At 68.4% G+C, this 56718-nt stretch carries 55 protein-coding genes and 1 tRNA gene (2 of these 56 only partly in view); 45 read left to right on the top strand and 11 right to left on the bottom strand.

Annotated elements, in window-relative coordinates:
* Positions 1 to 252, bottom strand: the 5' portion of a protein-coding gene (locus ACIQK7_RS08315) for a transglycosylase domain-containing protein (protein WP_403023198.1). Its footprint begins 2280 nt before the window's first position; the window shows 252 of its 2532 coding nt (coding positions 1-252); it begins with the start codon at positions 250 to 252; its stop codon lies off the left edge, out of view.
* 51 nt (positions 253 to 303) lie between these two features.
* On the opposite strand from ACIQK7_RS08315, the gene ACIQK7_RS08320 reads away from it, so the two are divergent.
* Together ACIQK7_RS08320 and ACIQK7_RS08325 are read left to right on the top strand one after the other, a co-directional pair.
* Positions 304 to 465: a DUF4177 domain-containing protein gene (locus ACIQK7_RS08320; protein WP_222705957.1), complete on the top strand. Its 162-nt coding sequence runs from the start codon at positions 304 to 306 to the stop codon at positions 463 to 465.
* On the top strand, positions 462 to 926 hold the full coding sequence (locus ACIQK7_RS08325) for a RidA family protein (protein WP_403023201.1): 465 nt from the start codon (positions 462 to 464) through the stop codon (positions 924 to 926). The genes ACIQK7_RS08320 and ACIQK7_RS08325 overlap by 4 nt, the downstream gene beginning before the upstream one ends.
* 74 nt (positions 927 to 1000) lie before the next feature.
* Here the strand turns inward: ACIQK7_RS08325 and acs are convergent, their stop codons facing one another.
* Positions 1001 to 2992: an acetate--CoA ligase gene (gene acs, locus ACIQK7_RS08330; RefSeq protein ID WP_403024014.1), complete on the bottom strand. Its 1992-nt coding sequence runs from the start codon at positions 2990 to 2992 to the stop codon at positions 1001 to 1003.
* Between the two features lie 600 nt (positions 2993 to 3592).
* Between acs and ACIQK7_RS08335 the strand changes: the two genes are divergently transcribed.
* The 16 genes from ACIQK7_RS08335 to ACIQK7_RS08410 all read left to right on the top strand — a co-directional run bounded on the left by ACIQK7_RS08335 (position 3593) and on the right by ACIQK7_RS08410 (position 21452).
* Positions 3593 to 4621, top strand: coding sequence for a TadA family conjugal transfer-associated ATPase (locus ACIQK7_RS08335; protein ID WP_403023204.1), 1029 nt, complete (start codon positions 3593 to 3595; stop codon positions 4619 to 4621).
* Entirely contained in the window at positions 4618 to 5577 is a 960-nt protein-coding gene (locus ACIQK7_RS08340; RefSeq protein ID WP_403023207.1) for a type II secretion system F family protein, read from the top strand. The genes ACIQK7_RS08335 and ACIQK7_RS08340 overlap by 4 nt, the downstream gene beginning before the upstream one ends.
* Before the next feature lie 114 nt (positions 5578 to 5691).
* On the top strand, positions 5692 to 5925 hold the full coding sequence (locus ACIQK7_RS08345) for a DUF4244 domain-containing protein (protein WP_403023210.1): 234 nt from the start codon (positions 5692 to 5694) through the stop codon (positions 5923 to 5925).
* Positions 5922 to 6254 carry a TadE family type IV pilus minor pilin gene (locus tag ACIQK7_RS08350; protein WP_403023213.1) on the top strand — a complete coding sequence of 111 codons (333 nt, stop codon included), beginning with the start codon at positions 5922 to 5924 and terminating at the stop codon, positions 6252 to 6254. The genes ACIQK7_RS08345 and ACIQK7_RS08350 overlap by 4 nt, the downstream gene beginning before the upstream one ends.
* On the top strand, positions 6251 to 6601 hold the full coding sequence (locus tag ACIQK7_RS08355; RefSeq protein WP_403023216.1) for an Rv3654c family TadE-like protein: 351 nt from the start codon (positions 6251 to 6253) through the stop codon (positions 6599 to 6601). Before ACIQK7_RS08350 ends, ACIQK7_RS08355 begins: the two co-directional genes overlap by 4 nt.
* A gap of 115 nt (positions 6602 to 6716) precedes the next feature.
* Positions 6717 to 9479, top strand: coding sequence for a type I DNA topoisomerase (gene topA / locus ACIQK7_RS08360; RefSeq protein WP_403023219.1), 2763 nt, complete (start codon positions 6717 to 6719; stop codon positions 9477 to 9479).
* The gene (gene tmk / locus ACIQK7_RS08365) at positions 9479 to 10108 is read left to right on the top strand and encodes a dTMP kinase (protein WP_403023222.1); all 630 of its coding nucleotides are present in this window, start codon (positions 9479 to 9481) and stop codon (positions 10106 to 10108) included. Before topA ends, tmk begins: the two co-directional genes overlap by 1 nt.
* Positions 10109 to 10321: 213 nt before the next feature.
* Positions 10322 to 14392 carry a DUF6923 family protein gene (locus ACIQK7_RS08370; RefSeq protein ID WP_403023224.1) on the top strand — a complete coding sequence of 1357 codons (4071 nt, stop codon included), beginning with the start codon at positions 10322 to 10324 and terminating at the stop codon, positions 14390 to 14392.
* Between the two features lie 54 nt (positions 14393 to 14446).
* Positions 14447 to 15607, top strand: a complete 1161-nt coding sequence (locus ACIQK7_RS08375) for a DNA polymerase III subunit delta' (protein WP_403023227.1) — start codon at positions 14447 to 14449, stop codon at positions 15605 to 15607.
* Positions 15604 to 17133, top strand: coding sequence for an alpha/beta hydrolase (locus ACIQK7_RS08380; RefSeq protein ID WP_403023229.1), 1530 nt, complete (start codon positions 15604 to 15606; stop codon positions 17131 to 17133). The genes ACIQK7_RS08375 and ACIQK7_RS08380 overlap by 4 nt, the downstream gene beginning before the upstream one ends.
* A 57-nt stretch (positions 17134 to 17190) precedes the next feature.
* Positions 17191 to 17835, top strand: coding sequence for a TetR/AcrR family transcriptional regulator (locus tag ACIQK7_RS08385; protein WP_403023232.1), 645 nt, complete (start codon positions 17191 to 17193; stop codon positions 17833 to 17835).
* A 75-nt stretch (positions 17836 to 17910) separates the two neighbouring features.
* A tRNA-Thr gene (locus ACIQK7_RS08390) sits at positions 17911 to 17986 on the top strand.
* Positions 17987 to 18933: 947 nt separating this feature from the next.
* A complete protein-coding gene (locus tag ACIQK7_RS08395) occupies positions 18934 to 19092 on the top strand; it encodes a hypothetical protein (RefSeq protein ID WP_403023234.1) in 159 nt (52 codons plus the stop codon).
* Positions 19093 to 19499: 407 nt separating this feature from the next.
* Positions 19500 to 21119 carry a sodium-dependent transporter gene (locus ACIQK7_RS08400; protein WP_403023237.1) on the top strand — a complete coding sequence of 540 codons (1620 nt, stop codon included), beginning with the start codon at positions 19500 to 19502 and terminating at the stop codon, positions 21117 to 21119.
* On the top strand, positions 21116 to 21250 hold the full coding sequence (locus ACIQK7_RS08405; protein ID WP_403023240.1) for a methionine/alanine import family NSS transporter small subunit: 135 nt from the start codon (positions 21116 to 21118) through the stop codon (positions 21248 to 21250). The genes ACIQK7_RS08400 and ACIQK7_RS08405 overlap by 4 nt, the downstream gene beginning before the upstream one ends.
* A gap of 34 nt (positions 21251 to 21284) precedes the next feature.
* Positions 21285 to 21452 (top strand): hypothetical protein, encoded by a 168-nt coding sequence (locus tag ACIQK7_RS08410; protein WP_403023243.1) that lies wholly within the window; start codon positions 21285 to 21287, stop codon positions 21450 to 21452.
* A gap of 3 nt (positions 21453 to 21455) precedes the next feature.
* Here the strand turns inward: ACIQK7_RS08410 and ACIQK7_RS08415 are convergent, their stop codons facing one another.
* Positions 21456 to 23237: a TIM barrel protein gene (locus tag ACIQK7_RS08415; protein WP_403023246.1), complete on the bottom strand. Its 1782-nt coding sequence runs from the start codon at positions 23235 to 23237 to the stop codon at positions 21456 to 21458.
* 133 nt (positions 23238 to 23370) lie between these two features.
* On the opposite strand from ACIQK7_RS08415, the gene ACIQK7_RS08420 reads away from it, so the two are divergent.
* From ACIQK7_RS08420 to ACIQK7_RS08505, 18 genes are all read left to right on the top strand, one after another.
* Positions 23371 to 23919: a TRAP transporter small permease gene (locus ACIQK7_RS08420; protein WP_403023249.1), complete on the top strand. Its 549-nt coding sequence runs from the start codon at positions 23371 to 23373 to the stop codon at positions 23917 to 23919.
* Complete coding sequence (locus ACIQK7_RS08425) at positions 23916 to 25190, top strand: TRAP transporter large permease (protein WP_403023252.1); 1275 nt, start codon at positions 23916 to 23918, stop codon at positions 25188 to 25190. Before ACIQK7_RS08420 ends, ACIQK7_RS08425 begins: the two co-directional genes overlap by 4 nt.
* A complete protein-coding gene (locus ACIQK7_RS08430) occupies positions 25187 to 26113 on the top strand; it encodes a shikimate dehydrogenase (RefSeq protein WP_403023255.1) in 927 nt (308 codons plus the stop codon). Before ACIQK7_RS08425 ends, ACIQK7_RS08430 begins: the two co-directional genes overlap by 4 nt.
* A 13-nt stretch (positions 26114 to 26126) precedes the next feature.
* Positions 26127 to 27152 carry a DctP family TRAP transporter solute-binding subunit gene (locus ACIQK7_RS08435; protein WP_403023258.1) on the top strand — a complete coding sequence of 342 codons (1026 nt, stop codon included), beginning with the start codon at positions 26127 to 26129 and terminating at the stop codon, positions 27150 to 27152.
* Positions 27153 to 27166: 14 nt separating this feature from the next.
* A complete protein-coding gene (locus ACIQK7_RS08440) occupies positions 27167 to 28144 on the top strand; it encodes a phosphotriesterase (RefSeq protein ID WP_403023261.1) in 978 nt (325 codons plus the stop codon).
* A 53-nt stretch (positions 28145 to 28197) separates the two neighbouring features.
* Positions 28198 to 28830, top strand: a complete 633-nt coding sequence (locus ACIQK7_RS08445) for a TetR/AcrR family transcriptional regulator (RefSeq protein WP_403023264.1) — start codon at positions 28198 to 28200, stop codon at positions 28828 to 28830.
* A 230-nt stretch (positions 28831 to 29060) separates the two neighbouring features.
* The gene (locus tag ACIQK7_RS08450; protein WP_403023266.1) at positions 29061 to 29879 is read left to right on the top strand and encodes a hypothetical protein; all 819 of its coding nucleotides are present in this window, start codon (positions 29061 to 29063) and stop codon (positions 29877 to 29879) included.
* Positions 29880 to 29929: 50 nt separating this feature from the next.
* Positions 29930 to 30934, top strand: a complete 1005-nt coding sequence (locus tag ACIQK7_RS08455) for a Gfo/Idh/MocA family protein (protein ID WP_403023268.1) — start codon at positions 29930 to 29932, stop codon at positions 30932 to 30934.
* A gap of 42 nt (positions 30935 to 30976) precedes the next feature.
* Positions 30977 to 32563: a D-alanyl-D-alanine carboxypeptidase gene (locus ACIQK7_RS08460; protein ID WP_403023270.1), complete on the top strand. Its 1587-nt coding sequence runs from the start codon at positions 30977 to 30979 to the stop codon at positions 32561 to 32563.
* Positions 32564 to 32594: 31 nt separating this feature from the next.
* Complete coding sequence (locus tag ACIQK7_RS08465) at positions 32595 to 33173, top strand: isochorismatase family protein (protein ID WP_403023273.1); 579 nt, start codon at positions 32595 to 32597, stop codon at positions 33171 to 33173.
* A gap of 79 nt (positions 33174 to 33252) precedes the next feature.
* A complete protein-coding gene (locus tag ACIQK7_RS08470) occupies positions 33253 to 34035 on the top strand; it encodes a CoA transferase subunit A (protein WP_403023276.1) in 783 nt (260 codons plus the stop codon).
* Positions 34036 to 34037: 2 nt separating this feature from the next.
* Positions 34038 to 34715: a CoA transferase subunit B gene (locus ACIQK7_RS08475; RefSeq protein ID WP_403023279.1), complete on the top strand. Its 678-nt coding sequence runs from the start codon at positions 34038 to 34040 to the stop codon at positions 34713 to 34715.
* Complete coding sequence (locus ACIQK7_RS08480; protein ID WP_403023282.1) at positions 34715 to 35503, top strand: VOC family protein; 789 nt, start codon at positions 34715 to 34717, stop codon at positions 35501 to 35503. The genes ACIQK7_RS08475 and ACIQK7_RS08480 overlap by 1 nt, the downstream gene beginning before the upstream one ends.
* A 4-nt stretch (positions 35504 to 35507) precedes the next feature.
* Complete coding sequence (locus tag ACIQK7_RS08485) at positions 35508 to 36320, top strand: TrmH family RNA methyltransferase (protein ID WP_403023284.1); 813 nt, start codon at positions 35508 to 35510, stop codon at positions 36318 to 36320.
* Between the two features lie 22 nt (positions 36321 to 36342).
* A complete protein-coding gene (locus tag ACIQK7_RS08490) occupies positions 36343 to 37098 on the top strand; it encodes an SDR family oxidoreductase (RefSeq protein ID WP_403023287.1) in 756 nt (251 codons plus the stop codon).
* 53 nt (positions 37099 to 37151) lie between these two features.
* Positions 37152 to 38339, top strand: coding sequence for an acetyl-CoA C-acetyltransferase (locus ACIQK7_RS08495; protein WP_403023290.1), 1188 nt, complete (start codon positions 37152 to 37154; stop codon positions 38337 to 38339).
* 1 nt (position 38340) lies between these two features.
* Complete coding sequence (locus ACIQK7_RS08500; RefSeq protein WP_403023293.1) at positions 38341 to 39120, top strand: crotonase/enoyl-CoA hydratase family protein; 780 nt, start codon at positions 38341 to 38343, stop codon at positions 39118 to 39120.
* Between the two features lie 3 nt (positions 39121 to 39123).
* A complete protein-coding gene (locus ACIQK7_RS08505) occupies positions 39124 to 40311 on the top strand; it encodes a thiolase family protein (RefSeq protein ID WP_403023296.1) in 1188 nt (395 codons plus the stop codon).
* A 4-nt stretch (positions 40312 to 40315) separates the two neighbouring features.
* On the opposite strand, the gene ACIQK7_RS08510 is transcribed toward ACIQK7_RS08505, so the two are convergent.
* Both ACIQK7_RS08510 and ACIQK7_RS08515 read right to left on the bottom strand, forming a co-directional pair.
* The gene (locus ACIQK7_RS08510; protein WP_403024017.1) at positions 40316 to 40819 is read right to left on the bottom strand and encodes a MaoC family dehydratase; all 504 of its coding nucleotides are present in this window, start codon (positions 40817 to 40819) and stop codon (positions 40316 to 40318) included.
* On the bottom strand, positions 40816 to 41397 hold the full coding sequence (locus tag ACIQK7_RS08515) for a PadR family transcriptional regulator (protein ID WP_403023298.1): 582 nt from the start codon (positions 41395 to 41397) through the stop codon (positions 40816 to 40818). The genes ACIQK7_RS08510 and ACIQK7_RS08515 overlap by 4 nt, the downstream gene beginning before the upstream one ends.
* Positions 41398 to 41573: 176 nt before the next feature.
* On the opposite strand from ACIQK7_RS08515, the gene ACIQK7_RS08520 reads away from it, so the two are divergent.
* From ACIQK7_RS08520 to ACIQK7_RS08530, 3 genes are read left to right on the top strand one after another with little or no spacing between them, the layout of a single operon-like run.
* Positions 41574 to 42653 (top strand): type III polyketide synthase, encoded by a 1080-nt coding sequence (locus tag ACIQK7_RS08520; protein ID WP_325210892.1) that lies wholly within the window; start codon positions 41574 to 41576, stop codon positions 42651 to 42653.
* The gene (locus ACIQK7_RS08525) at positions 42653 to 43333 is read left to right on the top strand and encodes a methyltransferase domain-containing protein (RefSeq protein ID WP_403023301.1); all 681 of its coding nucleotides are present in this window, start codon (positions 42653 to 42655) and stop codon (positions 43331 to 43333) included. The genes ACIQK7_RS08520 and ACIQK7_RS08525 overlap by 1 nt, the downstream gene beginning before the upstream one ends.
* Positions 43333 to 44430: an FAD-dependent oxidoreductase gene (locus tag ACIQK7_RS08530; protein ID WP_403023304.1), complete on the top strand. Its 1098-nt coding sequence runs from the start codon at positions 43333 to 43335 to the stop codon at positions 44428 to 44430. Before ACIQK7_RS08525 ends, ACIQK7_RS08530 begins: the two co-directional genes overlap by 1 nt.
* Before the next feature lie 198 nt (positions 44431 to 44628).
* Here the strand turns inward: ACIQK7_RS08530 and ACIQK7_RS08535 are convergent, their stop codons facing one another.
* Complete coding sequence (locus ACIQK7_RS08535; protein WP_403023307.1) at positions 44629 to 46479, bottom strand: ABC transporter ATP-binding protein; 1851 nt, start codon at positions 46477 to 46479, stop codon at positions 44629 to 44631.
* A 92-nt stretch (positions 46480 to 46571) separates the two neighbouring features.
* Here ACIQK7_RS08535 and rarD point away from each other — a divergent pair, with 92 nt between their 5' ends.
* Complete coding sequence (gene rarD, locus ACIQK7_RS08540) at positions 46572 to 47498, top strand: EamA family transporter RarD (protein WP_403023310.1); 927 nt, start codon at positions 46572 to 46574, stop codon at positions 47496 to 47498.
* Between the two features lie 91 nt (positions 47499 to 47589).
* Positions 47590 to 48189 carry a helix-turn-helix domain-containing protein gene (locus ACIQK7_RS08545; RefSeq protein ID WP_403023313.1) on the top strand — a complete coding sequence of 200 codons (600 nt, stop codon included), beginning with the start codon at positions 47590 to 47592 and terminating at the stop codon, positions 48187 to 48189.
* A gap of 4 nt (positions 48190 to 48193) precedes the next feature.
* Here ACIQK7_RS08545 and ACIQK7_RS08550 read toward each other — a convergent pair whose 3' ends face one another.
* On the bottom strand, positions 48194 to 48856 hold the full coding sequence (locus ACIQK7_RS08550; protein WP_403023316.1) for a DUF1028 domain-containing protein: 663 nt from the start codon (positions 48854 to 48856) through the stop codon (positions 48194 to 48196).
* A gap of 160 nt (positions 48857 to 49016) precedes the next feature.
* On the opposite strand from ACIQK7_RS08550, the gene ACIQK7_RS08555 reads away from it, so the two are divergent.
* From ACIQK7_RS08555 to ACIQK7_RS08570, 4 genes are read left to right on the top strand one after another with little or no spacing between them, the layout of a single operon-like run.
* Positions 49017 to 50534, top strand: coding sequence for an ABC transporter substrate-binding protein (locus ACIQK7_RS08555; protein ID WP_403023318.1), 1518 nt, complete (start codon positions 49017 to 49019; stop codon positions 50532 to 50534).
* Between the two features lie 10 nt (positions 50535 to 50544).
* The gene (locus ACIQK7_RS08560; protein WP_403023321.1) at positions 50545 to 51513 is read left to right on the top strand and encodes an ABC transporter permease; all 969 of its coding nucleotides are present in this window, start codon (positions 50545 to 50547) and stop codon (positions 51511 to 51513) included.
* On the top strand, positions 51510 to 52412 hold the full coding sequence (locus ACIQK7_RS08565) for an ABC transporter permease (protein WP_403023324.1): 903 nt from the start codon (positions 51510 to 51512) through the stop codon (positions 52410 to 52412). The genes ACIQK7_RS08560 and ACIQK7_RS08565 overlap by 4 nt, the downstream gene beginning before the upstream one ends.
* The gene (locus ACIQK7_RS08570) at positions 52409 to 54040 is read left to right on the top strand and encodes an ABC transporter ATP-binding protein (RefSeq protein WP_403023327.1); all 1632 of its coding nucleotides are present in this window, start codon (positions 52409 to 52411) and stop codon (positions 54038 to 54040) included. Before ACIQK7_RS08565 ends, ACIQK7_RS08570 begins: the two co-directional genes overlap by 4 nt.
* Here the strand turns inward: ACIQK7_RS08570 and ACIQK7_RS08575 are convergent.
* From ACIQK7_RS08575 to ribB, 4 genes are all read right to left on the bottom strand, one after another.
* The gene (locus ACIQK7_RS08575; RefSeq protein WP_403023330.1) at positions 54030 to 54161 is read right to left on the bottom strand and encodes a hypothetical protein; all 132 of its coding nucleotides are present in this window, start codon (positions 54159 to 54161) and stop codon (positions 54030 to 54032) included. The two genes, ACIQK7_RS08570 and ACIQK7_RS08575, sit on opposite strands and share 11 nt — an antisense overlap.
* Before the next feature lie 22 nt (positions 54162 to 54183).
* Complete coding sequence (locus ACIQK7_RS08580; protein ID WP_403023333.1) at positions 54184 to 55542, bottom strand: MFS transporter; 1359 nt, start codon at positions 55540 to 55542, stop codon at positions 54184 to 54186.
* 63 nt (positions 55543 to 55605) lie between these two features.
* Entirely contained in the window at positions 55606 to 56091 is a 486-nt protein-coding gene (gene ribH, locus ACIQK7_RS08585) for a 6,7-dimethyl-8-ribityllumazine synthase (RefSeq protein ID WP_403023336.1), read from the bottom strand.
* Positions 56088 to 56718, bottom strand: the 3' end of a protein-coding gene (ribB, locus tag ACIQK7_RS08590; RefSeq protein WP_403023339.1) for a 3,4-dihydroxy-2-butanone-4-phosphate synthase. Its footprint extends 671 nt past the window's final position; 631 of the gene's 1302 nt are visible here — the last part of the coding sequence; its start codon lies off the right edge, out of view; the stop codon is at positions 56088 to 56090. The genes ribH and ribB overlap by 4 nt, the downstream gene beginning before the upstream one ends.

The following is a 56718-nucleotide window of genomic DNA, read 5'->3' on the forward strand; positions in this document are numbered from 1 at the left end:
CTGCGCGATCGGCACGGGCGTGACGCCGTCGTCACCGAGCCCATAGATGGTGTTCTTGGTGGCGAGCTGGTTGATCTCGAGATATTCGGGAAGGCTGTTGAAGATGTCGATGGAGGCTTTGGCCGTCATACCGGTGACCGCAAGGGCCGGGGTGACAAGAGCGGTGACGAGCACACCGGCAAGGGCGCCGAGGCCGACGAGCCCAGCGAGGGCGCCGAGGACGCCGGAGGGCTTCGAATTTTGGGCAGACATACGCCCTAGAGTAAAGGATCGGAACACCGACGAAGCTGAATGGATGGCGACATGCAAACGTGGGAGTACATGACCACGCCCCTGATGATCCACACGACCGCCGCGATCCTCAATAACTGGGGCTCAGAGGGCTGGGAACTCGTGCAGGTCGTCACGGGCCCTGAGGGCGGCCTCGTCGCCTACCTGAAGCGTCCCGTGGCGTCGGAGGCATGAGCGTGAGCATCGAGAAGCGCATGGCAGAACTCGGCCTCGAGCTGCCCGCTGTCGCCAAGCCCGTCGCGGCCTACGTGCCCGCCGTCGTCACCGGCAATCTCGTCTACACCTCGGGCCAGTTGCCCTTCGTCGACGGGGCGCTCCCCGCGACAGGCAAGGTCGGCGCCTCCGTGAGCGCAGAGGAGGCCGCGGGGTATGCGCGGCAGTGCGCCCTGAATGCGCTTGCGGCCGCCGCATCCGTCATCGGGTCGCTCGACCGGGTCACGCGCGTCGTCAAGGTCGTCGGATTCGTGGCATCGGATGCCTCGTTCACGGGCCAGCCCGCCGTCATCAACGGTGCCAGTGAGCTGCTCGGCGAGGTCTTCGGTGAGATCGGCCAGCACGCGCGCAGCGCGGTCGGCGTGGCGGTGCTGCCGCTCGACTCGCCCGTCGAGGTGGAGCTCGTCCTCGAGTTCGCGTAGCCCCCAGGCGCTGGATGCCGAGAACCTGCGCTTCCGAATCACTCGGTTGCGCAGGTTCTCGACACTGATTGGGGTCAGTCCTTCTTCGCGCCGCCCGTGAGCCGGTCGCTGATCGCCTGCATGACGTGCGTGTCGGCGAGCGTCGTCGTGTCGCCCACCTGACGGCCCTCGGCGACGTCGCGCAGCAGGCGGCGCATGATCTTGCCGGAGCGGGTCTTCGGCAGCTCCGTGACGACGAAGATCTGACGTGGACGCGCGATGGCCCCGATCTGCTCGGCGACGTGTGAGCGCAGGATGGCGTTGGCCTCTTCGGGTGTCTGGGCATCCTCCTGGTCGGAACGCAGGATCACGAACGCGACAACCGCCTGGCCCGTCGTCTCGTCAGAGGCACCGACGACGGCGGCCTCCGCGACGATCGGATGCGAGACGAGGGCCGACTCGATCTCCGCGGTCGAGAGACGGTGGCCCGAGACATTCATGACGTCGTCGACGCGACCGAGCAGCCAGATGTCGCCGTCTTCATCGAGCCTTGCGCCGTCGCCCGCGAAGTACATGCGGCGGTTCTTCGTGCCGGGCACGTCGAACTTCTCCCAATAGGTCTCGATGAAACGCTCGGGGTCACCCCAGATGCCGCGAAGCATCGACGGCCACGGCTTCGTCACGACGAGGAGCCCGCCGTTGCCGTTGCCGACGTGCTCACCATGGTCGTTGAGCACGTCGACGCTGATGCCCGGCATTGGCACCTGCGCGGAGCCGGGCTTGGCCTCCGTGATGCCGGGGAGAGCGGAGATCATGATCGCGCCTGTCTCCGTCTGCCACCACGTGTCGACCACGGGGGCGGTGCCGGCGCCGATCACGTCGCGGTACCAGATCCAGGCCTCGGGGTTGATCGGTTCGCCGACCGAGCCGAGCAGGCGGATGCTCGAGAGGTCGTGCTTGTCGGGCACCTGGCGCCCGACCTTCATGAAGGAGCGGATGGCGGTGGGCGCCGTGTAGAAGACGCTGACCTTGTATTTCTCGATGAGCTCCCACCAGCGGCCCGGGTGCGGGCTGTCGGGCGTGCCCTCGTAGAGCACCTGCGTGGCGCCGTTGGCGAGTGGCCCGTAGACGACATAGCTGTGGCCGGTGACCCAGCCGATGTCGGCCGTGCACCAGTAGACATCCGTCTCCGGCTTGAGGTCGAAGACGTACTTGTGGGTGAAGGCGGCCTGCGTCAGGTAGCCGCCGCTCGTGTGCAGGATGCCCTTGGGCTTTCCTGTCGTGCCTGAGGTGTAGAGGATGTAGAGCGGATGCTCGGCGTCGAAGCCTTGCGGCGTGTGCTCCGGGGCGGCCTTCTCGATCTGCTCGTGCCACCAGAGGTCGCGGCCGTCGTTCCATTCGATCTCGTTCTCGCCGCGGCGTACCACGATCACGTGCTCGACCGAGTGGGCGCCCTCCTTCGCGAGCGCCTCGTCGACGGTCGGCTTGAGGGGCGAGACGCGTCCCTTGCGCCAGCCACCATCTGCCGTGATGACGAGCTTGGCGTCGGCGTCGTCGACGCGCGAACGGATGCTGTCGGCGCTGAAGCCGCCGAAGATGACGGAGTGCACGGCGCCGATGCGGGCGACCGCGAGCATCGAGACGACCGCCTCGGGGATCATCGGCATGTAGATCGCGACGCGGTCACCCGAGCGGATGCCGAGCTCGGTGAGCATGTTGGCCGCCTTCTTGACCTCCGCCGTCAGCTCCGCGTAGGTGATCGTGCGGCTGTCGCCAGGCTCGCCCTCCCAGTGGAACGCGACGCGCTCGCCGAGCCCTGCCTCGACGTGACGGTCGAGGCAGTTGTAGGCGACGTTCAGGCGGCCATCGGCGAACCAGCGGGCGAAGGGCGCGTTGTCCCAGTCGAGCGTGCGCGTGAAGTCCTTCTCCCAGTGCAGCATGGTGCGTGCCTGCTCGCCCCAGAAGGCCTCGGGGTCCTCCCTGCCGGCGTCGTAGAGCGAGGGGGAGGCGACGGATGCAGCGGCGAACTCCTCGCTCGGAGGGAAGCGCCTGGTCTCGTGCTGCAGGTTGTCGATGTGGTCGCTCATGGTCATTCTCGGCGCTCCTTTGCGTACGTCAGACAGGCAGTCAGCGGAGTGATTCTCGCATGCCGGTTCGAGACTAACCCGCAATGAATATTCCTGTTGTGTTCCCTCCGCTGTGGGGTACACTGTGAGCACCGGATGTCAATTCGGCTTGCGGCGCATTCTAGTGATTCCCCCCAATCACGCGCCGCTGTGGCGGCGCCAGTTCCCCCCAACAGGCGCCGCCCCTCTCTTTTAACGCGGCAGTTCTGGGCCGTTCGTGCTGGGCGCGGGTCGCCGCGTTGGTTAACGGCACCCAAGGCCGACCGTCGGCCGCCGATATTTCGGGTTGCATGACGCGCGCTCAAAATGGGGTACGAGCGTGCCCCCCATTCGTGGGGCGGGCGTCATGCCAGTTCCCGCCATCGTGGGCGAGTGTCGGCGGCGCTGTACCCCGAGATGCTCGGGCTCCGGCCTGAGTGCTTGCAAATCGGGGGACGCCCGCCACCCTCACACCCACCGAAGCGACCATCGCACCCCCTTCACAGGAGTCGCTGTCGCGGGGCTCCCACAGGCAAACTCCGCCGGCGGTGGTGTCAAGCTTTCGTCTTCTAGCGTCTCGCCATGACGATGCCCAGCGCGCTTGCTCCCGCCCGTTTCGTTCCCGTTCGGGAGGGGGAGGAGCCCCCCGAGACGGCGGCACCGCACACAGCGCCGAGGCTCAGCCCGGCGCAGCTCGACTCCTTCGGGCCGCTCGCTCGTTTCGTCGCCGATGATGAGGTGACCGACATCTTCGTCAACGGATACCGCGACGTCTGGGTCGACCGGGGCGCCGGGGCGAGCCATGCCGGACCCGTCGGCATGAACGAGCCCGAGCTGCGTGCCCTCGCGGTTGCCCTCATCTCGCAGGGAGGTCGCCACATCGATGAGGCGAGTCCCTGCGTCGATGTGCGTCTGGGTGGTGGCATCCGGGTGCATGCCGTGCTGCCGCCGATCTCGACGGGCGGCTGCCTGCTCTCGGTCCGCATCCCCCGACGGGATCAAGTCAGCCTCGCGAGTCTTGAAGCGAGCGGGTTCTTCTTGAACGTGCCGCTCGCCCGGGTGCGGGCGCTCGTCACGGCGCGGGCCAACATCCTGTTGACGGGAGCTGGCGGCAGCGGCAAGACGACCCTCCTCGCGGCCCTCCTCGGGGCGGCGGATGTCGGCGACCGCATCATCGCGATCGAAGACGTCGCCGAGCTGCAGGTCGAGCATCCGCACTTCGTTTCGCTCGAGGCGCGGCAGGCCAACCTCGAGGGTGCGGGCGAGGTGGGCCTGACCCGCTTGCTGAAGGAGGCGCTCCGGATGCGCCCCGACCGGCTCGTGCTGGGCGAGTGCCGGGGTGCCGAGGTGCGCGAACTGCTCGCCGCCCTCAACACGGGGCATGACGGCGGCGCCGGCACACTCCACGCCAACTCGCTGTCGGATGTTCCGGCACGCCTCGAGGCGCTCGGCGCCCTCGCAGGCATGGGGCCGGATGCCGTGGCGCGGCAGGCGGTGAGCGCCATCGGCAGCGTGCTCCACCTCGTGCGTGATGCGAAGGGGCGGCGGCTCGAGAGCATCGGCAGGCTCGTGCTCGACGGGCGCGACCGTCTCGCGGTGGTCGAGGAATGAGCGCGGCGGCGCGGGACACGGAGGATGTCGCGGCCCTCGCCTGCCGCCTCGCCGTGCTGCTGGCGGCCGGCACGGCGCCCGCCTCGGCGTGGACCCACGTCGCCGACTCCGCCGGGTCGTCGCGGCGGGTGCAGCGGGTGGCAGCATCCGTGGCCGAGGGCCTCTCGGTGCCCGACGCGATCCTCGCGAGTGTGCGCGCCATCGAGAGGAAGCCGCCGGCGCGGCAACGCGCAGCCTCTCAACACACGGATGCCGCGTGGCTCGCGATCGCCGCAGCATGGCAGGTCGCCTCCGACGCGGGCGCCCCGCTCGCCGGCACGCTCGAGTCGGTCGCCGATGCGTTGCGCGACGTCGAGCAGACGGAGCGCGAGGTCGCGACCGCGCTTGCGGGGCCCGCATCAACCTCGAAGCTCGTCATGGTGCTTCCCGGCATCGGGCTGCTCTTCGGCGCCGCGCTGGGCTTCGACACCATCACTGTGCTCGCGACGACCCCCGCCGGGTGGGCATGTCTTCTCATCGGCTCCGCACTCCTCCTTGCAGGGCGCGCCTGGACCCGCCGACTGCTCGGAGCCGCAGGGCGGCGGAGCACGACACCCGGCCTCGAGCTCGACCTGCTCGCGATCGCGGTCGGTGGCGGGGCATCCGTCGACCGCGCCCGCGAGGCGGTGCGGGCCGCGCTCGAGCGATGCCAACTGCCCATGGGCGATCTCGCACTCGCGGAGGAGACCCTCGACCTCAGCCAGCGTGCTGGCGTGCCCGCAGCGGGCCTCCTCAGGGCCGAGGCGTCGCAGCAGCGCTCCAGGTCGCGCGGCGACGGCGCCCGGGCGGCCGCGAAGCTCGGAGTCACGCTCATGCTTCCGCTCGGCGCCTGCATCCTGCCCGCCTTCGTTGCGGTGGGGGTCGTGCCGCTCATGATCGCGGTCATCTCCTCGAGCCTCGGCACGCTGCCGGCGTGACCATCAGGCCCCACCCACAGGCCCAGGCGTCCGTGTTCTCCACCGTTCCCATCGAGAGGGCAACGAGGCCACGGCAGACACCGAACTCTGGAAGCCCATAGAGAAAGGACACCCATGCACGACAAGATCACATCCTTCCGCCGAGGCTCGCTGCGCCGGGCTCGTGCGAGGCTCACCCACATCGGCGCCGCCCTTCGGCGCGAGCGCGGCGCCGCGACCGCGGAGTACGCGATCGTCATCATGGCGGCGGTCGGCTTCGCGGGGCTGCTCGTCGTCATCATGCGCAGCGAAGCGGTGCGCACGATCCTGACCGACCTCGTGCAGAGCGCGCTCACGTCCGGCGGATGACACGCTCAGGCGAGAGGGGCAGCGTCACGGCGGAACTCGTCGTGGCGTTGCCCGCCGTCGCACTCGTGCTGGCGCTCTGCCTCGCAGGCATGAACCTCGGCATGGCGGCGATGGCGGTGCAGGATGCCGCGGCCGCCGCTGCCCGGTCCCTCGCGCGAGGCGAACCCGAGTCCGCCGCAGCCGCACGGGCCGCTGCTGCGGCGCCGGGCTCCGTCATCGAAGGCATCAGTCGTGGCGAGCTCGTGTGCGTCACGGTGACGCGACGCGGAGTCCCGGCCCTTCCCATGTCGGTGAGCGGCACCGCGTGTTCCCTGGCCGGAGGCGCATGAGACGCCTCGCTGGGGAGAAGGGGGCCGGCTCGGTCCTGGCCGTCGCCCTCGTGGCCACGCTGATGACGATGGCGCTCCTGGTCGCGCCCCTCATGGCCGCCCACATCGACAGCGCGAAGGCGGCGACGGCAGCGGATGCCGCGGCGCTCGCCGCCGCCGATACCGCCGTTGGCATCGTGCCAGGTGCGCCCTGCACCAACGCCGCCCGCACGGCCGAGGCGAACGGCGCGAGCCTCACCGGCTGCCGGGTGGATGGACTCGTCGTGACGGTTGCCGTGAGCCGAGCATCCGGGCCCTTCGCGGCAACCGCCTCGGCGACCGCGGGGCCTCCCGGAACTGCCGGCTGACCGTGGGCACAGGGAATCTCTGTGTATGGTGTCCGTTGTCGGCCCACGAACGCGGCCGGGGACTGGTGCGCAGCGAGAGGCTGCCCGGTCAATGCGAAACCCCACGAGGAGTCCGGTGTCCGGAACCAAGAAGCTTGTCATCGTCGAGTCACCGGCGAAGGCGAAGACGATCGCCCAGTACCTCGGCGACGGTTATGAGGTGCAGGCCTCGGTCGGGCACATCCGTGACCTCATCGAGCCGCGCAACCTGCCGGCCGACAAGAAGAAGGGCTTCCTCGGCAAGTTCTCGATCGACGTCGAGAATGACTTCCTTCCCTACTACGTCGTCTCCGACCAGAAGAAGAAGACGGTTGCAGACCTGAAGCGCGCCCTGAAAGACGCCGACGAGCTCTACCTCGCCACTGATGAGGACCGCGAGGGAGAGGCCATCGCGTGGCACCTGCTCGAGGTGTTGAAGCCCAAGGTGCCGGTCAAGCGCATGGTGTTCCACGAGATCACGAAGGATGCGATCCAGCGGGCGCAGGAGAATCCCCGCGACCTCGACACGGCCCTTGTCGACGCGCAGGAGACCCGTCGCATCCTCGACCGTCTCTACGGCTACGAGATCTCGCCCGTGCTGTGGCGCAAGGTCGGCCCCGGCCTCTCCGCCGGTCGCGTGCAGTCCGCCGCCACCCGACTTGTGGTCGACCGCGAGCGCGAGCGACTCGCATTCATCGCGGCCAGCTACTGGGACCTCACGGCGCTCCTCGCGCCGCAGGGCGATGGACAGAACTTCGAGTCGCGCCTTGTGCGCATCAACGGCGAACGCATCGCGACGGGACGCGACTTCGATGACAAGGGCAACCTGAAGTCAGGCGTGCGCACCCTCGACGAGGAGTCGGCCAAGACGCTCGCGGAGGCGCTGCGGAGCTCCGAGGCATCCGTCGTCGTCAAGTCGGTCGAGTCGAAGCCCTACACGCGCCGTCCTGCAGCGCCGTTCAGCACCTCGACGCTCCAGCAGGAGGCGGCGCGCAAGCTGCGCTTCTCGGCCCGCCAGACCATGAGCGTGGCGCAGTCGCTCTATGAGAACGGCTACATCACGTACATGCGTACGGATTCGCTCAACCTGTCGCAGCAGGCGGTCGCGGCCGCCCGTGCGCAGGCGAAGGCGCTCTACGGTGCCGACACGGTGCCCGAGAAGCCGCGCGCCTACGCCAGCAAGAGCAAGAACGCGCAGGAGGCGCACGAGGCGATCCGTCCCTCTGGCGACACCTTCCGCACACCCTCGGAACTCGAGGGCACGCTGCGCGGCAACGAGTGGAAGCTCTACGACCTCATCTGGAAGCGCACGGTCGCCTCGCAGATGGCGGATGCGAAGGGTGTGACGGCATCCGTCGCCATCGCCGCGACCGTCGCGGACGGCACCGTCGCAGAATTCAGCGCCTCCGGCACCGTCATTACCTTCCGCGGCTTCCTGCAGGCCTATGAAGAGAGTCGCGACGAAGACCGCAACGACACTGCGGAGGCCAAGGAGGCGAAGCTTCCACCGCTCGAGGAGGGGCAGGCGCTGACGGTTGTCGAGACCGAGCCGAAGGGCCACGAGACGAGCCCGCCGCCGCGCTACACGGAGGCGAGCCTCGTCAAGACGCTCGAGGAACTCGGCATCGGACGACCCTCGACCTACGCCGCCATCATCTCGACCATCGTCGACCGCGGCTATGTTGCCCCGCGCGGCACGGCGCTCGTGCCGAGTTGGATCGCCTTCTCGGTCGTTCGCCTGCTGGAGCAGTACTTCGGCGACCTCGTCGAGTATGACTTCACGGCGGCGATGGAGAACGACCTCGACCGCATCGCGGGCGGCGACGAGGATCGCGTTGAGTGGCTCAAGGGCTTCTACTTCGGCAACGAGGGCCACCGCGGCCTGCGCACCGTGATCGACAACCTGGGCGAGATCGATGCTCGGGAGATCAACTCGATCGCAATCGCCGACGGCATCACGCTGCGCATCGGCAAGTACGGCCCCTACCTCGAAGTTCCCGGCGACGACCCGGAGACCCCGCGGCGCGTCAATCTTCCGCAGGACCTGGCACCCGACGAGCTGACGGCCGCGAAGGCGCAGGAGCTCATCGACGCACCTGTCGTTGGCGACCGAATCATCGGCGTCAACCCGGAGAACGGCAAGAACATCGTCGCGAAGGATGGCCGCTTCGGCCCCTACGTCACGGAACTCGACCCCGAGCCCGAGGAGGAACTCGTCGTCGATTCCGCGACAGGTGAAGTGGCGGATGCCCCGGCGAAGAAGGCGCCCGCCAAGAAGAAGGCGGCGGCGCCCAAGCCCCGCACGGCATCCCTCTTCAAGTCGATGGACCTCGCGTCGATCGACCTCGACACGGCGCTCCGCCTGCTCGACCTGCCCCGTGTCGTGGGCGCGGACCCGGAGTCGGGCGAGGAGATCACGGCGCAGAACGGTCGCTACGGCCCCTACCTCAAGAAGGGCACCGACACCCGCACGCTCCCGAGCGAGGACCAGATCTTCGAGATCGACCTTGCCGGCGCGGTCGAACTGTTCGCGCAGCCCAAGTACGGCGCGCGCAAGGCATCGAGCGCCCTCAAGGAGTTCGACGCAGACCCCGAGAGCGGCAAGCCGATCAAGGTCAAGGATGGCCGTTTCGGCCCCTATGTCACCGACGGCGTGACCAACGCGACCATCCCTCGGGGTGAGACGGTCGAGGAGATCGACTTCGAGCGCGCGGTGCAGCTGCTGGCCGACAAGCGGGCCAAGGGTCCGGCGAAGAAGCCTGCCAAGAAGGCGCCGGCGAAGAAGGCACCTGCAAAGAAGGCCACGACGGCGAAGAAGCCTGCGGCGAAGAAGGCCGCCCCCAAGAAGAAGGCAGAGTAGTGGCATCCGGCCTCTTCATCACCTTTGAGGGCGGCGACGGTTCGGGCAAGACGACACAGTCGGAGCTGCTCGCCGCGTGGCTCGAGGAGCAGGGGCGGGAGGTCGTGCGCAGCCGCGAGCCAGGGGGCACTGACCTCGGGCTTGAGCTGCGGGAGATCGTGCTGCACCGCCGCGGGCACATCGCCCCGCGCGCCGAGGCGCTCATCTACGCGGCCGATCGCGCCCACAACATCGCGACCAAGGTGCGGCCAGCCGTCGAGTCTGGTGCGGTCGTGATCCAGGACCGCTACTTGGACAGTTCGGTGGCCTACCAGGGTGCCGGGCGTGTGCTCGACGGGGGAGAGGTGCGCGACGTCTCCCTCTGGGCCACAGAAGGTTTCCTGCCGCACCTCACGATCCTGCTCGACCTCGATGAGACGGTGGGGCGTGAGCGACTGGATGTCTCACGCACCCGCTTCGACCGGCTCGAGGCGGAGAAGGCCGACTTCCATGCCCGCGTGCGGGCCGGGTACCTCGCGCTCGCCGCGGCGGAGCCCGATCGCTTCCTCGTGCTGGATGCTGCCCAGCCGGTGGGGGAGCTCGCGGCGAGTATCCGGAAGCGCGTGGAGACGCTGCTCACGTCCACCTGACGTGCAGACCTCCAAAGTCTGCGAATAATCCTTGCTCTCGCTTGGAGAAACCCGATAGTTTCATGAGTGTCCTGTACCCCGAGTCGGGGTACGGGCGTTTTCTTCGGCACCTCACAGGCACAGGAACCGCATCTCATGGCAGAACTCCGCAGCGCAGCGTCCAAAAATCAGTTCCGGCAGAGAAAGGGCGCTCGCAGCGGAATCGTCCGCGTCATGATCACGGCGGTCATGGCGTTCGCGCTCGCGGCCGGTGGCCTGTTCGTTCCCGAGCGGGCAGCGGCCGCCATGATGCCGTTCCCGACGGGCGCTGCGACGGTGTACGTGGGCCAGGACTCGCCGACGCGGCTCTACGCCGCGACGGCCACCGGAACCGATCTGGTCTTCTCGCCGATCGGGCCAACCACCACGATCACTTACAACGCCCTCGCGTATAACGTCAACGACAATTACCTCTACGCGACGCGCACCGGCAACCCTGCCCTGATCCGCATCTCCTCCGACGGCTCCTGGGAGGTCGTAAGCACCTTGGCGGCAGGCGCGATCGTGGGTGCGTTCGGCGACGGTGCCAACTCGAACCGGTTTTACTACCTCGCGGGCAACCAGCTGCGCTGGTACAACGTCGCCAACGGCAACACGGGTGCCACCAACCTGCAGGGCACGTTCTCGCCCGTCGACATGGCTTGGTCGGGCGGCTACTTCTGGGGACTGGATGCGACCACCGCGACGCCCCGGATGTTCCGGCTTGGTCTCGGCGGGGTCGTTACGACTTACCCCTTCCCAGGCCTTGACACCTCCCGTTTCGGGGGAGGAGTCTCCAGCCCCTCGTTCGGCGGCGCCTGGACCTACGGCAACGGCAACCTCGGCTTCACGAACAACGCCGGCGGAACGGTGCAGGTGAGCATCTCTGACCCTGCCTCCGCGACGCCCAGCTTCACAGCCGTCTCATATATGTCAGGCCCTGCATCCGGAAACAACGACGCTGCAGCATCGCCCGGCACGCCCGTCGACCTCGCTATCGCCAAGACGGTGGATGCACCGACCAAGGAGATCGGCGACACGGTCAGCTATTCCCTCACCGTGACGAACACGACGACCGATGCGATCTCCTCCGGCTTCACCATCCGCGACGCCGTGCCCACGTACCTCACCATCGATCCCGCCTCCGTGCCGGCACACTGCTCGCTCACGGGCCAGCTCATCAGCTGCGCGGAAGGCACGCTTGGGCCGCAGGACTCGCTCACCCGCACGTTCCAGGCCGTGGTCAACTCGAACGCTTCCCGCGGGCTCGCTGTGACGAACACGGCCACGGTGCTCGGTAACGAAGAGGACGCCAACCCCGCGAACGACACCGCTTCTGCGACCTTTACGGTGATCATCCGTTCGCTCGCCCTCCTGAAGACGGCGGAATACACCGACTCGAATGGCAACGGCCTCCCGGATGTCGGTGAGCCGGTCGAGTGGACATTCCGGGTCACCAACAGCGGCGACGTCGACGCAACCGGGGTCAGCATCAATGACCCGACCGTCGGCGCGATCTCACCCTCGAGCGCCGATATCGTCGCTGGCGACTTCGCGCTCTTCACCGCGTCCGGCACGGTCGCACAGGCGGACATCGACGCGGGCGTCATCCGGAACACGGCAACCGCCACCGGCACAATGGGCGGCACCCCATACACGACCCCGCCTTCCACTGCGGAGATTCCCGTGCCGGCGTACCCCTCTCTCGAGGCCGTGAAGTCGCACGTGCTCGCGGACACGATCGCGAACGGTGTGGCCGATGAGGGGGAGGTCATCACCTACACGATCAGCGTGACCAACACGGGAAACGTGACCCTGAGCGACGTGGCGGTCAATGACCCCATGCTGGCCGCGGTGGTGCCCGCATCCGTCACCCTGCTGCCGGGCGCCTCCCAGGACTTCACCGGCACCTATACCGTGACGGAACAGGATGTCCTCAACGGTTCCATCCTGAACTCGGCGACAGCGACGGGAACAACCCCGGGCGGCACGACCGTCGACAGCCCGCCCACGTCGACGACGGTGGAGGCTGTTCGCACGGGTCTCACCCTCGTGAAGTCGGCGGCCGACCCCGAGGCCGAAGTGACCCTCGGTGACGCGATCGAGTATCGCTTCGTCGTGACGAACACGGGCAACGTTCCGCTGACGGGTGTCACGATCAACGACCCGCTCATTCCCTCGATCACGCCGACGTCTGCGACGATCGCTCCCGGGGCCCAGCAGGTCTTCACTGGATCGTATGAGCCATCGCAGGCCGACGTGGACGCCGAACAAGTGACGAACACCGCGACCTCCAGCGGCACACCCCAGGGCGCAACGGATCCGATCCTGTCCAACCAGTCGAGCGTCACGGTGCCGATGCTCCAGGACCCGCTCCTCGAGCTCGAGAAGACGTTCGTGCTCAATGATGCGAACGGCAACGGTCTTGCTGACGTCGGTGAGACGATCGACTACACCGTGACCGCGCGGAACGCGGGTAACGTGACCCTCTTCAATGTCGCTGTCGAGGACGAGAGATTCACGCCGTCAGAAACCGCGATCGGCACCCTCGTCCCCGGCGAGTCACGAGCCGCTTCCTACCCGGGCTACCTCGTGACGCAGGCAGACGTCGACAATGGCGAGGTGGTCAACGAGGCCACAGGGTCGGCTGAATACCCCAGCGGTACCCCCATCTCGCCTCCATCCGTCACGGTCACAACGCCGACGGGTGGCGAGCCCATCCTCCACGCGGTCAAGCGTGCCGCGCTGGCCGATGCGAACGGCAACGGGGTAGCCGATGCCGGTGAGTTCATCACCTTCACGGTCGACGTGTGGAACCGTGGCACGGTCTCAGCGAATGGCGTGTCGATCGTCGACCCGAAGGTGGGCGGCTTCACCCCGGTGACGGCGACCGTGGCGCCAGGCGGCCCCGTGACGTTCACCTCGGCTCCCTACCAGGTGCTGCAGTCGGATGTCGCGGCGGGCGCAGTGCTCAACACGGCACATGCGACCGGCACCGACCCGCGAACGGGCAACCCCGTGCGGTCCGCCGATACATCCACAAGCACTCCTACGCCGGCGCCCCAGCTCTCGATCACGAAGCTCGCGTCACTCAACGACACCAACGGCAACTCGCTGGCCGATGTCGGCGAGACGATCGCCTACTCCTTCCTGGTGTCCAACAACGGCAATGTGGTGATCGAAGACATCGTCGTGACTGACCCGCTCGTGAGTGGGCTTTCGCCGAGCATGGTGACCCTCATGCCGGGAACTGCGGTGAGCATCACCGCCGATCCCTATGTCGTCACCGACGCCGACGTCATCGCCGGCAACATCGCGAACAGCGCGACGGCGACGGGCACGCCCTACGGCGGCACGCCGATCACGACCCCGCCGTCGACGACCGATACGCCGACCGTGACCGCCGCTGCGGCTCTCGCACTCGTGAAGGCTGCAGTACTCGCCGACGCTGATGGCGACGACCTCGCAGACGTTGACGAGTCCATCACCTACAGCTTCGAGGTCACGAACACGGGAACCGTCACCATGACCGGCGTCAGCATCACGGACCCCAGGGTCACGGGGATCTCCCCGGCCACGGCGGACATCGCTCCAGGCCAGACGGTGACCTTCACCGCGGCGCCCTACGTCGTGGTGCAGGCCGACGTCGACGCGGGGGGAGTCTTCAACGAGGCGACCGCGCTCGGCACACCGCCGGGCAGCGTGCCCTTCACGCCGCCGACCGACTCAGTGACGGTGCCTACCCCCTCGGCGGCGGCCCTCACCGCGGCGAAGTCGGCGGCGGTGGATGACATCAACGTGAACGGACTCGCGGACGCTGGCGAGACGATCGTCTACACCGTGACGCTCACCAACACGGGCGACCTCACGCTCACGGATGTCTTCCCTGACGACGCCATGGTCACCGGCTTCACGCCGTCCGCGCCCGTCTCTCTTGCTCCAGGGGCCGCTGCGGTGTTCGTGGCCGACGACTACACGGTGACCGAAGCGGATGTCACGCGCGGAATCGTGCGGAACGTTGCGACGGGCACGGGAACCAGCCCAGACGGCAGCACTGTCACCTCGCCGGAGGCGACGGTCGAGACCGCCACGCGAGTCATCGTCGCGGCGCCTCCTGCTGAGACCCCGGCACCCCCGGCGGAGCTGGCATTCAATGGTGTGACGGGAGTGCCAACCTGGCTCGCAATCGGCACGGGCTCCGGGCTCCTCGGGATCCTGCTCCTCCTTGGGGCGGAACTCGTTCGGCGCCGACGTATCCAGGCGTAGCGACCGTCCCCGGGTGCGCGGGTGATGTCACCCGCGCGCCCTAGGCTTGAGCGCGTGAGCGTGTGGGACGAACTGACCGGGCAGTCGGATGCCATCGAGGTCTTCCGGGCGGCCGCGGCATCCGCTGCCGACAGTGACGATGCCGGCAACTCCATGACGCACTCGTGGCTCATCACGGGCCCTCCCGGCAGCGGCCGCTCGAATCTGGCCTTCGCCTTCGCCACGGCGCTCTTGAGCACCAACCCCGACGGCGACGAGGCAACGCAGCGGCAGGTCGAGGCGCGGTCACACCCCGACCTTGCGGTGCTCGCGACCGAGCGGGTCATCATCACGATCGACGAGGTGCGCACCCTCGTCGCGAGCTCGCAGTTCTCGCCCTCGGTGGCGCGCTACCGCGTCATGGTGATCGAGGATGCCGACCGCATGACGGAGCGCACCTCCAACCTGCTGCTGAAGGCGCTCGAGGAGCCGCCGCCGCGCACCGTGTGGATCCTCTGCGCCCCCAGCGAGGCCGACCTGATCCCGACCATCCGCTCGCGCGTGCGCTCGGTGCGACTGCGGGTTCCCGCGGTTGCCGACGTCGCCAAGCTCATCGAGCGACGCGACGGTGTCGACCCCGAGATCGCCCTGCGAGCTGCCCGCGAGGCGCAGAGCCACATCGGCATGGCGCACCGGCTCGCGACCAACGACGATGCGCGGCGCAGGCGGGAACAGACGCTGCGTTCCGCCCTCGGCATCCGTTCGGTGTCGGATGCCGTCATGGCGGCCGCGACCATGCTTGAGTTGGCGGGTGACGACGCCAAGGCCATCACGCTCGAGCGGGACGCCCAGGAGCGCGAGAGTGCGCTGCGCTCGCTCGGGATCGAGCCGGGCGGCACGATCCCGCCCGCCCTGCGCTCCCAGCTGAAGAACCTCGAGGAAGACCAGAAGCGTCGGGCGACGCGTTCGCTTCGCGATGGGATCGACCGCGTCATGGTCGACCTGCAGTCCCTGTTCCGCGACGTGCTGCTCGTGCAGCTCGGTGCCTCGGTCGAGCTCGTGAACCTGAGCCTCGAGGCTGAACTCCGCGCCGCAGCCGAGGCCAGCCAGCCGCACCAGACCCTCGCGGTGCTCGACGCGATCGCAACCGCCCGGCGCCGCATCGAGGGCAACGTCGCACCCGCGCTCGCGCTTGAAGCCATGCTGATTGCGGCCACCCGAAAGGACCATGCGTGAAGCGCATCCGCCTCGCCACCGTCGCCCTTCTTGCTGCGACGTCGCTGCTGTTGACGGCGTGTATGCCGGGCTTCTCGCGGCCGGCCCCCGATACCTCTGAGCCCACGGGCGAGAGTGTTGCCGCCGACCTTGAGCAGTACTACCACCAGGTCATCGAGTGGGAGTGGTGCGATGGCGAGTTCCACTGCGCGACGGCCGAGGTTCCCCTCGATTGGAGCGAGCCGCAGGGAGCGTCGATCGAGATCGCGCTCATCCGTGCCCCCGCCGAGGGTGAGTCGATGGGCTCGCTGCTTGTGAATCCCGGCGGCCCGGGCGGCTCCGGGGTCGACCAGGTTCGCGATGGTGTCGACTACGCGGCATCCGAGAGGCTCCGTCGCCACTACGACATCGTGGGCTTCGATCCGCGGGGTGTGGGCGCGTCGGATGCCGTCAGCTGCTACGACGACCCGGACGTGCTCACGGAGTTCATCTACGAGGTGATTCCGCATGAGGCGGGCACGGATGAGTGGCTCGACGCGGTCGAGGAGAGCAACGCGCGCTTCGGCGAGGAATGCCTCGAGCACACGGGCGAGCTGCTTGGTCTCGTCGACACGGTGAGCGCGGCGCGCGACATGGACGTGCTGCGGGCGGCGCTCGGCGACGAACGCCTCAACTATCTGGGCTACTCCTACGGCACCCTGCTCGGCGCGACCTACGCGGAGCTGCACCCCGAGAAGACCGGCCGCCTCGTGCTCGACGGTGCCCTCGACCCCGCGACCAGCGATTTCGATGTCACGGCCGCGCAGGCGCAGGGCTTCGAGAGCGCCATGCGCGCCTTCCTCGCCGATTGCCTCACGGGGGAGGAGTGTCCCTTCTCGGGCTCCTCCGTCGATGAGGGCATGGCCGAGTTGGCGGGCATCTTCGACCGCCTCGACGCGAGCCCGCTCCGGGCGGAGGACGGGCGGATGCTCGGCAGCAGTGCCATGTTCACCGCCGTCATCCTGCCCCTCTACAGCCAGGACACGTGGGGGTATCTCTCCCAGCTCATTGCCGATGTGAAGTCGGGGAGCGCCGAGCTCGCGTTCTCCCTCGCGGATGCCTACAACGGGCGCAACCCGGACGGCACGTACGCCGACAATTCGACCGAGGCGTTCATCGCGATCAACTGCCTCGACTACTCCTCGACCAGTACGCGCGAGTCGCTGCCGGCGGAGGCTGCCGAGTTGGCCCGGCTCGCACCGGTCTTCGGCCCGCTCATGTCCTATGGCGGCACGTCGTGTGACGAGTGGCCCTTCCCGCCGACGCGCGACCGGCAGCCGATCGCGGCCGCGGGTTCGGCGCCGATCCTCGTGGTCGGCACGACGAACGACCCGGCGACGCCCTACAAGTGGTCGGTCGCGCTCGCCCAACAGCTCGAGAACGGGCACCTCATCACCTACGAGGGCGAGGGCCACACCGCCTACAACAAATCGAACTCGTGCGTCAACGATGCGGTCGATGGCTTCTTCATCGACGGAACCGTTCCGGAGTCCGACCCGCTCTGCTGAGCAGCCTGCGCTGAACCCGCGTTTGCTGCATTTTTGCATTGCTGCAAGAATGCTGGCATGAGTATGTCGCAAGCCGCGGTGGACAGCGAGCCGGGACTCAGGGAGCGCAAGCGCCGGGCCACGACTGCGGCGATTCAGCGGGCCGCGATCGAGCTCGCGCTCGAGTCGGGGCTGGGCGTCACGGTCGAGGAGATCAGTCGGCGGGCCGAGGTGTCGCCGCGCACGTTCTTCAACTACTTCCCGACGAAGGAAGACGCCTTCCTCGGCACCGTGCCGCCGCTGCCCGCGGGGATCGCGCGCGAGCGTTTCGTGACGGCGGGGCCCGACTCCGACCTCATCGGCGACCTCACGCAGATGCTGGCCGAGATTTCGGGCAACGAGCCGGTCGACAGTGAGGTCTTCTTGTTGCGTCGACGGCTTGTCGCGAGCCATCCGGAGCTCGCGGCCCGCAGGCTCCTGACGACCCGCACCCTCGAGGGCCAGCTCCTCGAGATCGTCGAGGAGCGCCTGCTGGCCGATGCTGCCGCGACCGGCGCGGTCACGGATGAGGTGCGGAGCCGCGCTGCTGTCGTGACCTTCGCCGCCTTCGGTGTGCTCCGGAGTGCCTGGATGCGCTGGGTCGACCTCGACGGCGCGGAGCCGATGGAGGAGTGCATCCGCTCGTCCTTCGCTCTCGCGAGGGAACTTTTCGCATCGCGCTGATGGCGCAAACGGTACGGAGCACCCCTCCGCATCGGGTAAGCTTTCTTGCTGTGCGCACGAGCCCGCTCGTCGCCCGCCGCCTTAGCTCAGTCGGTAGAGCATCTCACTCGTAATGAGAAGGTCGTCAGTTCGATTCTGACAGGCGGCTCCATATAAACAAAGGGATCGGAGGCCACTGGCCCCGGTCCCTTTGTCGTTCGTGGGGCGGGCGTAAGAGCCAGCACTCCATCGCGGTCGGCCGCAGTCGACGTCTCTTGTGGCCGCTCGCATAGCGACGCGGTGATAAAGGGATCGTAATCTTGGACTGCAGCCTATATACTGGCTCAGTTCATCGCGCATTCCGCGCCTCGACGAAGGAGTCGCTTCATGCTCGGAACCCGCAAGGCCACTGTGATCCTGCTCTCGCTTACGTTGGCGCTGGGCCTGGGAGGTGGAGCGGCGGGTGCCGCGATCGTGACCGGCGCGACCAGCGCCCCAGGTGTCGCGGGGGCCCCGGGTGCGGCTGGTAGCCGGGGGGAAACTGGCGAGCGGGGAGCGACCGGGGCCAGCGGGCAAGACGGTCGCGATGGCGTGGATGGCAGAGACGGCTCGACCGGCGCCAAGGGCGATGCTGGTGAGAAAGGCGCAGACGGAGCCGCGGGTCCTGCAGGTGAAGCGGGAGCCAAGGGCGCACCCGGTGCAACGGGGCCCGTCGGTGCCACCGGCGCAACTGGAGTTGCTGGTGCAGCGGGCCCTACTGGCGCAACGGGTCTTACCGGCGCAACCGGCCCTGCTGGTCCCGCCGGCCCTGCAGGGCCCAGCGGTGTGAATTCAGTGCCATGGGCAGCTGGAGTCACGGGTGTCCAGAGCGTCGATGGGGGTAGCGGTCCATTGACATTCCCTGGTCTCAGCTTCAACGCCACGTACTTCAGGCACACCAGCGACGGAGTCATCGTCACGCAGACCGGCTACTACGAGATCAACTATGCAGTGCGCCCGGTCCCGGGCCGAGTTTCGACAGCTTCCCTGGCCGCGAACGACCATCGCTCCTTCGTTGTCCATGTCAATTCGCAGCCGCTGGCCCTAAGCCGCGTGTATCTCCCCACGCTCAATGTGGCTATGCCGTCCGGGCCCACCCTGAAGGTCTTCGTCGACGGTGGAACGGTCGAGTACTCGGGGATCGTTCAGCTCTTTGCTGACTCGCACATCGCGATCCACCCGGAGGGCACCGCGCCAGCGACGGACATCACGGCGACACTGAGCCTCAAGCGGCTGTAGGGGCCCGCCGTCTTGTCGACGAGGGAACCGCCAGGTTGACCGTCGAGCGCTAGGGCGCTTCTGGAGCAGCCTCCCTGGGGGCCACTTCTGCAACACCCCTGCTGTCCACGCAGGGGGTCGAGGTACCCTGACGTCACACGACGAAGGAGCCATGAGATATGTCGAACACAGGTACTCCCAAGAACGACGAAGAGGGCACTCCGGAGCCGAACGGCAAGGGCGAGGACGGCACGATTCCGAACCACCCCGAGGGCGTCGCCGCTGGCTACACGGGGGGCGAAGTCGACCTTCGAGCCCGAAGAGGACGAGGCAGCGCCCGACGCGGAGTAGTCCGCCCACCAGGGCGGGCGCACGCCGCCGCAATGTAGCCCGCGCCGTTTCGCGCGCGCTGGGGTAAGGTCTGCCGCATGGCGACCGCATCGACGCAGATCCGCAAACGCGAGGCCTTCGGCTCTCGCAACGTGTTCATCCTCTCGGCCATCGGTTCGGCCGTCGGGCTCGGCAACATCTGGCGCTTCCCCTATGTGGCGTACGAGGGCGGCGGTGGGGCCTTCCTCATCCCATACCTCTGCGCGCTGCTGACGGCCGGCATCCCGCTACTGTTCCTCGACTATTCGATCGGGCACCGCTTCCGCGGGTCGGCGCCGCTCGCGTTTCGACGGATGCATCGTGCGGCCGAGCCACTCGGTTGGTGGCAGGTGCTCATCTGCGTCGTCATCGCCGTGTACTACGCCGTCATCGTCGCGTGGGCCGCGATGTACACCTGGTTCTCGGCACAACTCACGTGGGGTGAGGGCAACGAGGAGGGCTTCTTCTTCACCGACTTCCTGCAGTCGGCGGATGTCGCAGAGGTGGGTGTCTCGACCGACTTCGTACCGCAGGTCGGCCTGCCGCTGCTGGTCGTCTGGCTGGCGGTCATCGTCATCATGGCGCTCGGCGTCAAGCGCGGCATCGGCATCGCGAACCTCGTGCTCATGCCGCTGCTGACCCTCATGTTCATCGTCCTCGTGGTGCAGGCACTCTTCCTGCCCGGCGCCCTCGAGGGGCTCAACGCTTTCTTCGCCCCCAATTGGGAGGCGCTCGCCGACCCGGCCGTGTGGGCATCCGCCTACGGGCACATCTTCTTCTCGCTGTCGGTCGCCTTCGGCATCATGGTGACCTACTCCTCGTACCTCAAGCGCAAGACCGACCTGACGGGCTCCGGGCTCGTCGTCGCCTTCGCGAACTCGGGCTTCGAGGTCCTCGCGGGCATCGGTGTCTTCGCCGCCCTCGGCTTCATGGCGCAGGTGCAGGCGACGGATGTCGCGGGCGTCGCGACCTCCGGAATCGGTCTCGCCTTCGTGGCCTTCCCGACGATCGTGTCGCAGGCGGTCGGCGGATCGATCATCGGCGTGCTGTTCTTCGGGGCACTCGTCTTCGCGGGGGTGACCTCGATGATCTCGATCCTCGAGGTGATCGTCGCGGCCCTGCAGGACAAGCTCGGCTGGGGCCGCGTGCGCACGACGCTCACTGTGTCGGTTCCGCTGGCGGTCATCTCCATGGCGCTCTTCTCGACGACAACCGCCCTCACGGTGCTGGATACGGCGGATGCCTTCGTCAACTCCTTCGGCATCATGGCCGTCGCGCTCGTGGCCGTCATCGTCGTGGCCTGGCTCCTGCACAAGCTCCCCACCCTGCAGGCCCACCTGAATGGGCGATCGAGCTTCCGCGTCGGCGTCATATGGAAGGTGCTCGTTGCGGGCCTCGTGCCGGTCGTGCTGGGCTACCTCTTCGTCACCGAGCTGATGGCCAAGATCTCGGAGCCCTACAGCGGCTACCCGACGTGGTTCCTCGCGATCTTCGGTTGGGGCATGGTGATCGGGCTGGTCGTACTGGCGCTCCTGCTCTCGCTGCTGCCGTGGAGCGGCCGCTCCCGCGCCAAGGATGACCCCGAGTACGACGACTTCCTCAGCGATGAGCACTACGACCCTGACCCCGAGACCGACACCGTGCGCACGGTCGCACCGGAGAGAGGAGGCACTTCATGACTCCCACGGCAATCGTCATGCTCGTCATCGCGATCGTCACAGTGTGGGGCGGGCTCGTCGCCGCCGTCGTCAACCTGGCTCGGCATCCGGAGGTGGCCGATTCCGAGCCGACCCCGCCCGTGGAACTCTGAGAACCAAGTACCCCTACGACGAAGGAGCGGTCACATGCCTGACATGCACGACAAGAAGCCCGAGAACGACGAAGAGGGCACCCCGAAGCCGAACGGCGAGGGCGAAGACAGCACGATTCCTAGCGACCCGGATGGCGTCGCGGCCGGCTATACGGGCGAGAAGTCGACGTTCGAGCCGGAGGAGGACGAGCTGGCCGACTAGCGCTCAGCCGCGGGCGGCGCGCTGCGCGGCAAGCCGGATGGGCGCGTTGGCCCCGCCGTAGCCGTCGTAGCCGCCGCGACGCTCGACGATCTCGAGGAACACCCCGCCCACGGTCGGCGTGTAGAAGTGGATGAACTCGCCCCGCGCATCCCGGTCGTAGAAGAGGTCGAGCTCCTGCAGCTCGGCAAGGAAGTCGGGAGCGAGGTCGAAGCGCGCGGCGAGGTCGTCGTAGTAGTTGCGGGGGATGGGCAGGAAGTCGAGCCCGGCGGCGCGCGCACGGCGCGCGACCGCGATGACGTCGTCGCAGCGCACGGCGATATGGCGGCTCGGCAGGGGAGCGGTCGGCGGGGCGAGGTTCATGGGCACGCGCACGACGCCATCCTCGGTGCGCATGACGAGGCTGCGGACGAGGCCGAAGGGCCCAGGCACGTCAGCGGATGATTCGATGCTGAGCGAGAGCACACTGGCGGTGAAGAGCACGGCCTCGTCGAACTCGTGCCAGCGGTAGGCGAGGTTGACGTGGTCGATCGTTCCGCTCGTCGTGCCCGCATCCGGGCTGCCGCCATCGAACTCGCTCGCCCAGGAAGTATCGGCGGGGCGGTCGTGCCAGTAGACCTCGGTACCGTCGGGGGCTGCGACCGCACGCAGCTCCTCCTCGCCCGCATAGGTGCGGCGGAAGACGCTCGGCGCGCCGAGGGCGAGGGCTCGCTCGACGGCCGCGTCGGCATCGTCGACCACGAGGCCGAAGCCCGCGAGCTGCGGATGCTCGTGCCTCGCCTGCTCGTTGAGGATGATGCGTGCCTCACCCGCGCTCCAGAGGCGCACGGGCTTGCTGCGGTGGCGCCCGCGGAAGGCGAAGCCGAGTTGGGAGAGCATCTGGTCGAGGTCGGCAAGGTCGGCGCCGGCGATCTCGACGAAGTCCACGCCCCTGGCGGCCTGCGCCGTGCCCAGGCGGTCGTCGCCCCAGCCGTGTTCGGCGGCGGTGCGGTCGGCGAGCCACGTGAGGGAGCGGCGGGCGTGCGCGGCGGTGCGCGTGACATCCGTCTGCCGGAAGGTGTCGTTGAAGACCTCGAGCGAGAGTGGTCCGGTGTAGCCGGCACGGATGACGTGGCCCAGGAAGGCGGTGAGTGCGAAGTCACCCTCGCCGGGGAACAGGCGGTGGTGGCGGCTCCACGAGAGCACGTCCATCTCGAGGGCGGGGGCGTCGGCGAGCTGCAGGAAGAAGATCTTGTCGCCGTCGATCTGTTCGATCTCGGCCGGGTCGTGCCCGCGCGAGAGGATGTGGAAGCTGTCGAGGCAGGTGCCGAGATTGGGGCGGTCGGCGAGCTGCACGATGCGCCAGGCGTGGCGGTAGTCGTCGACGAAGCGGCCCCAGGCGAGCGCTTCGTAGGCGATTCGGATGCCGCGTGCTGCCGCACGATCGGCCAGCTCGCCCAACTGGCGTGCCGCGAGTTCGTCGTCGTCGATCGTGGCGGTGCCCACGTTGCTGCAGAGCAGGATCGTGTCGGCACCGATGCGCTCCATGACGTCGAACTTCGCTTCGGCGCGGCGCAGGTTGTCGGCGAAGGTCTCCTCGTCGACGCCCTCGAAGTCGCGGAACGGCTGGAAGAGGTCGATCGTGAGTCCGAGTCGGTCGCAGAGCGCCTTGATCTCCTCGGGTGACTCGTAGGCCGCGATGAGGTCGGCATCCATGATCTCGACGCCATCGAAGCCCGCCGCCGCGCAGGCGTGGAGCTTCTCGGTGAGACTCCCGGACAGGCAGACGGAGGCGATTGAGGTGCGCATGAGACCCAATGTACCGACTTGTACATTATTTGGGCAGGCCGCTTGCGGAGCTAATGCACTAACCAGTACGTTAGTTGCCGCGCACGCCGCTGCGCGCCCGCAATCCAGCGGCCCCTGAGATCAAGGAAGTCTCGTGAGCACCTCACAACCACGTCAACGGCGACAGGGCCCCCTCGGGCGCCTGGTTGCCGTCCTCACCGCGATAGAGATCGTGATCGGGTCGATTGCGATTCTCGCGATCCTTGTGCTCGTCTTCACGCAGGCGGCCCAGCGTCACACCCCCTTCGAGGGCTTCGCCTGGACGGGCGAGCTCGGCAAGTTCAGCATGATCTGGCTGAGCTTCTCCGTCATCGGCGTGCTCATCACGACCCGCGGCCACATCGCCCTCGAAGTCGTCGACACGCTCAAGAACCCCATGGTCGTGCGCGTGGTGCAGACGCTGGCGCTCGTGATCGTCGCGATCGTCGGATTCGGGCTCGCGATGGAGGCGTGGGGCCTCGTCAGCACCCAGTCCATCATCAAGTCGCCAGTGCTGCGCCTGCCAATGTCGCTCGTCTACATCCCGGTGCTCGTCGGTGTCATCAGCCTGACCATCCGTTCTCTCGTCGCGGCCCTCGATGTCGCGATCAATGGCCCCAAGCTCTCGGACTACGACGAGCTCGAAAGTGAGGTGGCCGCATGAGCCTTGCAATCCTCGGCATCCTGATCGCGGTGCTGCTCGTCATCCGCGTTCCCGTCGCCTTCGCCTTCCTCGGCCCCTCGCTGCTCTACATGATGCTCGAGGGCCAGTCGACTGGCATGGCGCTCCGCAGCGTCACCAACGCGATGGGCAGCTTCCCGCTGCTCGCCGTGCCGCTCTTCATCTTCCTTGGGTCGCTCGCCAACCACGCGGGCATCGCCGACCGGCTCTTCCGCTTCGCCCTCGCGGTGCTGGCGCGGGTGCGCGGCAACCTCGGCTACGTCGCGGTCGGCACGAGTGTCGGCTTCTCCTGGATGAGTGGCTCCGCCGTTGCGGATGCCGCGGCGCTCGGCAAGGTGCAGATCCCCGCCATGCTGCGCGCCGGCTACAAGCGCCGCTTCGCGACCGGCGTCAACGCGGCGTCGTCGCTCATCGCCCCCGTCATGCCCCCGAGCATCCCCGCCGTCATCTTCGCGGGACTCGCGGCGATCTCGACGGGCGCCCTCTTCGCGGCTTCCGTCATTCCGGCGCTGCTCATGGCGGTGGGCCTCTGCGTCGTCGTGTTCATCCTGGTGCGCCGCAACCCCAACATCCAGAAGGGCGTCTGGAACAAGCAGGAGGTGCTCGACTCGACCAAGGGCGTCATCCTGCCGATGGTCACGCCGTTCATCATCCTCGGCGGCATCCTGGGTGGCGTATTCACCCCCACCGAGGCGGCCGCGGTCGGCGTGGTCTACATCCTGCTCGTCGGCATTGTGCAGCGATCGCTGAGCCTCAAGGGCTTTCTCGCGGCCGTCAAGGAGTCGGTGCTGACGACCGCCGCCATCATGGTCATCGTGGCAAGCGCGTCGCTGCTCGGCTACATCCTCGCCCGCGAACGCCTCCCGCAGATCCTCACCGAGTTCTTCTTCTCGCTGACCGACAACCCCACGGTCTTCCTGGCGCTCGCCGCGCTCCTCGCGCTCATCCTGGGCACCGTCATCGACGCGACCGCGATCCTCGTGCTCGTCGTGCCGATCCTCATGCCGATCGCCCTCGAATACGGCGTCGACCCGATCGTGCTCGGCGTCATGCTCATCATCTCGCTCATGATCGGCCTGCTGACCCCGCCCGTCGGCACGGTGCTCTTCGTGACCGCCGCCGTCTCGAAGACGCGCGTGGGGGAGGTGTTCCGGGGCAGCCTGCCGTTCATGATCCCGTCTGTCGTGATCGTCGTGCTCGTCATCCTGTTCCCAGATGCCGTCATGTGGCTCCCAAGGACGCTCGGACTATGACCATGACCTTTGAGCCGGCTGGAGCCCTCGCCCGCCGCCGTGCCGTGCTGATCGGCCTCATCGGCGAGGGCATCACCCAGTCTCTGACCCCGCCCATGCACGAGCTCGAGGGCGCCCGTCACGGCATGCACTACGTGTACCGCACGATCGATCTCGCCCCCGAGGAGCGCAGTGCCGAACACGTCGCGCAGCTGCTGTGGGCCGCGCGCCGTATGGGCTTCACGGGGCTCAACATCACGCACCCCATCAAGCAGGCCGTCATCCAGCACCTTCATGAGCTTGCGCCCAGCGCGCAGCTCGTCGGCGCCGTCAACACGGTCGTCTTCGATGGCGAGCGGATGATCGGCCACAACACCGACGTCACCGGATTCGGTGCCGCCTTCGACGATGCCTTCGGGGTCGTGCGGCACGGCCGGGTCGTGCTGGTCGGGGCCGGCGGGGCCGGCGCCGCCGTGGCATCCGCGCTCGCCGCCCGCGAGGTCGCCGAGCTCGTCATCGTGGATGTCGACGTGCAGCGTGCCGAATCGCTCGCCTCGAGCGTGCGCGCCACCGCCCGCGGCGAGGTGCGTTCGGCAGCGCTTGACGACCTGCCCGCGTGGTTGGCTGGGGCTGCCGGCGTCGTCAACGCGACCCCGTGGGGCATGGCAGCGCATCCGGGTACGGCCTTCGACACCTCGCTGCTGTCTGCCGACATGTTCGTCGCTGACATCGTCTACCGGCCCGTCGAGACGCAGCTGCTGCACGAGGCCAAGGAAAGCGGATGCCGCACCATGCCCGGCCTCGGAATGGCCATGCACCAGGCAGCCGACGCCTTTGAAATCTTCACTGGAGAACCAGCCGATCGGGGAGCGATGCTCGCCGATCTCAAGAATCTCGTCGCTGCTGAAGCGGCGGGAGCCCCTGCCCCTGTGGCACACCAATGAGAGGAAAACACTGATGATCGCACGTCGTTCACCCCGAATGAAGTGGATCGCCCTGATGGCCGCCCCAGCATTGCTGCTGGTCGGCTGCGCGGGCGACTCGGGCGGAGAGGGTGGTGCCGAGGGCGGCACCATGGAGCTCACGCTCGCTCACAGCTACAACCCCGACCAGCCGCAGGACCGCTGCGGCGCGGCCGTCATCAAGGAGGAGGTCGAGAAGGCTGACGTGGGCCTCACGATCGAGCTCTTCGGTTCGAGCCAGCTCGGTGGTGACGCTGACCGCATCGCCTCCGTCGCCTCGGGTGACATCGACATCGACATCCAGGGCGCCTCGGCGCTCGGTGCGGTGTACGAGCCCATCTCGGTGCTCGACGCGGCCTACGCGTTCGATGACGCAGCCCACCTCGCGGAGTTCATGGACAGCGATGCCTCCGACAAGGTGATCGAGGGCTTCGCGGATGCCGCTGGCGTCTACACGCTCGGTGCCTGGTCGGCCGGTGCTCGCCACTTCACGGCGAACTCGCCCATCCGCACGCCGGAAGACCTTGAGGGCATGCGCATCCGCTTCCCCGGTTCGCCCCAGTTCCTCATGAACGCGAAGGCGCTCGGAGCGACGGCGACCGAGGTCGCATACGAGGAGCTCTACCTCGCGCTGCAGCAGGGCACGGTGGAGGGCCAGGAGAACCCCATCACCAACATCAAGTCGCAGAACCTGGCCGAGGTGCAGGACTACCTGAGCCTGAGCGCCCACCAGCTCAACACCAACCTGGTGATCATGAGCCAGAAGTGGAACGACCTCAGCGAGGAGCAGCAGGAGGCCCTGACCGACGCGGTTGAGGTCGCGGTCGACGAGGTCACCGCCTGCGTCGCCGAGGACGAGGAAGCGACGATCGAGGAGTGGCGCACGGGCGGCGACTGGGAGGTCATCGACGACGTTGACGTCGACGCGTTCCAGACCAAGGCCGTCGCCTACCTCGAGGAGACCCTCGAGGGCGAGTCGCTCGAGGTCTTCGAGGCGATCCGCTCCACCTCCTCCAAGTAACAACAGCGGCAACGATGACGGTGCGCACGGTTCCGACGTTCACCGGTGAGGTGATGCCGCAGCAGCTCGGCATGACACTCATCCACGAGCACGTGTTCGTGATGCACCCCGAACTCGATGTGAACCTGCCCCATCCCGAATGGGATGAGGAGCAGGCCATCGAGCGGGCCGTCGCAGGGTTCGAGCGCCTCCATGCGCTCGACGTGCGCACCGTCGTCGACCTCACCGTGCTCGGCCTCGGCCGAGACGTTGAGCGGGTGCGGCGGGTTGCCGAGCGTTCGCCCGTGCAACTCGTTGCCTCCACCGGCTACTACACGAGTGACGTGCTGCCGCACTTCTTCCGCACGCACGGTCCCGGCTCCCTCGTCGGCGGCGAGGACCCCCTCGTGGAGCTGTTCGTCGGCGACATCGAGCGCGGCATCGCGGGCACGGGCATCCGCGCCGGCATGCTCAAGGTGGCCTCGGATGCCGAGGGCATCACGCCGGACGTCGCGCGCGTCTTCCGCGCGGCGGCCATCGCGCACGAGCAGACGGGCGTGCCCATCACGACCCACTCGCACGCACCGTCGCGAGGGGGACTCGAGCAGCAGGACCTGCTCGAGCGGCTCGGTGTGCCGCTCGACCGCGTCGTGATCGGCCACAGCGGCGATTCCGAGGATCTCGACTACCTGCGCGAGCTGGCCGCACGCGGCTCCTTCCTTGGCTTCGACCGCTTTGGAATGGAGCACATGGGTTCGGATGAGACGCGCATCCGCAATCTCCTCGCCCTGATCGAGGAGGGCTACACGCGGCAAATCGTCGTGTCGCACGACGCCGCGTTCTTCAGTCGGGTGACCCCGCCCTCCTGGCGTGCCGCCACCACCCCGAACTGGCACATGGAGCACCTGTCGCGCACGGTGCTTCCCCGACTTCGGTCGGAGGGTCTCGACGACGCGACGATCGAGCAGCTCATGACCGACAACCCTCGGCGCGCACTCTGCGGCGACGATTAGACGCGACCCCCTGCCTGCCGGGCTGGGAAGTCCCTGAGAACTATGGTGAAACCGTGACCGAAGCTCCTGTGCGCCGCCGAGATCGAGAGCGCACGCGTTCCGAGTTGCTGCGCGTGGCCACTGAGGCGTTCGCCGAGTTCGGTTACGACGGCACGAAGGTCGACGAGATCGCCGAGCGCACGCACACGACGAAGCGGATGATCTACTACTACTTCGGGAGCAAGGAGAAGCTCTACATCGCGGTGCTCGAGAACGCGTACCGCGGCATTCGCGAGGCGGAGCAGTCGCAGCACGTCGGCGACCTCGAACCGGTCGAGGCGGTGCGGCGCATCGCCGAGCTCACCTACGATCACCACCGCAACCACACCGACTTCATTCGGCTGGTCTCGATCGAGAACATCAATCACGGCCGCTTCATTCGCCGCCTGGACTCGCTGCGAGAGCTCAACCAGCCGGCGCTCGGCCTGCTCGAGGATGTGCTCGAGCGAGGGAGGCTCGACGGGAGCCTGCGCTCCGACGTCGATTCAATCGACGTGCACCTCATGATCAGCTCGTACTGCTTTTTCCAGGTCGCGAACCAGCACACCTTTGGCTATCTCTTCGAGCGCGACCTCATGGCCGAGGATCGACGCGACCATTACCGCGATCTCATCGGGGATGTGGTCGTCGCCTGGCTTTCGCGCTAGGCCCCGATCCTGCTCCCGTCCTCGAAATGGGGGACAACTTGGGGGACTCATTCGGATGCCACCGCGGCTTCGTTAGGAGATCTGTACCGCAGTTGCGCCCCAATATGGGGCACATCCGGTATATCTGTACCCCGATTGGCTTGAACGGCGTACCCCGATCGACCTAGAGTCGACCCAACGCCGAAAGGCGCTACGGGGTACAACTGAGATACCAGCGAGGGGAGCAGCGCATGAAGCGTTCAGCGCTCCTCGTCGCCGCCTTCAGCGTCATCATGACGGTTGCCCTTCCCTTCGTTGGCGGTGGCGGCCCGTCCCTCTTCTCAGCGACGCGCGCGGAAGCCGACCAGACGCAGGTCCCCACCTTCGCCTCAGACCCCGCAGCCGTCGCCGAATCGCCAGCGACGGATGCCCGCCCGCTCGTCGCCGCGCGTCCCGCCGCAGAGCTCGCGAGCGACACGGAGCACCTCGCGCAGCGCCCCATCCCCGCCGTCGCGGCCGTCGAGACGGCCGAGCGCCGCACCGCGGTCGAGGCGGTTGGGCTCGCCTGCCCGACTGCGGCCGGGGGCACCGCCGCAACGGCGCCCGCGCGCACCGCGGGCGGCGGCGTCATCACGGGCACCACAACGGCCGACCTCGCCGCCTTCGCGGCGCAGTACAACGCGATCCGCATCGCCAACTGCCTCCAGCCCGTGCCCTCCGAGAACTTCCGCTACGACTCCTGCATGGAGGACCGACTCGTCTGGATGGCCGAGGACCCGAGCGACGACCCGCTGAGCGCCTGGGGTCACATGGGGTCTGTGCGCAGCGACGGCGTGCCGAGCGTCGGCTGCGACGGCAACCTCGCGGGCGGCAGCGGCGACACCGGTGCATCCGTCGCCGACAAGTGGTGGAGCTCGGGAGCCCACCGCGCCTCGCTCTACAAGCCCGGCTACGAGGGGGCGATCGCGGGCGTGTGTGTCTACTTCGCGGCGACCCACGGCGGCGTTGGCGCGACCTTCAACGAGGCGCCCAACTTCATGCGTGCCGCGGCCCGCTGGGGCGGATGCTGAGCCGGTAGCCTTGCGTCGAGCTCCATGGCGGAGCACGAAGGAGCGATCGGATGTCACTGCGCTGGGGAATCCTCGGACCGGGTGGTATCGCCCGCGCCCAGACCCGCGACCTGCTCGCCAACCGTTTCACGGTCACGGCCGTCGGCTCCCGACGGCTCGACTCGGCCCAGGCCTTTGCCGCTGAATTCGGTATTCCTGCCGCGCACGGTTCCTACGCCGAGCTGGTCGCGGACCCCGAGGTCGACGTCGTCTACATTGCGACGCCGCACCCGTTCCATGTCTCAGCCGCGCTGCTCGCGCTCGAGGCAGGCAAGCACGTGCTCGTCGAGAAGCCCTTCACGGTGACGGCGGCGGATGCCCGTGCCGTCGTCGACCTCGCACGGGAGCGTGGTCTCGTCGTGCTCGAGGCCATGTGGACGCGCTTCCTGCCCCACATGGTGCGCATCCGTCAGAGCATCGCGGCCGGCGAGCTGGGAGAGATCACGACCCTCATCGCCGACCACAACCAGTTGCTGCCCTCCGACCCGGCGCACCGGCTGCAGGACCCGGCCCTCGGCGGTGGTGCGCTCCTGGACCTTGGCATCTACCCCGTCTCGTTCGCGCACGACCTCTTCGGCACGCCGACCGGTGTGCACGCGAGCGCGACCTTCACGCCGACGGGCGTCGATCGCCAGACGGCAGTCGTGCTGGAATTCGAGGGCGACCGTCGCGCCGTGCTCCACACGGCCCTCGACACGCTCGGCCCCAACACGGCATCGGTGATCGGCACGCTCGGGCGCATCGAGATCGACTCCGTCTGGTACACGCCGACGAGCTTCACCCGCTACGACAGCGGGGGCGCGGTGGTCGAGCGCCATGAGGCGGGCCAGGGGGATCACTCGGCTCCCGGCAGTCGCGGAATGCAGTGGCAGGCATGGGAACTCGAGCGGCTGGTGGCCGAGGGCCGCACGGAATCCGAGCTGCTCAGCCCGGATGAGTCTGTGCAGATCATGCAGACACTCGACACCATCCGCGAGCGGATCGGGCTCCGATACCCCATGGATGCCGACGGATAGTCGGCATTCCCCCGAACGAGGGCCACCCACTACTATGAGCGGGTGATCGAGCAGGAGACGCCCCCGAGTCCCCGCCGCGAGGCCAGGCGCCGCGCGCCCTCGAGGGCACCCCTCGCGCAGGCCTCGTCGTGGTTCGCGGCCAGACCTCGCGCGGTTCTCGCGGTCGCCGCCGGCGTCGTCGTGGCGGCCATGGGCACGGGCGCTGTCGCGGCCGGTGCCACCTCGGCTCGCACGCCCGCAGCGTCGATCGCGGTGCAGGCAGAGGCGCCCGAGGCCCGGGTCGTCCCTGAGCTTGCCGCCGCGCCCGTCAAGGCGCGCACCTGCGCCGTCGATACGAGCGATCCGGCGTTCGCGAGGCTCGGGGCATCCGTGATCAACGTCACGACGGGCGAGCAGCTCCTCAGCCGCGGCGGGGATGAGCCCGCGGCATCCGCTGCCCTTCACAAACTGCACACGGCTGCCGTCGCCCTCAAGACCCTCGGCCCCGATACCCGACTCGCCACACGCGTCTATGAGGGCAGCATCAAGGGCAGCGTCGTGATCGTCGGCGGGGGAGACCCCACCCTCAGCGCGCTGCCCGAAGGTGTCGAGGGCGTCTACCCGGGCGCACCTCGTATGAGCGACCTGGCCAGCCAGACGCGGGCCTCCCTCGACCGGCTCTATCCGGGCGAGCCGCGGCGCGGTGGCTGGTTCGACCGCCGCGACGACGATGAGGAGGAGGAGCCGGCCGAAGAGGGCGGAGAGGAACGGCGCGACATCTGGGACCTCCTGGATCGCGAGCGGGAACCGGACTGGGAGGTGACCCAGGTCGTCATCGATGCCGGCATGTGGGCGCACGGCGACAAGTGGGATGCCACCTGGCCAGCCGCAGACTCCGGCGAACAGGCGAACATCCTGCCACTGATGGTCGACGGCGATCGCACCGACCCGGCCATCGTCGCGAGCGCGCGCACGGGCGACCCTGTCGGCACCGCGACCGCCGCGTTCATCGGTGCGCTGGGACTATCAGCTGCGCCCGAGGTCATCCACGGCGGGGCAATCACCGACCGGCCGCTCCTCGCCGAGGTGTACTCACAGCCCGTCTCCGTGCTCGTGCAACAGATGCTGCTGCTCGACGACAACACCCTCGCCGACATGCTCGCTCGGCTCTCCTCGAAGGCGATCGGTGGCGACGGTTCGGCCGCCTCGCTGCAGCAGCTCTATGAGTCGGCTCTCCTCGACCACGAGATTCCGAGTGACGGCTTCGTCGCCAAGGACGGCTCCGGCCTCAGCGTCGAGAGCGCAGCGCACCCCACGCAGACCGCGCGGCTCCTCGCCGTCATCGCCTCGGGCTTTCCCGGTCTCGAACCCGTCCACGCGGCGCTCCCCGTCGCGGGGGTGTCCGGGCCAATGGCGCACCGCTTCAGTGGCGAACTCTCGGCCGTGCATTCCGCATTCGGCGGGGTCGGAAGCGCGGGCGACGCGGCAACGACGCTCGGCGGCATCCTGACGGCAGCCGACGGCACGGTGCTCGCACTCGCGCTGCAGTCGACGGGGGAGGTCTCGAGCGCCACGAGCGTCGCGCTCGAGAGCTTCGTCGCCGAGATTCATGCCTGCGGCGACAACCTCGCCGACGTGGCGGCGCCCTAGCTCGGCGCTGCGAACGCAATAGGATAGCGGTATGTCCCGCGCTCTGTTCATCATCGACGTGCAGAATGACTTCACCGAGGGCGGAGCCCTCGGGGTCGACGGAGGAACGGCCGTCGCGCAGGGCATCACCCGCTTCCTCGCGGCGCACGGCGAGCGCTACTCCGAGGTCTTCGCATCCCGCGACTGGCATGACGCCGAGGGCGACAACGGCGGCCACTTCGCCCTTGAAGCGGCGCCCGACTTCATCACGACGTGGCCCGTGCACTGTGTTGCAGGCACGCCCGGCGCTGAGTATCACCCCGAGCTCGACACGAGTGCCGTCACGGTGCACGTGCGAAAGGGGCAGGGCGTGCCCGCCTATTCGATCTTCGAGGGAACGACGGATGCCGGTGAGACGGTTCCCGAGGCGCTCGCAGCCCGCGGCGTGACCGAGGTCGATGTCGCCGGCATCGCCACCGACCATTGCGTGCTCGCGTCGGCATCCGACGCTCTCAAGGCGGGTCTCGGCGTGACCGTCTTCACCGACCTCGTCGCGGGCGTGGCCCAGGAGCCGAGCGAGGCAGCGCTTGCCGAGCTGGAACGCGCCGGGGCGATCATCCGCACGTCCTGAACACTCGCGAAGCACTACGGCTTCGCACAGAACCACCAGAAGGTTGACGCCGTCTCGGCGCCAGAAAGGACCACAACCGATGGACAAGACCTGCGCCTCCGCCGCGGAGGCCGTCTCCCGCATCACCGAGGGCTCGTCCCTCGCGGTGGGCGGGTTCGGCCTCGTCGGCGTTCCCATGGCCCTCATCACCGCCCTGCGCGACCAGGGCACGGGCGGCCTCGAGGTCGTCTCCAACAACTGTGGGGTCGACGGCTGGGGGCTCGGCGAGCTCCTCAGCAACAAGCGCATCCGTCGCGTCATCGCGTCGTACATCGGTGAGAACAAGGAGTTCGGCCGCCAGTACCTGAGCGGCGAGATCGAGGTCGAGCTGACCCCGCAGGGCACCCTCGCCGAGCGGCTTCGCGCCGGCGGTGCTGGCATCCCCGCCTTCTTCACGGCGACGGGCGTCGGCACGATGGTGTCTGAGGGTGGCATGCCCTGGCGCTATGACGCCGAGGGCAACGTCACCACGGAGTCACCCGCCAAGGAGGTGCGCACCTTCGACTCGCTCGGCACGGAGCGTGAGTACGTGCTCGAGAAGGGCATCCGCACCGACTTCGCGCTCGTGCGCGCCGCAAAGGGCGACCGCCACGGCAACCTCGTCTTCGAGAAGTCGACGCGCAACTTCAACCCGCTCGCCGCGATGGCGGGCCGCGTGACGATCGCAGAGGTCGACGAGCTGGTCGAGCCGGGCGAGATCGACCCCGATGAGGTGCACCTCTCGGGCATCTTCGTCGACCACATCGTGCAGCTCACGCCGGAGCAGGCCAACGACCTGCCCATCGAGAAGGTCACCGTGCGCGACCGCCAGGAGGAGAACTGATCATGGCATCCGAGCTCAAGAAACTCAGCCGCGACCAGATGGCGTTCCGCGCCTCGCTCGAGCTTGAGGACGGCATGTACGTCAACCTCGGCATCGGCATGCCGACGCTCATTCCCAACCACCTCCCGGCCGACAAGACGATCATCCTGCACTCGGAGAACGGCATCCTCGGCACGGGCCCCTACCCCTGGCGTGGTGAGGAGGACCCCAAGCTCATCAATGCGGGCAAGGAGACGGTCACGACCCTCCCCGGAGCCTCCTTCTTCGACTCTGCGCAGAGCTTCGCGATGATCCGCGGTGGCCACATCAATGCCGCCGTGCTCGGTTCCATGCAGGTCGCGGAGAACGGCGACATCGCCAACTGGGCCGTGCCGGGCAAGATGGTCAAGGGCATGGGCGGCGCGATGGACCTCGTCAATGGTGCCGACCGCGTGATCGTGCTCATGGAGCACGTCGCGAAGGACGGCAGCCCCAAGGTCGTCGAGCGCTGCTCCCTGCCGCTCACGGGCAAGGGCTGCGTCGAGCGCATCATCACCGACATGGCGGTCATCGACGTGACACCTGAGGGCCTCGTGCTTCGCGAGGTCGCCCCCGGCATCACGGTCGATGAGGTCGTCGCGGCGACCGGTGCGAAACTTGCTGTGCCGGAGGCGCCCGCGGTGATGCGCATCGCCGCATAATGGCCGAACCGGTGGTCGACACGGAGCGCAGGAGTGGCGCGATCACGTGGGCCGGGTTGGTGACACCGGATGCTGCGGTGGCGGAGGAGTTCTACGCCGCGGTGCTGGGGTGGCGCTTCATGTCGTCGAGCCTGCTCCTCGACGTTCCGTTCGATGTTCGCGTCGCCACCGCTGGATCGGTGCCGGTCGCCTCGATCCAGCAGGGTATTGAGGAGCTGGAGTTTCCAGCGGTCTGGAACGCCTACTTCGCGGTCGATGACCTCGATGATGCCGTCGCCAGGGCGAAGGCGAACGGCGCGATCGTGCTGGCTGAGCCGTTCCAAGTCGGGGGTGGGGAGGAATCAGCCGGCTCTGTCGCGTTTCTCCTGGATCCGAACGGCGCGGGCTTCTGTCTCTGGCAGACTCCTGGCGATCTTGCACCCGTGTCGCGTGCAGAGCCGGGATTCATCACCTGGACGGTGCTCTACGCCGACGAGACGCTGGCGGGTGCCGATTTCTACGCCAAAACGCTCGGATGGCAGATCGACGAGCCGAGTCCACTCGACGACTATCGGCTCGCGAGGCTGCCAGACGGCTCCCGCGTTGCGGCCGTTCGACGGCTGCAAGAAGGGCAATTGCCGTGTTGGCGAACGTACTTCTGTGTCGCGGATCTCGACGCCGCGCTGATGGCTGCCGTCACGCGTGGCGGGACGGTGCTCACGCCGCCGTCGCGCATCCAGGACGGACGCATGTTCGCGATTGTTGCCGACCCCTCGGGTGCACGATTCGGAATGATGCAGGCCGACTGAGACCATGCCCGTCATCCGCGTCGACTCCCTCGGTGACCCGCGGCTGGCCGACTTCGCGCATCGCACGGATGTCGCGCTCAAGAAGGCGGGCCACAACGGCGACCCGAGCGGAGAGCTTGGCCTCTACATCGCGGAGTCGGCGATCGTGCTCGAGCGGGCGCTGCGGGCCGGCCACCGCCCGCGCGCGGTGCTCGCGCTCGGCGGCTCGGTCGAGGAGGCGCAGTCGCTCGTCGGCCCCGACGTGGACATCTTCAGCGGCCCCGGCGAACTCCTCGCCGAGCTGACCGGATACGCGCTGCACCGGGGCCTCATCGCGTCGATGGAGCGGCCCCGGCTGCCCTCGGTGCCGCGATTGCTGGCGGATGCCTGCCGCGTCGTCATCATCGAGAACGTCGTCGACCCCACCAATGTGGGCGCCATCTTCCGCTCGGTCGCCGGCATCGGCGCCGACGCCGTGCTTGTCACCGAGCGCTGCTCCGACCCGCTCTATCGCCGGGCCATCCGGGTCAGCATGGGCACCGTGCTGCAGGTGCCATGGACGCGTATCGGGCCCTGGGATTCCGCGCGGCGGGAGCTCGCGGCGTCCGGCTTCCACATCGCCGCGCTCGCGCTGACGGACGACGCCGTGGCGCTGCGCGACTTCGCGGCGGCGGCGCCCGAGCGGGTCGCCCTCGTCGTCGGCACGGAGGGGGAGGGCCTCACGCCCGAAGCGCTCGCCGCCGCCGACACCGTCGTGCAGATCCCCATGCGGCACGGCATCGACAGCCTCAACGTGGCGGCCGCCTCGGCCGTCGCGATGTATGCGCTCGCACTGTAGCGAGCCAGACGGAAGGAGACACATGAAGATCGAGGGAACCACCGCCGTCGTCACCGGCGCAGCGTCGGGACTCGGCGCTGCCACGGCCGAGGCGCTCGTCGCGGCGGGCGCGCACGTCGTCGGCCTCGACCTGCCGTCGCAGGTCGAGAAGGCAGACACGCGCGATGGAGTGAGGCTCGTGCCGGCCGACGTCACCTCGGAGGAGGATGTCTCGGCCGCACTCGCGACGCTTGACGCGCAGCGTCCCCTGCGCGTCGTGATCAACTGCGCCGGCATCGCCCCCGCGCGGCGAACCCTCTCCTCGCGGGGACTGCACGAGCTGGATCTCTTCCGCCGCGCGCTCGAGGTCAACACGCTCGGCACCTTCAATGTGCTGCGGCTCGCCGCCCAGGTCATGGCCGAGCAGCCTGCCGACGACGGCGGGCAGCGGGGCGTCATCATCAACACCGCGTCGGTCGCGGCCTACGAAGGCCAGATCGGTCAGATCGCCTACGCCGCATCGAAGGGTGCCGTCGTCGGCATGACCCTCCCCGCCGCCCGCGACCTCGCCCGCTACGGCATCCGGGTCAACACGATCGCGCCCGGCATCGTCGACACGCCCATGATGGCGTCGCTCGGGCCGGAGGTGAACGCGTCACTCGCCGCGGGCATCCCGTTCCCGCAGCGCCTCGCGCGGCCCAGCGAATACGCACAGCTCGCGCTTATGCTCGTTGAACACGACTACCTCAATGGCGAAGTGGTGCGCATGGACGGCGCACTGCGGATGCCACCCCAGTAGTCCGACATGACAGTGACGTCGACGAGGTCGTCGGCAGCGAAGGCAGGTACACAGTGACAAGCGTGATCGTGGCGGGAGCCAGGACCCCGGTGGGCAAGCTTCTCGGATCGCTCTCGGGGTTCTCCGGGGCGGAGCTTGGGGGTGTCGCGATCCGCGGCGCTCTCGAGCGAGCGGGGGTTTCAGGAGACGACATCGAGGCGGTCGTCATGGGGCAGGTGCTCACGGCAGGGGCTGGCCAGATGCCGGCACGTCAGGCAGCCGTCAAGGGCGGCATCCCCATGAGCGTGAACGCCCTCACCGTCAACAAGGTGTGCCTCTCGGGCATCCAGGCGATCATCGTGGCCGACCAGTACATCCGCACGGGCCTCTACTCGACGGTTGTTGCCGGCGGTCAGGAGTCCATGAGCAACGCACCACACCTGCAGAATGCCCGCACGGGCCACAAGTATGGCGCCCTGACGATGGCCGACCACATGGAGGTCGACGGCCTCTTCGACGCCTTCACACAGCAGTCGATGGGGCTGCTCACCGAGAAACGCAATGACGGCGACGGCCTCTCGCGCCAGGAACAGGATGCGTTTGCCGCTCGTTCACACGAGCGCGCCGCCGCCGCGCACGCCTCTGGTGGGTTCGCCGACGAGATCGTGCCGGTGGAGGTGCCCCAGCGCAAGGGAGACCCGATCGTCGTGGATCGGGACGAGAGTGTGCGCCCTGACACGACGGTCGAGTCCCTCGCGGGCCTCCGGCCTGCCTTCCGCGCAGACGGCACCGTCACGGCAGGCAACTCCTCTCCCATCTCCGATGGGGCCTGCGCGCTCGTCATCATGAGCAAGGAGGAGGCGGAGCGTCGCGGCCTCGAGTGGATCGCCGAGATCGGTGCGCCCGGCATGGTTGCCGGACCGGACTCGACCCTGCAGCAGCAGCCTGCCGCCGCCATCCGCGATGCGTGCCGCCGCGAGGGCATCGACCCCTCGGAGCTCGACCTGATCGAGATCAACGAGGCCTTCGCCGCCGTCGGCATCGCATCGACGAGCGAGCTCGGCATTGACCCCGAGAAGGTCAATGTCAACGGTGGGGCGATTGCGATCGGCCATCCCATCGGCATGTCGGGGGCGCGGATTGTGCTCCAACTGGCCCTCGAGCTTCGGCGCCGCGGAGGCGGCATCGGGGCCGCCGCCCTCTGTGGGGGAGGCGGGCAGGGTGACGCCCTCATCATCCGGGTTCCCAAGGCAGGAGAGTGACATGACAGACAACAACGAGGTTGTGCTCGAGCAGCGCGGCCATGTGCTCATCATCCGCATCAACCGCCCGGAAGCGCGCAACTCCATCAATACGACGACGGCGCGCGCGCTCGGCGTCGCCCTCGAGAAGCTGAATGACGACCCGGAGTTGCGCGTGGGGGTGCTCACCGGCACGGGTGTGGCGTTCTCGGCGGGGCAGGACCTGAAGGCCCTCGCGAACGGCGAGGCCGTCATGGAGAAGCCGGAGTGGGGGTTCGGTCAGTGGGTGCGCCACTACTGCAAGAAGCCCCTCATCGCGGCGCTAAACGGCTACGCCTTCGGTGGCGGGCTCGAGCTCGCGCTTGCCTGCGACCTCATCGTTGCGGCAGAAGGGGTTGCCCTCGGCCTCCCGGAGGTCAAGCGTGGCCTCTTCGCGGCGGGCGGCGGAGTGCCGAGGCTCGTGCAGCAGTTGCCCGAGAAGGTGGCCATGCGCATGGTGCTCACGGGTGAGCCGATCATGACCAATGATGCCCAGCACTGGGGCCTCGTCAACGAGGTCGTCGCCGCAGACGAGGTGCTCGACACCGCCCTGGAGCTTGCGGAGCACATCGCCCAGAACGCGCCGGTCGCGGTGCAGGCAAGCAAGCGCATCGTCGCCCTCACGACCCACTCGGGCACGTGGGAGCCCGAGGCGTGGGAGGTCATCACGGAGGAGTTCGAGCGGGTGTTCGGCTCGGAGGACGCCAAGGAAGGTGCGCAGGCATTCGCCGAGAAGCGCGAACCCATCTGGAAGGGCCGCTGACCGGTGGAGAGTGCCGTCATCGTCGATGCCGTGCGCACGGCCTCGGGCCGGGGAAAGATGGGCGGCGCACTCTCGGGTGTGCACCCCACCGACCTGCTCGCGACCGTGCTCGCATCACTCCTGGAACGCAACGGTCTCGACTCCGCCCAGGTCGACGACGTGCTCATCGGATGCGTCAGCCAGGTCGGTGACCAGAGCAGTAACATCGCGCGCGGGGCCGTGCTCGCCGCTGGTTTCGACACCGCGGTGCCTGCGGCGACGATCGATCGCCAGTGCGGATCCAGCCAGCAGGCGGCGACCTTCGCGGCGCAGGGCGTCATGAGCGGTGCCTACGACATCGCGATCGCGGGCGGCGTCGAGTCGATGAGCCGTGTGCCCCTCGGCACCGCCGCTGCCGGTGGCAGCCCCAACGGTGAGCGGATGCGCGCCCGCTACCCCGAGGGGCTCGTCAACCAGGGCGTCTCCGCTGAGCTGATCGCCTCGAAGTGGGGATTCTCTCGGGAGGAGCTTGACGAGTTCGCGGCCGAATCGCACCGTCGGGCCGCCGAGGCCAGTGGGCACTTTCAGTGCGAAATCCTGCCCGTGACGGTCGCTGCCGAGGATGGCACCACGACTGTCGTCGATCGCGACGAGACCGTGAGAGCGGGCACGACCGTCGAAGGTCTCGCAGGGCTCCAGCCGGCGTTCCGCAACGACCGCATGGTCGAGCGCTTTCCCGACCTGGAGTGGTCGATCACGCCGGGCAACTCCTCACCGCTGACCGATGGCGCATCCGCTGTGCTGGTCATGAGCGAGACGATGGCGAAGTCGCTCGGCTTGCGGCCGCGAGCCCGGTTCCACAGTTTCTCGGTGGTCGGTGATGATCCGCTCTTCATGCTCACCGGCCCGATTCCGGCGACGCATCGCATCTTGAAGCGGTCAGGACTCTCCTTCGGCGACCTCGATGCCTACGAGGTCAATGAGGCCTTCGCCTCGGTGCCGCTCGCCTGGGCTGCCGAGTTCGGCGCCGACCCGGCGAAGCTCAATCCGCGCGGCGGGGCCATCGCGCTCGGGCACGCGCTCGGGTCGTCGGGCACCCGGCTTCTCACGACCATGCTGCACCACCTCGAGGCGACGGGCGGGCGCTACGGGCTCCAGACGATGTGCGAGGGCGGCGGCATGGCGAACGCCACCATCATCGAACGACTCTGAGTTCCTACTCCGCTGGCCTCCGCAGCATGAGCGCTGAGCGGAACGCCCTGCACACGAGTTCTCCGCGCTGGTTGAAGCCGTCGTGGCGGAACTCGACGATGCCCGCATCCGGCCGTGATTTCGACTCGCGCGCCTTCGTGACCTCGGTGACCGCTCGGATCGTGTCGCCCGCGAAGACGGGGGCCGGGAACTCGATGCTGCCGAAGCCGAGGTTCGCCACCGTGGTGCCGAGCGTGAGTTCCGGCACGCTGAGGCCCACGACCGTGCTGAGGGTCAGGAGCGAGTTGACGAGGGGCTGACCGAACTCCGTCTTGGCGGCGAACTCGGCGTCGAGGTGCAGCGGCTGCGGGTTCATCGTCATGGTCGAGAACTGCACGTTGTCGGACTCGGTGAGCGTGCGCTTGATCGCATGATGGGTCACGGCACCCACGGGGAGATCCTCGAACCAGGAACCGAAGCGTCGTTGCGTCATACGGTCAACGCTAGCCGTGCACGGCTTCGCTGTCAGGCCTTGCGCGGGCGCCCGCGCTTGGGTGGTTCGGTGTCGAAGGGCACGTCGAGGGGAGCCCCCGCGGCTCGGGCGGCCCGGATGCGTTCCGCGACGTGGTCGAGCCACCGCACCTCCGTCTCGGCCTCGAAGATGATGGCGTCGGCCGCGAGTTGGGGGCCGAGCCCAGCGCCGTCAGGGGTAACGGACCGGGCGAGTTGCTGCAGTCGCTCGATGGCGGCGTGACGCTGGAGGGCGAGCATCCGTTCGATGTCGACGCCGGGGAGTGTCGAGGCGATCGCGACCTTGACCGCGAGATCGCTGCGGGCGGGTGCATCCGCCTGCTCGGGGGTGCTGAGCCAGCGCTCCACCTCGGCGCGGCCGGCGGCGGATGCCTCGTAGAAGATGTGTCCGTCGGCATCCGTCTGCTCGCTGCGGGTGACGAAGCCGTCGCGTTCGAGCGTCTCGAGCACCTTGTAGACCTGGCCGACGTTGAGGGGCTTGGGCGCTCCCGTGCGGCGGTCGAACTCGGCCCGCAGCAGGTAGCCGTAGCTGGGCTGCTGCGCCAGCATCGCGAGGATGCTCATCCGCACCGACATCGTTACCCCTTTGCATGCTCGGTATATGTATTCACAACATACACATAAGTCGCGGGCTCGTCCAACTTTCAGAATTCAGGACCGTACCGGGAGGAGGTGTTCCGCGCGGGATCGTTCCTCTACGGTCCTGAATTCTGAAAGTGCCGCGCGCAGGTGCCGGTGGTAAACACGGGAACATGCCCGCCATCATCGCCCTCGAGACCCTCGTGCCCGACACGGTCCTCCACCAAGACGCCGTGCGCGACGTCTTCGCCGCCCAGCCGGGATTGGGCCGGCTCGCCCAGCGGCTCGTGCCGGCAACCTTCGACAACGCCGCGATCGAGACTCGCCACAGCGCGATCGCCGAGATGTCGTGGGAGAGCGACAGCGACGATCCGCTCTTCTTCGATTCGAAGTCGGGGCGGCTGCTCGTGCCCAGCACGAAAGCGCGCAACGACCTCTATGCCGAGGAGGCTGGTCGCCTCTATGTCGAGGTCGCGCGCAAGGCCACCGAGGGCATCGAACGCGACCGCATCACCCACGTCATCACGGTCTCGTGCACGGGCTTCTTTGCCCCCGGCCCCGAGTACCTGATCGCCCGCGAACTGAAGCTGCGTCCCGGCGTGCAGCGCTACCACCTCGGATTCATGGGCTGCTACGCCTCCATGCCGGCCCTGAAGCTCGCAAAGCAGCTCGTCGACGCCGACCCCAACGCGGTCGTGCTGGTCGTGAGCGTCGAGCTCTGCACGCTGCACGTGCGCACCTCCGACGACCCCGACCAGATCGTCGCGGCATCCCTCTTCTCCGACGGCGCGGCCGCCGCGGTCGTCGCGGCGGAGACCGTGGCTGGCGGATGCTCCCTCGACGCCTTCGAGAGTGTCGTCACCCCGGTCGGCGAGGCCGACATGGCGTGGACGATCGGCGACGAGGGCTTCGAGATGGTGCTTTCGAGCTACGTGCCGAAGATCATCGGGCAGTACATCGAGGGGGCGCTGCAGCCCCTCTTCGCCCACGCGCCTGTGCCCGAGATCGAGCACTGGGCCGTGCATCCAGGTGGCCGCAGCATCCTGGACCGCGTCGAGAGCACGCTGGGGCTGAGCGAGGCCCAGCTCGTGCCATCGCGAGAGACGCTGCGCGACTACGGCAACATGAGCAGCGCGACCGTGCTGTTTGTGCTCAAGCACATCCTCGGGTCGGCGCAGCCGGGGGAGCGGGTGTGCGCCATGGCATTCGGTCCGGGCCTGACGGTCGAGTCCGGCCTCTTCACGGCGACGTGATGCACGACCTGCGCCGGCGCGCGACCCATCTCGCCGAGTTCATGGACGACCCCGACTGCGATCGGCTGATGCTCGACCGCACCTATCGCCGCTTCACCTACGTGAACGCGGTCGTGTCGGGCTGGCGGGCGACCTATCGCGATGTCATCCGCCCCCTGCTCAGCTCCACCGAGCCCCGCACGCTCCTCGATGTCGGGTGCGGCGGCGGCGACCTCTCCCGCGCCCTCGCGCGCTGGGCGAAACGCGACGGCGTGCGGCTCGAGGTGACGGGAGTGGATCCGGATGCCCGTGCTCACGACTACGCGACCTCCGTGCCGTCCCACGGGGTGCACTTCGTGGCCGCCCGGGTCGAGGACCTCGAGGAGCACTACGACTTCGTCATCTCAAACCACGTGCTGCACCACGTCGACGACCTCGACGGCTTCCTGGAGGCGACGCACGCGCGCGCCCGGGTCATGACGATTCACGCCGACATTCAGCGCAGCCGCTTCGGGTACCTCGCATTCGCGGCCGGCACGACACTCGCGTGGCCGATGCTGCGCGGCTCCTTCATCCGGCCCGATGGGCTCATCTCCATCCGCCGCTCCTACACGGCCCGCGAGCTGCGTCGCACTGTCGGTAGCGGGTGGCGGGTGATCCGCCGGTTTCCGTCGCGGTACCTGCTGTTGAGAGTCGCGTGATGCACGACGTCGCGATCGTCGGCGGCGGGCCCGTGGGCATGTTGTTGGCCGTGCTGCTCGCGCAGGAGGGCCGCGACGTGGCCGCCTTCGAGGAACGTGACACGATCTCGCCGCGCGCCCGAGCCATCGGTATCCACCCGCCCTCCGTCGAGGCGCTCGCCGAGGCAGGCGTGGAGGTTCCCGCACACGGCCGCCCCATCGCCGATGGGGTTGCCATGGCCGACGGGCGTGTGCTCGGCGCAATGCCCCTCGCTGGTGTCTACGCCCTCGCCCAACAGCACGTCGAGCGGATGCTGCGCGCCCGCCTTGCCACGCTGGCGCCGGGTTCACTGCGGCTCGGGCGGAGGGTGTTGGGCCTGCACCCGGTGTCGGGCGGACACCGGCTCGATGTGGAGGGCGGCGCCGCAGCATCCGCTCGCCTCGTCGTCGCGGCGGACGGGCTGCGCAGCACTATCCGTGAACTCGTGGGCGTCCCGGTCGTGCGACGTCGCGGGGTCGCGCACTACCTGATGGCGGATGTCGACGGGGATGCGCTCGGCGACCGGGCGCTGCTGGCGTTCGAGCGGGAGGGGGTCGTCGAGTCGTTCCCGCTGCCAGGTGGTCGTCGGCGCTGGGTCGCGCGGGTTGCCCCGCCCATGCCCGAGGCAGACTTCGAGGCGCTTGCCGCAGTCGTGCGGGCCCGCACCGGGCGCGTGCTCGACTCGCCCTCGCCCGTCAGCGCCTTCACGGCCAAGCAGGGCCTCGCTGCCCGCACGGTTCACTTTGGTTCCAGCGATGCTGCTGTCGTGCTCATCGGCGATGCGGCGCACGAGATCAGCCCGATCGGCGGACAGGGCCTCAACCTGGGCTGGCTCGAGGCGCGGGCGCTCGCTCGTGTGCTGACGGGCGGGCCGGGCACGCGCGATGCGCTCGCGGCATTCGAGGCAGAGCGGATGCGTGCCACGCGTCGCGCGATCGCGCAGGCGGCGTTCAACACGGCGATGGGCCGTGCCCTGTCGCGGTCGGGGCACGCCGCTCGATCGCTCGCGATCCGCTCGCTCGGCGCTCCGCCCCTCGCGCGGCACCTCGCGGACGCCTTCACGATGCGCACCCTCTGACTTTCATAACTCAGGAGGACTCGCGCCGGCGCCCGCGCCATCCGGCCGCGGCGCTCACTTTTCGGCGGCACGCGCGTGCGCTGGCACGAGCATCCCGCCGAAAAGCGAGCGCGGCGCGCCTACGGTATTGCGCGGGGCGAGTAGGCCGCCCGCGGCCGTACCGAAACCCCGTCGAGGCTCCGATACCTGCCGCACCAGCTACACGAGCAGCTGGTGCTTCGCGAGGTCGCGGTAGAGCGGCGTGCTCGCCACAAGCTCGGAGTGCGTGCCCTCGCCGACGACGCGGCCCTTCTCGAGCACGATGATGCGGTCGCTGTCGACGACGGTCGAGAGCCGGTGGGCGATGACGATGAGCGTGCGGTGCTCCGCCACGGCGTCGATCGCCTCACGCAGCAGCTGCTCGTTGAGCCCGTCGAGCGAGGAGGTCGACTCGTCGAGCAGCAGGATGGGCGGGGCCGCGAGGAGCGCCCGCGCGATCGCGAGCCGCTGGCGCTCGCCGCCCGAGAGCATGACGCCGTCTTCGCCGACCTGCGCGTCGAGGCCGGCGGGGTTACGCTCGAGCACCCCGGTGAGGTTGACGGATGCGAGCACCTCGATGCACGCGGCATCCGTCGCGTCCGGGGCACCGAGGGTGAGGTTGTCGCGGATGGTGCCGGCGAGCACGGGGGCGTCTTGCTCGACGTAGCCGATGCGGGCGCGGAGTTCGTCACGGTCGAGCGAGCGGATGTCGCGGCCCTCCATGCGCACGGCGCCCGCCGTCGGGTCGTAGAAGCGCTCGATGAGGGCGAGGATCGTGGACTTGCCGGCGCCCGATGGGCCGACGAGGGCGATGCGCTGCCCACGGGGAACCGTGAATGACACGTCGTGCAGCACGGTGCGGTCGTGGCCTTCGGTCTCCGTGAGCACGGCGTCCTCGCCGAGTTCGGCGACGAGCAGCTTCTCAGCCTCGGTCTTGTGGGCCGACTCGGGGTAGGAGAAGTGCACGTGGTCGAAGGTGATGGCGTCGTCGGTGGCGACCGGCGGGAGCGGCGCTGCGGCGGCATCCTCGTCCCGTTCGCTCGGCAGGTCGATGATCTCCTGGATGCGGCCGAGGGCGCCGAGCGCCTGGCTGACGGACGTCACGGCGCCGAAGGCGAGGCCGAGCGGGCTGATGAGCATGAAGAGGAAGAACACGAACATCACGAGTTCGGCGATGCTCGTCTCGCCCGCCGCGACGCGGAAGCCGCCGATGCCGAGCACCGTGATGAGCGACACCTGCAGGGCGATGCCGGCGACCGGCACGACGAAGGCTGAGACGTTGGCGACCTTGATGCCCTTGCTCCAGGCGGCGCGCGCGTTGCCGTCGATGGTCTCGTTCTCGCGCTCGGTCGCACCCGCGGCACGGATCGTGCGGATGGCGCTCAGCGCCCGCTCGACGGCCGCGGCGAGGTCGCCCACCTTCTCCTGCTGCTGCTGGCTGGCGCGACGGATGCGACCCGAGAGGCCGCCGACGACGGCGATCGATACGCCGATCACGAGGACTGTGAGGCCGAGCAGCACGGGGTCGAGGATGAGCATGGCGATGAGGGCGCCGATGAAGATGAGCACGCCGCCGATCGCGTCGACGAGTCCCTGCGTCATGACGGCGTAGAGGAGGGTCGTGTCAGAGCCCACGCGGGAGACGAGGTCGCCCGTGCGGCGGGTGTCGTATTCGCGGATCGGCAGGCGCAGCATCCGTGAGATGAGGCGGCGGCGGGCCGACAGCACGATGCCGGTACCGGTGCGCTGCAGGAGCCAGTGCTGCACGCCGCTGATGATCGCGGCGATCACGACGAGCGAGACGAGCACCCACACGAGCCCGCCGAGGGTCTCGCCGGACTGCACGGCGGTGATGACCTGCCCGATGAGCAGCGGCTGCACGAGTGAGGCGATGGCGCCCAGGATGCTCAGCACGATCACGACGGCGAGCACGGGCTTGTGCTCCGCGAGGTAGGGGAGCAGCTGGCTGAACTTCGCCCTGGGCCCCTCGGGTGTTCGCTTCTTGCCTCGTGCGGGCGCGCTCATGCTCATGCTGTTCAGCTCCGGGGATCGGTGGCGCGGTCGACTGCGGCGCCGCAGTCAAGTCTACGAGCGCCTTCCCGTGAGCCTGAGACAATGGGGAGGTGACGCATCCCTCCCACAAGGCCGAGACGCAGGGCCGCGGCGTCATCGCGTCTGTGGTCGCGTCGGTGCTCTTCGGCGCCGTGTACTTCATTCCGGCGGCGCTCGAGGGAATGACGGATGCCGAGGCGGTGTCGTGGCGCATCGTGCTGACGGTCCCGTTCATGGCCCTGCTGCTGCTGGCGATCCGGTCGTGGGCATCCGTGACGGATGCGTGGGCTCGCCTCCGCGCGAAGCCCTGGCAGGTGCTCGTGCTGGTGCTGAACGCCGCCCTCCTCGGACTCCAGTTGTGGCTCTTCGCCTGGGCGCCCATGTCGGGGCACGGCCTGGATGTGGCCCTCGGGTACCTCCTGATGCCGTTGACCATGGTGGTGGTGGGGGTGCTGCTGCACGGCGAGAAGCTCGGCGGCGTGCGCATCGCGGCGGTCGCGGCTGCCGTCGTGGGCGTGGGGGCCGCGTTCTTCACCTCGGGCGGCCTCTCGTGGGCGACCTTCGCGGTCGCGCTCGGCTATCCCCTGTACTTCACGATCCGCAGGGCGATCAGGGTCGATACCCCCGGCGCCATGTGGATCGAGCTATTGGTGCTCTTCATCCCATGCCTGTGGTTCGCGGTAGGCCCCGGGGCCTCGGATGGTGAGCGGCCGTGGCTCATGCTCATCGTGTTCGGGGCGCTCAGCGCGGTCGCGCTCACCCTTTACATCGTGGCGAGCCGCTTCCTGTCGTTCAGCCTCTTCGGGTTGCTCAGCTATGTGGAGCCGATCGTGCTCGTGTTCGTCGCCCTGCTCCTGCTGGGGGAGTCGATCGAGCCCTCCGAATACCTCACCTATGCGGGCATCGGCTTGGCGGTGCTGCTGCTGGTGCTCGAGGGGCTGCTCGTGGCGCGGCGGGAACGTCGACGCTTCGGCGACACGCCCCTGCCGCCCGGCTGACACCCCCCTCTGCGCGGCTGGCGACCAGCTCCGCACCACACACCCGTGTGGGGGCATCCGTCTTCTTCGCCGCCGCCCCTAGTCTGGTGTGATGGCTGGGCCAGAAGAATCGCACGCGGATGTCGACCTGGAGATCGCGGCACTTGGCGCGCTGCTCAAGGCGGAACGCAAGCGCCAGGGGCTCAGCGTGCAGGCGCTCAGCTCGCGCTCGGGTGTGAGTTTCGGCCTCATCAGCCAGCTGGAGCGGGGCCTCGGCAACCCATCCTTCGCGTCGCTGCACCGCCTCTCGACCGCGTTGGGCGTGCCCATGGCGACCCTGCTGGGCGGCGACTCCTCGGGCGACGGCGCGGTTGTGCGGGCGGGGGAACGGTTCGCAATCCCCACCCCGGCAGGGCCCGAGCATCAGCGGGTCGTGCGCGAGCTCATCACCCCTCGCGGCCACACGACCATGCAGCTCATCCGCAGCACCCTGCCGCCCGCTTTCTCCAATGAGGGGCAGCCGTTCCGCCATCTGGGCACGGAGTGCGTGCTCGTTGAGTCGGGTTCCTTGCGGGTCGTGCACGGCGATCGCGAGGTCATCCTCGGCGAGGGTGACGCGATGACCTACGGATGCTCGGTGCCCCACTGGTGGGCGAATGCCTCCGACGGCACGACGGTCGTGTTGGGCGCCGTGAGCCCCTTCGAGGCCTGACGCGTTAGGCGCGGAACTTCAGGTCGAGCATCCGGTCGAGCTCGTCGAGCGGATGCCCGTGGTCGTCGACCCGCAGGTCGACCGTGAGGGCGGGCGGCCAGTCGGGGTCGCGCTCTCCCGTGGCAATCTGCAGTGCGGCGCTCTGTTGCCCGCGGCGGTCGCCCCCTGCCGCGAGGCCGGCGCGGAGCGCGCTGACGGCGCGTCGGGCGAGGTCGTGCGCCGCGGCATCCGCCCCGCTGGCCAGGAGCGAGTCGACGAGGGGCGAGGCGGTGAGGGAGGCGAGCATCCCGTCGACGACCTCGGGGCCCGCGAGGAGGTTGCCGAGCACGAGAATCCCTGGGGCGGAGCGGTGGCCGGCCCAGTCGCTGCAGTCGCCGCCGGTGTGCGCGGCGTGCGTTCCCTCGGCGGCCAGGAGCCCGACCTGGCGGTGGGCGGGGTCGGCGTCGAGACGAGGGAGCTCGGCGAGGGCGGCCGCGGGGCTGTGCCCGGATTCGAGCATCCGCAGGAGTGGGCCGCGGAGGCGCGTGTTTGTGTAGGCCTGGCTCACGACGGCACCGATGCCGGGGAGCACCGCGGGCACCGCCTTGCCGACGGCGAGGGAGTAGCTCGCGGTCGCGACGGCGAGCGTGCGGCTCGCGGGGTGGGCGAGGAGCAGGCTGTAGGTCATGGGTCCTTTCGCGGCCGGATGTTGCGATCGTGTTTCTTTGCCTCGCGGGCCTTGTCCGCCCGATCAAGCTACTCCATAATGATGCAAACATCAGTAGATTGATCGAAATGGCCGGACGGTCGCAGTCGACCGCTCACCCGAGAGCTCGGAGGACACCCCCATGAAGTCACGAATGCTGCTGGCGGGCATCGCCATGACGGGCGTCGCCGCCCTGGCCGCCTGCTCCACGGGGGAGGGGGTGGACCTCGACGGCGCGGATGGCCGCGTGCTCACCGCCGCAATCGCGGGCGAACCAGACCAGCTCGACCCGCACAAGACCACCTCGTACTTCTCGTTCCAGGTGCTCGAGAACATCTATGACACCCTCGTCGAGCCCGACGAGAACCTCGAGATGCAGCCCGCGCTCGCCGAGGACTGGGAGCTCAGCGACGACCAGCTCACCTGGACCTTCGAGCTGCGCGAGGGCGTGACCTTCCACGACGGCTCCGAATTCACCGCCGATGACGTGGTCTACTCCTACAACCGCATCATCGACGAGGAGCTCTCCAACGCGTGGCGCCTCTCCGCCATCACCGACATCACCGCGACGGATGACACGACCGTCGAGATCACGGTCGCCCAGCCGACCCCCAACCTGCTCTCGAGCCTCGGCGGCTTCAAGGGCCTCGCGATCGTGAGCGAGGAGAACGCGACGAGCGGCGACATCTCGACCGCCCCCATCGGCACGGGCGCCTTCTCGCTCGAGAACTACACCTCGGGCGACAGCATCGAGCTCGTCGCCAACGAGGACTACTGGGGTGGCGCCCCCGAGATCGCGGGCGTCACCTTCCGCTTCATCTCGGAGGGGTCGACGGCACTCGCCGCCCTCAAGAGCGGCGACGTCGACTGGACCGACTCCATCCCAGCCCAGCAGGTGCAGGGCCTCGAGGGCGACGACACCATCGTGCTCGGCCAGAACCCCAGCAACGACTACTGGTACCTCGCCATGAACCAGGCCAAGGAGCCGTGGAACGACGTGCGCGTGCGCCAGGCCGTCGCCTACGCGATCGACCGCGACGCCATCGCGCAGGTCACGAGCTACGGCACGGCCGAGGTCAACCAGCTCGCGATCCCCAAGGCCAGCTCCTGGTACAGCGAGTACGACACCTACAGCACCGACGTGGACCAGGCCAAGAGCCTCATGGCTGACGCGGGCGTGCCCTCCGCCGAGATGGAACTGCTCGTCTCCTCCGACTACCCGGAGTCGGTCGCGGCCGCCCAGGTCATCGCCGACAACCTCGCCGAGATCGGCATCACGGTGAGCATCTCGAGCCCCGACTTCGCGAGCTGGCTCGACGCGCAGAATGCGGGCCGCTTCGACATGCTCATGATGAGCTGGCTCGGCAACATCGACCCGGATGACTTCTACTACGCGCAGCACCACAGTGCGGGTGGCAGCAACGCGCAGGGCTATGCCAACCCGGAGGTCGACGCGCTCCTCGACGAGGCCCGCACCGAGACCGACACGGATGCTCGCAAGGCGCTCTACGACGAGGCTGCGGCGCTCATCGCCGACGACGCCAGCTACATCTACCTCTATAACCCCTCGGTGATCCAGGCCTGGTCGCCCGATCTCGAGGACTACGAGGCGCGCGGCGACCGCGCCATCCGCTTCAAGAGCGTCTCGTTCAGCGACTGACATCCGCGAAATGAGGGGAGTGCTCGAGAACACCACGGTCAGGTTCCTGGCCCGGCGGCTCGCCTACACGGCGATCGTGCTGGTCGGAGTCATGGTCGTGGTGTTCTCGATCGTGCAACTGGTGCCGGGCGACCCCGTGCGCATCGCGCTGGGCACGAGGTATACGGAGGCGTCCTATGAGGCCCTGCGCGCGGCATCCGGTCTCGACCGCCCCCTCCTGGAACAGTTCTTCGGATACCTCGGAGGGGCGCTCACTGGCGACCTGGGCGTGAGTTTCCGCAACGGCGAGCCGGTCACGGCGGTGTTGCTCGACCGCCTGCCCGCCACCATCTCGCTCGCGGTCGCCGCCCTCGTGATCGGCCTCGCCGTCGCGCTTCCGGCCGGCATCTACTCGGCGCTCCGCGAGGGCCGTCTCAGCGACGGCATCGTGCGCATCGCAAGCCAGTTCGGCGTCTCGGTTCCCGACTTCTGGATGGGCATGCTGCTCATCACCCTCTTCTCGTCGGTGCTCGGCTGGCTGCCGTCATCCGGCTATGTGGCCATCACGGATGACCCGCTCGGCTGGATGAGGCGCGTCACCCTGCCGGCGATCACGATGGGCATCGTGGCGGGCTCGATCATGACCCGGTACATCCGCGCGGCCGTGCTGGATGTCGCGAGCATGGGCTACATCCGCACGGCGCGATCGAAGGGCCTCGCGCCCAAGGTCGTCACGTTCCGGCACATAGTGCGCAATGCCCTCGTGCCGGTGCTCACCATCACGGGCATCCAGATGGCCACCATGCTGGGCGGGGTGATCGTCGTCGAGGTGGTCTTCGCCTGGCCCGGGCTCGGCAGGCTCGTCTTCGACGCGGTCGCGTCGCGTGACTACCCGATCATCCAGGGGGCGGTGCTGCTGATCGCGGTCATGTTCCTGCTCATCAACCTGCTCGTGGACGTGCTCTACGCCGTCGTCGACCCGAGGATCCGACTGTCATGACCATGTCAGAGAAGCAGGCGCCCGCCGCCGCGGCACCACCCTCGCGGGGGAGCCTCATCGGCCTGCTGCTGCAGAACAAGGTGACGCTCGCCGGATGCATCGTGCTCCTGATCGTCGCCGTCGTCGCGATCATCGGCCCCCTCGTCGCGCCCTACGGGGTCAACGCGACCAACGTCGTGAACGCCCTCCAGCCACCGAGCGCGGAGCACTGGTTCGGCACGGATGACCTCGGCCGTGACGTCTTCTCGCGCGTGCTCGTCGCGACCAGGGTCTCGCTCCTCGTCGCGGTGGCGAGTGTCGCCTTCGCCCTCGTCATCGGCGTCGTCGTCGGCATCGTCTCCGGCTACACGCGCGGCTGGCTCGACACCGTGCTGATGCGCGGCGTCGACGTCATGTTCGCCTTCCCCGTGCTGCTGCTCGCGATGGCGATCGTCGCAATCCTCGGCCCGGGCCTGCTCACGACGATGCTCGCGATCGGCATCGTCTACACGCCGATCTTCGCCCGCGTGACGCGCGGCAGCACCCTGAGTGTCGCGGTCGAACCCTTCGTGCAGGCCTCCCGCACGATGGGCACGGGGTCGTTCTTCATCCTGCGCCGGCACATCCTGCCCAACATCACGGGCCCGCTCATCGTGCAGACCTCGCTCTCACTCGCCTTCGCGATCCTCTCGGAGGCCGCCCTCTCGTTCCTCGGCCTCGGCGTGCAGCCACCCCAGCCGTCGTGGGGACGCATGCTCTTCGACGCGCAGGGCTTCTTGGGGCTGGCCTGGTGGATGAGCATCTTCCCCGGCGCCGCGATCTTCATCACCGTGCTGGCGTTCAACCTGGTCGGCGACGGCCTGCGCGACGTGCTCGACCCGCGCCAGCGAACCATCCTCGAGGCAAGGAGGCGGCGATGAGCGCGGTGCTCTCGGTGCGTGACCTGGGCGTCACGATCGGCCGTTCGACGATCGTCGACGGCGTCTCCTTCGATGTCGAACGCGGCCAGACGCTCGGCATCGTGGGGGAGTCGGGCTCCGGCAAGTCCATGACGGTGCTCGCCGCGACCGGCCTGATCGATGCGCCGGGCGCCGTCGTGACGGGCGCGAGTCGGCTGGGATCGACGGATGCCGCGGGGCTCGACCTCGTCGCAGCGACGCCCACCCAGCTCCGGCGAGTCCACGGCGACCGCATCGGCTTCATCTTCCAGGACCCGAGCACGTCCCTCAACCCGCTGCTCACGCTGGAACGCCAACTCACGGAGGGCCCCGAAGCGCACCTCGGCCTCACCCGTCGCCAGGCCAGGTCGCGTGCCCTCGAGCTGCTCGACTCCGTCGGCATCCCGAACCCCTCGGATCGGCTCGCCGCCTACCCCCACCAGCTCTCGGGCGGGCAGCGACAGCGGGTCATGATCGCGGTCGCGCTCGCCTGCGACCCCGAGCTGCTCATCGCCGACGAGCCCACGACGGCGCTCGACGTCACGACGCAGGCGCAGATCATCGAGCTCGTGCGCGGCCTGCAGGAGGAGCGAGGGATGGCGGTCGTGTGGATCAGCCACGACCTCGGCGTGATCGGCCAGGTCGCCGACGACGTGACGGTGCTCTATCGGGGCGAGGCGGTCGAGCAGCGGCCCATCGTCGAGGTCTTCGACGCGCCGCAGCACGACTACACGCGCACCCTCCTCGACGCCCGGCCGGTGCTGGGCCGGGCCACCCCTGCGCCCGCCGATCCGAACGCCGACGTGCTGCTGTCGATCCGCGACCTCGACGTCAGCTTTCCCATCACGACGGCGACCGGCAAGTCGACCGTGCACGCGGTGCGCGGCGCGAGCCTCGACATCCGTCGCGGGCACACGCTGGGCCTCGTGGGGGAGTCGGGCTCCGGCAAGTCGACCGTCGCGGGCGTGCTGACGGGCCTCACCGAGCCGGCATCCGGCACCGTCACGCTGGAGGGACGCGACATCTTCGGGCGCCGCGGTGCCGAGCTCACGCAGCTGCGGCGCGAGATCAGCATGGTCTTCCAAGACCCGTTCTCGTCACTGAACCCACGGATGTCGGTGGCAGAGGCGATCGCGGAACCCCTCCGCGTGCACAGGCTCGCCGCGGGGGCCAAGGGTCGTCGCGGGCGGGTGGAAGAGCTGCTCGAACTCGTGCGCCTGCCGCGCGAGTTCGCCGACCGGTTCCCGCACGAGCTCTCGGGCGGCCAGCGCCAGCGGGTCAGCATCGCGCGGGCGCTCGCGGTCGAACCGAAGCTCATTATCCTCGACGAGTCGACGGCGTCCCTCGACGTGTCGATCCAGTCGCAGGTGCTTGAACTCCTCGCGACCCTCCAACAGGACCTGGGGCTCACCTATCTCTTCATCGCCCACGACCTCGCGATCGTGCAGCAGATGAGCCACGAGATCGCGGTCATGCGGCAGGGCGAGATCGTCGAGCTGTCAAGCAACGAGCGGCTCTACGCCAACCCGCAGCACGAGTACACGCGCACCCTGCTGGCGGCAATCCCGCCGGAGCGCCCGCGCGCGGCCGCAGGAGGGCTTAGGGGTTGAGGAACGGGATGGGGCCCACGAAGACCGTGTAGGCCCATCCGGCGAAGAGCACCGCGCCAACGACGACGAGAGCCCAGGACCAGAAGGTGACCGCGCCGCGCGCGCCGTTGCGATTGCTCATGGCATCCATTCTACCCAGCGCGTCAGCGCTCGATGTCGACGTCCTTGGTCTCCTTGCCGATGATGAGCGACACGAGGGTGATCGCCGCCATGACGGCCAGGTAGACGCCCACGAGCACGGGGCTGCCGTCGGCCATGGCCCACAGCCACACGGCGATGAAGGGGGCGACGGCCGCGCCGAGGATCGAGCTCACATTGTAGGAGATGCCGGAGCCCGTGTAGCGCACATTGGTGGGGAACAGCTCGGGCAGCAGTGCACCCATGGGCCCGAAGGTGAAGCCCATGAGGGTGAAACCGATGATGAGCCACGCCATGACGCCCACGAAGCCCGCGCCGAGGAGGGGCACCCACAGGAGCCCGAAGGCGATGATGGCGAGCGTCACGACTATGAGCGTGCGGCGACGGCCGAATCGGTCGGCGAGGGGGCCTGAGACGAGCGTGAAGATTCCGAAGAAGACGACGCCGACGATCATCATGAGCACGAAGGTCGTGTAGTCGTAGCCGAGTCCCGGCTGCACGCCCGAGTCCTGCGGATCGATCGGGGCGCGCCCGTAGCTCAGCGAGAACGTGGTCATGAGGTAGAAGAGCACGTAGGTCGCCAGCATGAAGAAGGTGCCGAGGATCAGCTCCCGCCAGTTGCGGCGCACGACGAGGCCGAGCGGCAGCTTGACGACGCGTCCACCCGTGACGGTCTTGGAGAAGGCCGTGCTCTCGACGAGCTTGAGTCGCACCCACAGGCCCACGATGACCATGACGGCCGAGAAGAGGAAGGGGATGCGCCATCCCCACTCGAGGAAGGCCTCGGAGGGGCGGCTGGGGTCGTCGGAGGGGAGGAGCGCCGCGATGATGAGGAACAGGCCGTTGGCGATGATGAAGCCGATGGGGGCGCCCAGCTGCGGGAAGGTGCCGTACCAGGCGCGCTTGCCCTTCGGCGCGTTCTCGGTCGCGACAAGCGCGGCACCGCTCCATTCGCCGCCGAGCGCGAAGCCCTGGGCGAGACGGAGGATGACGAGCAGGAGGGGCGCGAACCATCCGATCACCAGGTAGGTCGGCAGCACGCCGATGAGGAAGGTCGCGATACCCATCGTCAGGAGGGCGGCGACGAGCGTGGTCTTGCGGCCCACCTTGTCGCCGAGGTGGCCGAAGAAGACCGCACCGAGCGGCCTCGCGACCATGGCGGCGCCAAAGATCGCGAAGGAGGAGAGCAGCGCGGTCGTCTCGTCCCCGGCGGGGAAGAACAGGTGTGGGAACACGAGCACCGCCGCGGTGGCATAGACGTAGAAGTCGTAGAACTCGATCGTCGTGCCGACGAGGCTCGCGAGCACGACGCGCGAGCGTGGATTGGCCGGGGTGGGCACTTCAGCGGTGGCGTTGACAGACATGGGCAACTTCCTACGTGTACGGACGATTCATCCTATGCCCGCGGCACGCTGGCCCCTCGCACGCTACGCCCGGATGTCTCGCAACACCACTGCCGTCGCGAGCGCCGCGGATGCCGCCTCCGCGCCCTTGTCCTCCTTCGACCCCGGCAGCCCGGCCCGGTCGAGGCCCTGCTGCTCGTCGTCGAGGGTGAGCAGCCCGAATCCGACCGGCTTGCCCGTGTCGAGCGCCACGCGGGTCAGGCCGTCGGTTGCCGCGGCGGAGACGTACTCGAAGTGGGGCGTGCCACCGCGAATGATGACGCCAAGGGCGACCACCGCATCCGCACCGTTCTCAAGCGCCGCCTTCGCGACGACGGGCAACTCGAAACTGCCCGGCACCCGCACCTCCGTGATGGAGGCGCCGGATGCCTCGAGCACCCGCCGCGCGCCGGCGAGCAGCCCATCGGTGATCACCTCGTGCCACTGCCCGGCGACGATCGTGACCGCGAGGCCCCGTCCGTCGACCTCAGCCTCGCCGATTCCAAGCTTGGGGGAACCCTCGCCACTCACAGTGCCTGCTCCTTCTGGCTCTGGCGAGCCATCTCGATCGGGTTGACGCCGCTCGCGTCGATGTGTTTGGGCAGGAGGTGCCCCATGCGGTCGCGCTTCGTCTGGAGGTAGCCCTCGTTGAGCGGGTCGATACCGACGACGATGGGCACCTGCTCCGTCACGACGACGCCGCGATCGGTCAACTGCTTGACCTTGTCGGGGTTGTTGGTGATGACCCGCACGGAGTGGAGGCCCAGGTCCTCAAGGATCGCCACCGCCGCTCCGTAGTCGCGTCCGTCTGCCGGCAAACCGAGCGCCAGGTTCGCGTCGAGGGTGTCGAGGCCCGCATCCTGCAGTCGGTATGCCTTCAGCTTGTTGATGAGGCCGATGCCGCGGCCCTCGTGGCCGCGCATGTAGATGACGACCCCGCCGTCCTCGCGGATCTGCGCGAGGGCTGACTCCAGCTGTGGGCCGCACTCGCACTTGAGGGAACCGAAGACCTCGCCCGTGAGGCATTCCGAGTGCACGCGGATGAGGCATCCGTCCTTCGGCTCACCCGAGATGATCGCGACATGGTCGGCGCCGCTCATGCGGTCGCGGTAGGCGCGCACCGTGAACTCGCCGAGCACGGTGGGCAGCCGCGTCTCG

The sequence above is a fragment of the Salinibacterium sp. GXW1014 genome, assembly GCF_044769865.1.
In the GTDB taxonomy this organism is placed as follows: domain Bacteria; phylum Actinomycetota; class Actinomycetes; order Actinomycetales; family Microbacteriaceae; genus Homoserinimonas.

Coding starts and splice junctions, on each gene's coding strand:
- ACIQK7_RS08455 (WP_403023268.1), top strand. CDS start 29,930: ATGTCACTGCGCTGGGGAATCCTCGGACCGGGTGGTATCGCCCGCGCC.
- ACIQK7_RS08335 (WP_403023204.1), top strand. CDS start 3,593: ATGACGATGCCCAGCGCGCTTGCTCCCGCCCGTTTCGTTCCCGTTCGG.
- ACIQK7_RS08515 (WP_403023298.1), bottom strand. CDS start 41,397: ATGTCGGTGCGGATGAGCATCCTCGCGATGCTGGCGCAGCAGCCCAGC.
- ACIQK7_RS08535 (WP_403023307.1), bottom strand. CDS start 46,479: ATGAGCATGAGCGCGCCCGCACGAGGCAAGAAGCGAACACCCGAGGGG.
- ACIQK7_RS08320 (WP_222705957.1), top strand. CDS start 304: ATGCAAACGTGGGAGTACATGACCACGCCCCTGATGATCCACACGACC.
- ACIQK7_RS08520 (WP_325210892.1), top strand. CDS start 41,574: ATGCCCGCCATCATCGCCCTCGAGACCCTCGTGCCCGACACGGTCCTC.
- ACIQK7_RS08485 (WP_403023284.1), top strand. CDS start 35,508: ATGCCCGTCATCCGCGTCGACTCCCTCGGTGACCCGCGGCTGGCCGAC.
- ACIQK7_RS08370 (WP_403023224.1), top strand. CDS start 10,322: ATGATCACGGCGGTCATGGCGTTCGCGCTCGCGGCCGGTGGCCTGTTC.
- ACIQK7_RS08355 (WP_403023216.1), top strand. CDS start 6,251: ATGAGACGCCTCGCTGGGGAGAAGGGGGCCGGCTCGGTCCTGGCCGTC.
- ACIQK7_RS08340 (WP_403023207.1), top strand. CDS start 4,618: ATGAGCGCGGCGGCGCGGGACACGGAGGATGTCGCGGCCCTCGCCTGC.
- ACIQK7_RS08545 (WP_403023313.1), top strand. CDS start 47,590: ATGGCTGGGCCAGAAGAATCGCACGCGGATGTCGACCTGGAGATCGCG.
- ACIQK7_RS08555 (WP_403023318.1), top strand. CDS start 49,017: ATGAAGTCACGAATGCTGCTGGCGGGCATCGCCATGACGGGCGTCGCC.
- ACIQK7_RS08385 (WP_403023232.1), top strand. CDS start 17,191: ATGAGTATGTCGCAAGCCGCGGTGGACAGCGAGCCGGGACTCAGGGAG.
- ACIQK7_RS08480 (WP_403023282.1), top strand. CDS start 34,715: ATGGCCGAACCGGTGGTCGACACGGAGCGCAGGAGTGGCGCGATCACG.
- acs (WP_403024014.1), bottom strand. CDS start 2,992: ATGAGCGACCACATCGACAACCTGCAGCACGAGACCAGGCGCTTCCCT.
- ACIQK7_RS08490 (WP_403023287.1), top strand. CDS start 36,343: ATGAAGATCGAGGGAACCACCGCCGTCGTCACCGGCGCAGCGTCGGGA.
- ACIQK7_RS08550 (WP_403023316.1), bottom strand. CDS start 48,856: ATGACCTACAGCCTGCTCCTCGCCCACCCCGCGAGCCGCACGCTCGCC.
- ACIQK7_RS08500 (WP_403023293.1), top strand. CDS start 38,341: ATGACAGACAACAACGAGGTTGTGCTCGAGCAGCGCGGCCATGTGCTC.
- ACIQK7_RS08400 (WP_403023237.1), top strand. CDS start 19,500: ATGGCGACCGCATCGACGCAGATCCGCAAACGCGAGGCCTTCGGCTCT.
- ACIQK7_RS08440 (WP_403023261.1), top strand. CDS start 27,167: ATGACGGTGCGCACGGTTCCGACGTTCACCGGTGAGGTGATGCCGCAG.
- ACIQK7_RS08465 (WP_403023273.1), top strand. CDS start 32,595: ATGTCCCGCGCTCTGTTCATCATCGACGTGCAGAATGACTTCACCGAG.
- ACIQK7_RS08470 (WP_403023276.1), top strand. CDS start 33,253: ATGGACAAGACCTGCGCCTCCGCCGCGGAGGCCGTCTCCCGCATCACC.
- ACIQK7_RS08565 (WP_403023324.1), top strand. CDS start 51,510: ATGACCATGTCAGAGAAGCAGGCGCCCGCCGCCGCGGCACCACCCTCG.
- ACIQK7_RS08525 (WP_403023301.1), top strand. CDS start 42,653: ATGCACGACCTGCGCCGGCGCGCGACCCATCTCGCCGAGTTCATGGAC.
- ACIQK7_RS08345 (WP_403023210.1), top strand. CDS start 5,692: ATGCACGACAAGATCACATCCTTCCGCCGAGGCTCGCTGCGCCGGGCT.
- ACIQK7_RS08425 (WP_403023252.1), top strand. CDS start 23,916: ATGAGCCTTGCAATCCTCGGCATCCTGATCGCGGTGCTGCTCGTCATC.
- ACIQK7_RS08410 (WP_403023243.1), top strand. CDS start 21,285: ATGCCTGACATGCACGACAAGAAGCCCGAGAACGACGAAGAGGGCACC.
- ACIQK7_RS08350 (WP_403023213.1), top strand. CDS start 5,922: ATGACACGCTCAGGCGAGAGGGGCAGCGTCACGGCGGAACTCGTCGTG.
- ACIQK7_RS08575 (WP_403023330.1), bottom strand. CDS start 54,161: ATGAGCAATCGCAACGGCGCGCGCGGCGCGGTCACCTTCTGGTCCTGG.
- ACIQK7_RS08435 (WP_403023258.1), top strand. CDS start 26,127: ATGATCGCACGTCGTTCACCCCGAATGAAGTGGATCGCCCTGATGGCC.
- ACIQK7_RS08570 (WP_403023327.1), top strand. CDS start 52,409: ATGAGCGCGGTGCTCTCGGTGCGTGACCTGGGCGTCACGATCGGCCGT.
- ACIQK7_RS08415 (WP_403023246.1), bottom strand. CDS start 23,237: ATGCGCACCTCAATCGCCTCCGTCTGCCTGTCCGGGAGTCTCACCGAG.
- ACIQK7_RS08560 (WP_403023321.1), top strand. CDS start 50,545: ATGAGGGGAGTGCTCGAGAACACCACGGTCAGGTTCCTGGCCCGGCGG.
- ACIQK7_RS08405 (WP_403023240.1), top strand. CDS start 21,116: ATGACTCCCACGGCAATCGTCATGCTCGTCATCGCGATCGTCACAGTG.
- ACIQK7_RS08325 (WP_403023201.1), top strand. CDS start 462: ATGAGCGTGAGCATCGAGAAGCGCATGGCAGAACTCGGCCTCGAGCTG.
- ACIQK7_RS08580 (WP_403023333.1), bottom strand. CDS start 55,542: ATGTCTGTCAACGCCACCGCTGAAGTGCCCACCCCGGCCAATCCACGC.
- ACIQK7_RS08475 (WP_403023279.1), top strand. CDS start 34,038: ATGGCATCCGAGCTCAAGAAACTCAGCCGCGACCAGATGGCGTTCCGC.
- ACIQK7_RS08530 (WP_403023304.1), top strand. CDS start 43,333: ATGCACGACGTCGCGATCGTCGGCGGCGGGCCCGTGGGCATGTTGTTG.
- ACIQK7_RS08450 (WP_403023266.1), top strand. CDS start 29,061: ATGAAGCGTTCAGCGCTCCTCGTCGCCGCCTTCAGCGTCATCATGACG.
- ACIQK7_RS08430 (WP_403023255.1), top strand. CDS start 25,187: ATGACCATGACCTTTGAGCCGGCTGGAGCCCTCGCCCGCCGCCGTGCC.
- ACIQK7_RS08395 (WP_403023234.1), top strand. CDS start 18,934: ATGCCGTCCGGGCCCACCCTGAAGGTCTTCGTCGACGGTGGAACGGTC.